This is a genomic window from Halomonas cerina, from assembly GCF_014192215.1.
Taxonomy (GTDB): Bacteria; Pseudomonadota; Gammaproteobacteria; order Pseudomonadales; family Halomonadaceae; genus Halomonas; species Halomonas cerina.
The window spans coordinates 55949-103539 of sequence record NZ_JACHXP010000014.1 but is presented as its reverse complement, the minus strand read 5'-3'; the positions used below and the strand labels follow the sequence as shown (position 1 = coordinate 103539).

Below are 47591 nucleotides of genomic sequence, written 5' to 3'. Positions count from 1 at the left end.
TGCGGGCTGCGGGCTGCGGGCTGCGGGCTGCGGGCTGCGGGCTGCGGGCTGCGGGCTGCGGGCTGCGGGCTGCGGGCTGCGGGCAGTCTCCGTGAAACTCAAGCCTGCTGCCAACCGCTCGAGGCCCGAATCTCGTGGCCCGAATCTCGTGGCTCGTGGCTCGTGGCTCGTGGCTCGTGGCTCGTGGCTCGTGGCTCGTGGCTCAAGCCAACGATAGGCGGAAACCGGCCCCCTCGAGCACCGGCCCCAGCTCCTCGGCCCCCGGGCGCAGCGTCACCTCCAGGGTCGAGAACTCTCGGCGTAGTGGATAGCGGGTCCGACAAGCATCGAAGCCCTTGGCCAGCCCTTGGCGGCGGGTCTCACGCCACAGGCTGTCGTGGTCGCGGCGCACGTCGTAGACGGCGCGCATGCACAGACGCAGGGCTTCCTCGGTGGCCAGGCCGTCGTCCAGGGTAAGGGCCGGCAAGGCAGGGGCGGGCGCCAGGTCCGCCAGGGTCAATCGCGCCGGCAGCCCGACATGCCGGGCCAGGGCCCGATAGATGTGATGGGTGCCACGCAATTTGCCGTCCAGGCTGTAGCCGGCGATATGCGGCGTGGCAATCTCGGCCAGGTCACGCAGGGCGGCGTCGATGGCCGGCTCTTCCTCCCAGACGTCCAACACGGCGGTCAGGTCCCCCCGCCCGGCCAGTCGCTGGCGCAGCGCCGCCCCGTCCACGCAGTCACCGCGCCCGGCATTGAGCAGCACGGTCTCCGGCGCCAGTTCGGCGAGGCGCCTGGCATCCAGCAGGTGATGGGTAGCGTGGGGCCCCTCATGCACCAGCGGCGTGTGCAGGCAGAGCACGTCGCAATCCGCGATCAGGGTATCGAGATCATGGAAGCCATCGCTTCTCTCCGCTGCGGCCCGTGGTGGATCACAGGCCAGGCACTCGATGTCCAACGCTTGTAGGCGGCCCAGCAGGCGACCGCCCACATTGCCCACCCCGACGATGCCGACCCGTCGCTCGGCGAGTCGCCAGCCCTGGCGCTCCGCCAGGGTCGAGAGGCTTCCCAGGACATAGTCCACCACCGCCTCGGCGTTGCAGCCCGGGGCACTGACGAAGGCGATCCCGTGGTGCGCAAGTGCCGCCTGGTCGACATGGTCGGTGCCGATGGTGCAAGTACCGACGAAGCGTAGCCGCGAGCCGGCCTGCAGGGCAGCCTCGATCAGCGAGGCATCGAGGCGGGTGATGGAGCGGATCACCAGGGCATCGGCATCCCGCAGCGTGTGCACGTCGATCTCGCGACCCGGCACCGAGACGACCTCGCCCAGGGACCCGAAGCAGGCCTCGGCGGTGGGGACATTGGCATCGACGATGATTCTCATGTGATGACTCCTGATGCGTAGGGATCAGGGCTATCGCAGTTAGGGGCTGATCCGTCGACAGGTCTGCGAGGGGGCGCTATGAACCCCTCCCTGGGCGCTACCGACGCCATCCATGGCGTAGGACCCCCTCTTCGACCTGTCCCCGGCGCCCCTCGCTAGACCCAACTGCAATTGTCCTGGGTAGGGATAACATGGCTTGTCCGGGCAGCGTGAGCGCTTACAATAGGCGCCAGCACCGAAGCGCCGCCCTACTGGCGGCGCCTGCCGACAGGGAGCCGCCGTGATCGTCCGCTGGGAAACCGACCATGACTATGTGCTGGTGCATGTGCACCAGGACATGTTCGGCGACTGGATCTTCAGCCGCGCCTGGGGGCAGATCGGCACCCAGTTCGGCGGCCTTAAGCACCAGCTCGCCGACACCCATGACCAGGCCAGGATGTGGCTGGACGACGAGGCCACCATCCAGGCCTCCCGGGGCTTCCACAAGGTGCTGGAGGTGGACGACCACAGTCCCGAGGGGCGCGACGCCGTCCGCCAGCTCTCGCTGCTGGACGCGCTGTAGCGCCCAGCGCGCAATAGGATGCCGGTCCGGCGCCTGATCATCATCCCAGGTAGCGCCGCCCGCCGCGCCGCGTCGCGCCCCTTGCCGGCTCTGGCTCGCCCGCTACCACCTCCTCGCCGAGCGGCCGCTGCAACCGATGCCAGGCCGCCTCGTCCCGCCAGCCCCGCGCCGCCAGCCACCCGGCCAGGCGCTCGGGCATAAAGCCCCGCTCCAGCTCATCGCCCCGGGCATCCACCAGCACCGGGATGCGCACCCCGTAGCGCTCGACCAGGCCATCGTCCTCGCTGATCTCGATTCTGTCCAGGCGATACTCGACGGCCATCAGGGTGGCCAGCAGCGCCTCGAGCTGCTCGCAGAGATGACAGCCCAGGGTGGTATAGAGCCTCAGCCGGATCATGCGCCCTCCCGGTGTCGAATCAGAAATACATGATGGAGGCTTGGGCGTCGGCTGAAATCCGGGTCGAAGGTCTTCGCCGAGATCTCCTCGACCCAGAACTCGGCCGTCAGGTCCTCGTCGAGGCAAAAGCGCCGCTGGTTGTTGGAGAACACCAGGGTGCCGCCCGGTGCCAGCCGGGCCATGGCCAGGCGTACCAGGCGGCCGTGGTCGCGCTGCACGTCCAGGGTGCCGTCCATCCGCTTGGAGTTGGAGAAGGTCGGCGGGTCCATGAAGATCAGGTCGAACTGGCCGCCGGCGGTCTCCAGCCAGTGCTGGCAGTCGTCACGGACCACGCGGTGACGGGACGGATCGAGACGATTCAGAACGAAGTTGTCCCGCGCCCAGTCGAGGTAGGTATTGGAGAGATCGACACTGACGCTGTCGGCCGCGCCTCCCAGCGCCGCCTGCACGGTGGCACTGGCGGTATAGCAGAAGAGGTTCAGGAAGCGCTTACCGGGCGCCATCTCCGCCAACCGGCGCCGCACCGGCCGGTGGTCGAGGAAGAGCCCGGTGTCCAGGTAGTCATGCAGGTTCACCCACAGCCGGGCATGGCCTTCCCTTACCGCGAAGCGCTCGCCGCGGCTCGCCTGCTTCTCGTACTGCCCCTTGCCGGTCTGGCGTTCGCGACGCTTGACCACCACCCGCGCGGGGTCGACGTCCAGTACGTCCGGGATCACCGAGAGCGCATCGAAGAGGCGCTTCTGCGCCTGGGCCGCCTCGACGGAACGGGGCGGGGCATATTCCTGCACATGGACATGGTCGCCATAGACATCGATGGCCAAGGCGTACTCCGGCATGTCGGCGTCATAGAGCCGGTAGCAGGATTCGCCGGAGCGCTTGAGCCACTTCTTCAGCCGCTTGCGGTTCTTGTCCAGCCGGTTGGCGAACATCTGGGCCCCCTCGGAGCGCGGTGCCGACGTCGAAGCCTGCGTCGCCTCGCCGCCGGCCCCGGCCTCGTCCTCCGGGACCTCCATCAGCAGCAGCCGTGCGTCCAGAGGCCCGTTCTTCAGCGAATAGTGCTTGGTGGCTCGCAGGCCGAGGCGGTGGCCGAGGTCCGGGTTGGCGGTGAACATGGCCAACCGCCAGCCGGGAAAGGCGGCCTTCACCCGCTTGCCCAGCTCGCCGTAGAGCCCGACCAGTTCGGGCAACTCACCGAGCCGCTCGCCATAGGGCGGATTGGTGATCACCAGTCCCCGGGTCGTCTCCGACAGCTGTGCCGGTCGCTCGAGCTGGCTTACCCCGGCACCGGTCAGGGTGATCAGGGCCGGGATGCCGGCACGCATGGCATTGGCCTTGGCCGCCGCGAGGGCCGGCGGGCTTCGGTCGAAGCCGAAGAGCCGCGAGCGACAGCGCTTGCGGCCGATGCTCGCCCGGGCCTCGGCCTCGCGCTTGAGCTCGCGCCAGCCGGCCTCGTCATGACCGGCCCAGCCATGGAAACCGAAGCACTCGCGCTGCAGGTTGGGGGCCATGTCGGCGGCCATCATCGCCGCCTCGATCAGCAGCGTGCCGGCCCCGCACAACGGGTCGACCAGCGGCGCGCCCTGACGGGCCAGCTCAGGCCAGCCGGCGCGGATCAGCAGGGCGGCAGCCAGGTTCTCCTTGAGCGGGGCATGGCCCACGTCGCGACGATAGCCGCGCCGATGCAGGCTGTCGCCGGACAGGTCCACCCCCAGCAGCAAGCGCCCCCGATGCAGGTGAGCATAGAGTCGCAGATCCGGCGACCGGGTATCCACGTTCGGTCGCGGCGCGCCCTCCGCCTGCAGGCGATCCACCACGCCATCCTTGACCGTCTGGGCGCCGAAGCGGGTATGACGGATCTGCTCGGAGCGGCCATGGAAGTCAACAGCCAGGCTGCGCCCTGGACCGAGATGCGCCCGCCAGTCGATGGCCGCCGTGGCCGAGCGGACCCGGTCGGGATGCTCGACGCCCTCCTCGCGCACCAGACAGAGGATGACCCGGTTGGCCAGCCGCGACCACAGGCAGATGCGATAGGCGCAGGCCAAGCTGGCCCGAAAGTGGACGCCGGCAACCGTGGTCTTGCCCGGCTCGGCCCCCAGCCTGGCCAGCTCATCGGCCAGCAGCAGTTCGATGCCCTTGGGGCAAGTGGCCAGGAAGGCGAGAGGGACGGAAGCGTGTATATCAGTCATGAGAGGTCCATCGGCATGGTGCCGGGGCGAGTGTTGAGGGTGACGCTCGCGTGAACGCCCTGTTACAAATCGTCGGTCGACAATGGCATGCCAGTTGGGCTATCAATGACTCAGTAGCTACTGAAGAACGCATGCGTTTTTGTTGACGGATCCTGTTTGAGTGCACGGAGGCCACTTGCCTGCTGTCACTTTGCCACGGGAGTCCGGGCATAATGAACTCCGATCTCGAGGTCGAGTTCTTGTCGGTACCTTCATCAAGAGGTAGTCCAATGAAACGACAGAAACGTGATCGCTTCCAGCGTGCCTATGTCCATGGGTACAAGGCAGGTCTCTCGGGTCGTTCCCGCGATGAATGTCCGAGTCAGGATATCAATCTACGCGAGTACTGGATGAGCGGTTGGCGTGAAGGTCGTGGGGATCAATGGGCCGGCATGACAGGGGTCTCCGGCATTCACAAGAACCCCATGGTGGTGTGACCCTTTTTCATACTCGGGCCCATCACCCACCGTCAGACGAACTGGCGATTCTATCAAGCCCATGGCATAGCCATGGGCTTTTTGCGTTTGCCCTTCAGGCCTTGTCACCATGGGCCTTCAGGGCTCGGGCGCACTCCCCCACCAGCGCCGGCCCCCGGTAGATGAACCCCGAATAGAGCTGGACCAGGTCGGCACCGGCCTCGACCTTGGCCACGGCCGTCTCGGCGCTGTCGATGCCCCCCACCCCGATGATGGGCAGCGTAGGCAGGTGGCGGCGCAGCTCACGAACCACCGCATTGGACGGCTCGAACAGCGGACGTCCCGATAGCCCGCCCTGCTCGTCGGCATGAGGAAGTCCGGTCACCGCTTCGCGGGAGACGGTGGTATTGGTGGCGATGACCGCATCGATGCCGTTGTCCGCCAGCGCCCGGGCGACCAGGGCTACCTCGTCCAGCGTCATGTCGGGGGCGATCTTCACCGCCAGGGGCACCCGCCGACCGGCGTCACGATCCAACCGACTGCCTGCCTCGCGCAGCGTTCCCAGCAGCGTATCGAGATGGGCACCGAACTGCAGGTTACGAAGTCCCGGGGTATTCGGCGAGGAGATATTCACCGTCACGTAATGGGCATAGGGATGCACCTTGCCCAGACAGATCAGGTAATCGTCCACGGCCCGCTCCACCGGCGTGGTGAGGTTCTTGCCGATGTTGATCCCGATCACGCCATCGAAACGGACCTGCCTGACGCGCTCGACCAGGTGATCCACGCCGGCATTGTTGAAGCCCATGCGATTGATGATGGCCTCCTGTTCCGGTAAACGAAACAGGCGAGGCCGAGGGTTGCCGTCCTGGGGACGGGGTGTCACCGTCCCTACCTCGACGAAGCCGAAGCCCAACGTGCCCAACGCCTCCAAGTGGTCGGCGTTCTTGTCCAGGCCCGCAGCCAGGCCGACCCGGTTGGGGAACCGCAGACCCATCAGCTCCACCGGGTCCTCGACCCGTTGCCCCCCGACGCATCCCGCCACCCCCAGCCGCTGGGCCAGGTCCAGCGCCGAGAGTGCCACCCCGTGAGCCTTCTCGGCCTCGAGACGAAAGAGCAGCGAACGGGCAAGCGAATACATGGCATCTCCTGGCGGTCTGACGGCGGCTGGAGTATACCAGCGCGCCCGGCGCATGACGACGCATCCCGTCAAGGGATGCGGGGTAGGGGCGAGTCGCGGTGTCGGAGCCTGGCGTGGGACGTGATGGCGGTCGCTGCCGCCTGCCATGAAGTGCCCCTTTTATGGTCTACTTGTCGAGGCAAACGCATGCCTAACGCAGGCCAATGACGAGAACCGTTGTCAGCCTCGACGGCACGACGCCAGGGAGATGAGATGACCGACACCACCGAGACGCTGGAGCACCGCCTGTCGCGGATTCACCTGGCCCTGGAGAAGGAGGAGCTGGAACAGGTCGACGATGTGATCGCCGATCTGGAGCCCGCCGAGGTCGCCCTGCTGCTGGAGTCCATGCCACCTAACGAACGCATCCGCCTCTGGGAGCGCGTGCCCCAGGAAGTGGATGGCGAGGTGCTGCTGCATGTGCATGACGAGGTGCGCAGCACCCTGATCGACGACATGGATCACCACGAGATCGTGGCGGCCACGGCCGGCCTGGATACCGCGGATCTGGCCGAGCTCTTCGAGGACCTGCCCCAGCAGGTGGCCGAGGACATGCTGCGCTCCATGGATGCGCTGCAGCGTAGCCGACTCGAGGAGACCCTCTCCTTCGAGGAGGACAGCGCCGGCCGCCTGATGCGCACCGATACCATTGCCGTGCGCGCGGATGTCAGCCTGGAGACGGTGCAGCGCTTCCTGCGCTGGAAGGAGAGCGTACCCGACAATACCCATACCCTGATGGTGGTGGACCGCAACGGGCGCTTCGTCGGCGTGCTGCCGCTTTCTCGCCTGGTGGCCAGCGATCAGGAGCGGGCCGTGGCCGACCTGATGGACACCGAGGTGGACAGCATCAAGGTGACCATGAAGTCCCGTGACGTGGCGACCCTCTTTCAGACCCACGACCTGGTCTCGGCCCCGGTCGTCGACGAAGACGGTCTGCTGCTGGGCCGCATCGTGATCGACGACATCGTCGACGTGATCCGCGATGACTCCGAGCAAGCGCTGATGAACATGGCCGGCCTGAACGAGGAGGAGGACCTCTTCGCCCCGATCCTGCCCAGCGCCAAGCGCCGGGCGATCTGGCTCGGTATCAACCTGCTCACCGCCTTTCTCGCCGCCTGGGTGATCGGCCGCTTCGAGGCGGCCTTGGACCAACTGGTGGCCTTGGCGGTGCTGATGCCCATCGTCGCCAGCATGGGCGGCATCGCCGGCAGCCAGACCCTGACCCTGGCCATCCGCGGCCTGGCCCTGGGCCAGATCAGTCGCACCAACAGCAATTGGCTGTTGCGCAAGGAGGTCGGGATCTCCGCCCTGAACGGCCTGCTCTGGGCCCTGGTGGTCGCCGTCTTGGCGGTGCTCTGGTTCAAGAACCTGGGCATCGGCCTGGTCATCGCCGTCGCCCTGGTGATCAACATGCTAGCCGCCGGCATCGCCGGCATTCTGATCCCGCTGATGCTCAAGCGTGCCGGGATCGACCCGGCCCTTTCTGGGTCGGTGATCCTGACCACGGTCACCGACGTGATCGGCTTCATGGCCTTCCTGGGCCTGGCCACCCTTTTCCTGCTTTAGGCATGATGGCTTGACCTGCCCCGCCCAGCCGGCGGGGCATCCGAGGCCAGCGACGCGCGACGCTCAGCTCTCCTGGTTGCTCTCGGCCAGGTCCACCAGTTCGCGGACCGCCACGGCAAACAGCGGGAAGCCCCCCTGGCTGCCGCCGCCGACCTCATCCAGCAGACGACACCAGCGTTGGTGCATGCCCTGATGGTACGAAAGCCACTGGTCGACACGTGCCACCGACTCCCAGGGACCGTCCTCCATGCCCAGCACACTTACTGTCAGCGCTAGCTGCTGTCGGTCGATGTCATCACGGAAGGTATCCCGGGCCTGGGCCTGCCAGCTGTCACGGACCTTGAGTTGGGTGATCTGCTGGCTCATCCAGGGCAGCTGCAGGCGATCGCCGATCTCGTAGAAGACCTCGGCCACTCGCTGGGGCTTCTGGTCGGTCTGCAGCGCCGCCTGGATGATCCCCAGTCCCGCGTAGAGGCTGCCGGCGGCAGCCACCGTGGCCGCCAGGCCCTCGGGGACGCCGGCGGCCACCAGTTCCTGACGGCGCGCTTCCCAGGCCTCGCGCTCCTCACCGCGCAGCCGCTTGCCGATCCCTTCCTGCAACTGGGCAAGACGCGGGGCGAAATAGTCGATGGCATCCCGCGTACTCAGGCTGAGGCGATTGCGCAGGAACCAGCGGGTCGCGCGACGCACCATGCGCATCAGGTCCAGCATCATGGCGTACTGAGTGGCACTGGGCACCCGGTTGTCGAGCGCCTCGATCTGCTCCCACAGCCGCGATAGCTGGTAGCTCTCCCGGGCGATGACATAGGCTCGGGCGATATCCGCGCGTCCGGCGCCGGTGGCGTCGAGCAGCCGACGCACGAAGACGATGCCCATGTGGTCCACCAGATCGTTGGCCACCTGGGTCGCCACGATTTCGCGCTTCAGGCGATGGCCGTACATCTCGTCCGGGTAGCGCTCGACCAGCACCTTGGGGAAGATCCGCTCCACGTAGCGGGTAATGGTCGGGTCATCCGGCACCTCCGAGGCGATCAGATCGCCCTTGAGCACGCTCTTGGCGTAGGAGATTAGCACCGAGAGTTCCGGCAGGAACATGCCCTGGTCGTTGCTGGCCCGCTCCATCAGGGCCTCGTCGCTGGGCAGAAACTCCAGCTCGCGATCGATCTGGCCGGCGGCCTCCAGCTCGCTGATGAAGCGCCGGAAGGGGCCGATGCCCTGAGCGCTGAGCTGCTCGGCCAGGTCGATCGCCTGGGTCTGGCGGTAATTGTCGAGCAGCACCAGGTCGGCGACCTCATCGGTCATGTCGGCCAGCAGCTGGTTGCGCTGCTTCTCGGTCATGTCGCCACGCGTGACCACCTCGTCGATGAGGATCTTGATGTTGACCTCATGGTCGGAACAGTTGACCCCGCCGGCGTTGTCGATGAAATCGGTATTCACTCGCACGCCTCTGGCTGCCGCCTCCATGCGCCCGCGCTGGGTCAGGCCCAGGTTGCCGCCTTCGCCGACCACCCGGCACTGGAGTTCTCGACCGTCGATGCGCAGGACGTCGTTGGCCTTGTCCCCCACCTCGGCATCGGTTTCCTCGCTGCTCTTGACGTAGGTGCCGATCCCTCCGTTCCAGATCAGGTCCACCCGCGACTTGAGCATGGCGCGGATCAGGTCGTTGGGCGGCAGGCGGTCCTCCCGGATGCCGAACACCGTCTTCATCTGGCGGGAGATCGGAATCGACTTGGCGCTGCGCTTGAAGATTCCGCCCCCCTCGGAGATGAGCTCGCTGTTGTAGTCCTCCCAGCTCGAACGCGGCATCTCGAACAAGCGCTTGCGCTCGGCGAAGCTGGCTGACGTATCCGGGTCGGGGTCGACGAAGATGTGCAGGTGGTTGAAGGCCCCCACCAGACGGATCTGGTCGGACAGCAGCATGCCATTGCCGAAGACGTCACCGGCCATGTCACCGATGCCCAGCACGCTGAACTCGTCCTGCTGGGTGTTCACGCCCAGGCCCCGGAAATGGCGCTTGACCGACTCCCAGGCGCCCTTGGCGGTGATCCCCATCTTCTTGTGGTCGTAGCCGTTGGCGCCACCGGAGGCGAAGGCATCACCGAGCCAGTGGTTGTATTCGGCGGAGATCTCGTTGGCGATGTCGGAGAAGGTCGCGGTGCCCTTGTCGGCGGCCACGACCAGGTAGATGTCGTCATCGTCATGCCGCACCACGTCGCGGGGCGGCACGATTTCACCCCCGACCAGGTTATCGGTGACATCGAGCAGGGCACGGATAAAGGTGCGGTAGCAGGCGATGCCCTCCTGCTGCAGGTCATCACGATTGCCGGTCTCGGGCAGGCGCTTGCAGACGAAGCCGCCCTTGGCGCCCACCGGCACGATCACCGCGTTCTTGACCTGCTGGGCCTTGACCAGGCCCAGCACCTCGGTACGGAAGTCCTCGTGACGGTCGGACCAGCGCAGCCCGCCCCGGGCGACCTTGCCGCCCCGCAGGTGCACGCCCTCGAGCCGCGGCGAGCAGACGAAGATCTCGTAGACCGGACGCGGCTTGGGCATGCCGGTCACCTTCGAGGGCTGCATCTTGATGGCGATATAGTCCTTGTGACGCCCCTGCTCGTCGCACTGGTAATAGTTGGTGCGCAACGTGGCCAGGATCAATTCCACATAGCGGCGCAGCAGCTGGTCGTCGTTGAGGCTCGCCACTTCGTCGAGCAGTGACTGGATGCGCGACTGGCAGGCCTCGACCGCATCGGGGTCGGAGCTCTCGGCAGGGTCGAAGCGCAGCTCGAAGAGGGTCACCAGCTCGCGGGTGATCTCGCGATGGTTGACCAGGGTGGTGGCGATATAGTCCTGGGACATGCCGAAGCGGATCTGCTTCAGGTAGCGGGCGTAGGCCCGCAGCATGGCCACTTCGCGCCAGTCGAGGGTAGCGCCGATGATCAGCCGGTTGAAGGGGTCGTTGTCGGCCTCGCCCACCCAGATACGCCGGAAGGCCTCGATGAAGGGGTCACGCATCTCCTGGAGGTTGACCTCGGTACTGGTATGGTGCTCCAGATCGAAGTCGTGGATCCAGTAGGTCGCGTCGCGGGCCTGCACCTCGTAGGGACGTTCGCCGATCACCCGCAGGCCGAGATTCTCCATCATCGGCAGGACATCGGAGAGCGGGATCGGTGCATCACGATGGAAGAGCTTGATATTGACGCCGCTGCCCTCCTCCTCGACCAGGCGATAGAGCGTCAGGGCGATAGGCGCCCCTTTGTCCAGCTCGCCGATGTGCTCCAGGTCGAAGACCGCCGAACGGGCACTGAAGTCATCCCGATAGCTCGCCGAGAAGGCATCGCGGAAGCGTGACATCAGCAGGTTGGCTTGCTCCTCCCCGAAGGCCTCGATGGCGGCACCGTGCATGTCGTCGCGCCAGTTGCGGGCCAGCCGGGCCAGCTTGCCCTCCAGGCGCTTGAGGTCATATGACACGGGCCTGTCGCCCTTGAAGCGCAGGATGAACTGGATACGCGCCAATACCGACTCCGAGAGATAGGTATTGAAGTCCCCGAAGGTCGCGTCGAGTTCCTCGCAAAGCAGGTCCTGGATGCGCAGCCGCAACTCGGTGGAGAAGACATCGCGCGGCACGAAGGCCAGGCAGGAATAGAACCGGCCGGAGCGATCCTCGCGGATGAACAGCCGCACCCGGCGACGCTCACGGACATCCAGGATGCCCAGTGCCGTCTGGGTCAGCTCGTCGATATCGATCTGGAAGAGGTCATCACGCGGGTAGACCTCGAGGATATGCATCAGCTGCTTGCCGTTGTGCCCCTTGGGATTGAAGCCGGCCTTGTCGATCACCCTCTGCAGCTTACGGCGCAGGATCGGCACGTTGCGCGGCGACTCATTGTAGACACTGGAGGTAAACAGCCCCAGGAAGCGACGTTCACCGATCACCTTGCCCTGATCGTCGTAGCGGTCGATGGAGATGTAGTCGGGGTAGGTCGGGCGGTGCACCCGGGCATGGTGGGCGCTCTTGGCGAACGACAGCAGTTGGGGCACCAGCACATAATGGTCGCCCTCGACCCCGATATCGGTGCGGATACGCTCCTGGTAGCGCGGCTGATCGAGGCGAAAGACCCCCAGCTCGCTGCCGGGCACCTTGTCGAGGGACTGCCGGTCACCCTCCTGCCTGACCTCGTACTCGTCATAGCCCAGAAAGGTGAAGTTGTCATGAAACAGCCACTCGATGAAGGCGATGGCTTCACGGTGATCCTCGTTGTCGATCGACGGCGGGCAGCAGCCCTGTATCTCCTCAAGGGCCTCCCGGGCCTTGTCGCGCATCGACTCGAAATCGGCCACCGCCGTGCGCACGTCACGCAGCACCTCCTGCAGACTGTCTTCGATCTCCGCCAACTCGTCGGGGTCGGAGTGGCGATCCACCTCGATGGCAATCAGTGACTCCCGGGCCTCGGGCGCACCGGATTCACCGGGCGAAGCGACCCGCTCCAGGCGATGCTGGTCGTCACGGGCCACCGCCAGCACCGAATTGTGGATGGCATGCACGGTCATGCCGCGACGGTTGAGCTCGATACGCACCGAGTCGACCAGGAAGGGCATGTCAGGATGCAGCACGGCGACGAAGGTGTGGGTCGACTGCCAGCCATGTTCCTCGAAACTGGGGTTGAAGACTCGCACCTTGGGCGCCTCGGGATCGAGTTGCTGAAGGAAGTGCCACACCGACAGGGTGGCCCCGTAGAGGTCGTCGAGCCGGCGATCGGTGAGATCCTCCAGCGGAACGGCCGCATAGAAGTAGCGGGCGAAGGCATTCACCTGCTCGGCCTTGTCCTGCTCCAGCCGGCTTTCCAGCCGCTGCCGGAGCTGCTTGAAGAGGTCCTGACGAGCTTCTTCCTGTGCGACGTGTTGCATCCATCACCTCGGCTGCCAGCGGCCGCGATTCTCGGCGGCCGGAAAACGTATCGTGAGGCCTCCTGGCCTCGTAGGCCTGAACTTACGCCTATTTCTCCCGCCCCTACAGCGACTTGCCCTTTCGCTCATGGTGCATGTCATTTGCGCATCATCTCTTGACGGCCGGTCCTGGGCCTCGGCGATGCCGCTCAGGTCCGCCTCTCGAGCAGCACCCCGCACTCGCAATGGGGGGTCCAGGGAAACTGGTCGAACAGGGCGAAACGGGTCACCGTATGGGTCTGCGTCAACGTCTCGAGATTATGCACCAGCGTCTCGGGGCTGCATGAAATATAGACGATACGCTCATATTCGCAGAGCTGGCGACAACTCTGCTCGTCCAGGCCGGCCCGGGGAGGGTCCACCAGCACGGTGGAGAAATCGTAGTCATCGAGGGCCATCTCGGCCACGCGCCGCCCCTGCTTCTGCCCCTTGAGCGCCAGGGCAAACTCCTCGGCGGACATGCGTCCCACCTCGGCATTGTCGATGTGATTGGCGGCCAAGTTCTTCCGGGCACTGGCCACGGAGGTCCGGGAGATCTCGGTGGCCAGCACGCGACGAAAATTCTCGGCCAGGGCGATGGTGAAGTTGCCGTTGCCGCAGTAGAGCTCCACCAGATCCCGGTCCTGGCTGCCACGGGTCACGTTACGGGCCCAGCCCAGCATGTCGCGGCAGATCTCGGCATTGGGCTGAGTGAAGCTGTTTTCCACCTGCTGGTAGACGAAGTCGCGACCATCGACGGCCAGGCACTCCCAGACGTGGTCACGGGTCAGCACCCGGCGCTGCTTGCGGGCTCGGCCGATGATCATGATATCCAGTGCCGCTTCCAGGGCGCGCGCCTCGACCTCCCAGGCGTCGTCCAGCGGGCGATGGTAGATCAGGGTAACCAGTGCCTCCCCGGAGAGCGTGGTGAGAAACTCCACCTGGAAGAGGCGATGGCGCAGCACGGGATTGTCACGCAAACGTTCGCGCAGCCGCGGCATCAGCGCGTTAATCCGGCGGCTGGCTACCGGATACGCCTCCAGGCGCACCACCGTCTTCTGCCGGGGATCCTCTGGGTCGACCTCGAACATGGCGTAGAAGAGATCATCGCCCTCGTGCCAGACCCGGAACTCGCAGCGCTGGCGATAGTGGCTCGGCGGCGACGGAAAGATTTCCAGAGGTGGGGGAGAGAACCGGGCGAAATCATGCTCGAGGCGAGCACGCTTGGCCTTGAGCTGTTCATCATAGCGGACGGGGTCGACGACGGGGATGGCCACGGCGGCTCCTGTAAGGGACATGGGAAAGCAGCGAGCAGTGAAAGCCTCAGCGGCGACGAGACGCGCCAACGAGGGGAAACGGCGTCAGCCCACCGGCAACGGTTTGGGCGAGGCGAAGCCGAAGGCGGCCAGCCCCCGCGCCAGGCGCGTATCGGGGGCGGTGGCGAAGCTCGCCCCCGGCCCGCCACGCAGGGCGGGATCGGCCACCACCTGGGCGGTCCGACGGGCGATGGCCTCGCCGGAATCGACCCACTGCCAGGCCGGAGGGGAGACCTCGGCCAGCGCCTCTCGCAGCAGCGGGAAGTGGGTACAGCCGAGCACCACGGTATCCAGCTGCGGGTCATCCCGCAGCGGGGCCAGGGCACGTCGCAGGACCCTTCTGTCGGGAGGCTCGCCGGCCACGAGGCGCTCGGCCTCGTTCACCAGGACGTCGGCGGCGACCCGCAGCACTCGGCAGTCCGCGGCGAACTCGCGGATCAGCCCCAGGGTGTAGGGGCGCGCCACGGTCGCCCTGGTGGCCAGCAGGCCGATATGCCGACTACGGCTAAGGCGTGCCGCCGGCTTGATGGCCGGTACGGTGCCGACCACGGGGATCCTTAGCCGTGCCCTGAGGGCCGCCAAGGCCAAGGTGCTGGCCGTATTGCAGGCCACCACCAGGGCGGACGCCCCGCTGGCCAACACGGCCGCTTCGCAGACGGCCAGGATGCGGGCCACCAGCCAGTCATCCTCGCGGATGCCGTAGGGCAGCATGGCGTTGTCGCAGGCATAGGCCAGGGCCACTCCCGGCAGGTGGTGGCACAAGGCTCCGACCATCGACAGGCCACCCACGCCGGAATCGAAGACCAGCACCGGGCCCCGAGGCATCACCCACCCCTCTCGAGATCGACCCTCGCCCAGGGGGCGAGGGTCGAAGGGTCGGCAACAGGCGGCTTCGCGGACATCGGATCGACTCTTGGCAAACACACGCGAGGTATTCTACCTCACGTCGCCAGCGACCCGAAGCCGTCAGCCCCCTTCAGGCCACGCGCTCAGGTGACGGGTTCCGGGGCGTCACGCAGCTCGGCATAGAGCTCGGGGTAGGCCTCCTGCAGACGCTCGAGCTTCTCGGTGGTCCCGTCCGGCAAGGCCTCTGCGAGGCGTTGAAGGTCCTGATCATCGAAGTGTTCGCGGATCAGCGGAAAGAGCAGCTCACGCTCGTCTCTCAGGTAGGCGCGGTGACTATCGACATAGGCCTTGAGGTCGTCGGCGAAGCGGTCCATCGGCACCACCGAGTCCATGAGGATCATGTCGAGGTCGCCGGAGAGTCGCTTGAGCTTGGCCTTAAGGGCACGATAGTCCTTGGCCAGGCGTTCGGTGACTTCCACGCTCGAAGGATCCAACTCCTTGAGGCGCTCGGTGCAGACCTTCTCCAGAGGCCGGGTGAAGCCATCCTGATAGTCGAGGATATAGTCCACGACCTCCCTGACCAACTGGAAGTTGGGACGCTCGCCGCTTGCCAGGGTCTTCTGCTTGAGTTGCAGGACGTGCAGCATTCGCGCCATGTTGGCGTGATCCTGACGCAGCTGATGCAGCATGGGCATGGCAGTGGCCTCCTCTGCTAGGTCGTGCTGAATGGAAGGCATCCTATTTGGACTGGCCTCCGGGGGCAAGGTTCAGTGACGGATAGCGGTGCGTATCGCTGGTGGCTGGTCTCAAGCTAGCCGTTGTCGGCGAATCCCGCCTGTCGTCCAAGGTCGTATGGCCTGTGAGACAATGCCACACTCTGCCCCCATCAGCGAAGGAGTCAGCCATGGACCTGTTGCAGCAGGCCACACTCGATGACACCGCTCCCCTGGCCTGGCGCATGCGCCCGCGCTGCCTCGAAGAGTATGTCGGCCAGCAGGCCCTGATGGCGCCCGGCAAGCCACTCCAGCGCATGGCCGAGAGCGGCGTAGTGCGTTCGATGATCCTCTGGGGCCCACCGGGCAGCGGCAAGACCACCCTGGCCGAGTTGCTGGCCGAGGCGTCCGGCGCCCACCTGGAACACCTTTCGGCGGTGATGGCCGGCGTCAAGGAGATCCGTGCCGTGGTGGAGCGGGCGCGGACTCTCAAGCCACAGGGCCAGGCGACCCTGCTGTTCCTCGACGAGATTCATCGGCTCAACAAGAGCCAGCAGGATGCCCTGCTGCCTCATGTGGAATCGGGCCTGATCACGCTGATCGGCGCCACCACCGAAAATCCCTCCTTCGAGGTCAATTCGGCGCTGCTCTCCCGGGCCCGGGTGCATGTGCTCAAGACGCTCGGCGAGGCGGAGTTGGTCGAGGTGCTACGACGGGCACTGGCGGATCCGGCGCGCGGCCTGGGCCACCGCCGGATCCAGGTGACCGATGAGGTGCTGGGCCTGCTGGCACGGGCGGCAGCCGGCGATGCTCGCCGGGCCCTGGGGCTGCTGGAGACCGCCTGTGACTTCACCGTGCCTGGCGAGAACGGTGGCGAAATCCTGCCCCGTCAGGCCCTGGAGAACGTGCTGGGTCACCAGGCCAGCGCCTTCGACAAGCAGGGCGACCACTACTACGACCTGCTCTCGGCGATCCACAAGTCGGTGCGTTCCTCACGCCCGGATGCCGCCCTGCTCTACATCGCCCGCTTCGTACAGGGTGGCGGCGATCCGCTGGACGTGATCCGACGCCTGGCCGCCATCGCCTCCGAGGACGTGGGCAACGCCGACCCACGTGCCCTGCCGCTGGTAATGGCGGCCTGGGACGCCTACCGGCGCCTGGGGGACTACGAAGGCCAGCGGGCCATCGCCCATGCCGCCATTCACCTGGCGGTGGCGCCCAAGAGCAACGCCATCGACCAGGCCTGGAAGCGCGCCAAAGCTTTCGCCGCCGCCCAGCCACGCCTCGAGGTGCCCATCTACCTGCGTAATGCCCCGACGCGGCTGATGGAATCCCTGGGCCATGGTCAGGGTTACCGCTATGCGCATCACGAACCCCACGGCTACCCGGCGGGCCGTGCTCATGACTGCTGGCCGGAAGAGCTTCCCCACGAGGCCCTCTACCGGCCCACGGAATATGGCCAGGAGAAGCGCTACGGGCAGTTGATGGCGTGGCGGGAGCAGCTCGATAGCGAGGCGGATAGCGGCGCGTAGGGCCAAGGGCCAAGGGCCAAGGGCCAAGGGCCAAGGGCCAAGCAGAGGCTGGCTTGAAGCGAACGAGTAGCAAGTAAAAATAAACCCCACCAGGAGGTTAACCCGGTGGGGTTTCATGTTCTCTACCTCGCTACCCGTCGCCCGTCGCCCGTCGCCCGTCACCGGGCAGCTTGGCGCTTTCAGCTCGGCGCTTCATTGCATCTCGCGGATCACGTCGGTGCCTTGGGGCGGCTCGAAGCGAAAACGCGCCTCCGGCACGGCCACGTTCTGCTGCACGTCGTCGAACTCGATACCGGTGCGTTGGCCGGTGCTGTCGGTCATCTGCAGGAAGTGCAGCCGCTCGCCCCGGAAGGACATCTTCAACTCCTCGAACAGGGTGTCCGGGTCCTTGGGTGTCAGCGTGAAGGTCTCGGTAGCCCCCTGCTGGGCCCGAGTCACGTCATAGCTGGCGGTCAACTCGTCGGCGCTGCCGGAGAGCAGCAGGGCCGGGGTATGGGTCACCCGCTGGTCCAGGGCCTGTACCGTGGCCTGCTCGAGGTCAGGATCGTAGAGGATGACCTCTTCGCCATCGGACACCACCAGCTGCTGATAGGGGGCATCCACTTCCCAGCGGAAGCGCCCGGGCCGGGATAGCCACATGCGTCCGCTCGCCTCCTGGAGGCGCTGGCCACTGCCGTCGAGGATCTGCTGCTCGAAATCCGCCACATAGGTCTGTACGGGCTTGAGCATGCGGGTCAGACGCTCGGCACCCTCACTGGCCAGGGCCGTGACCGGCATGGTCACCAGCAGCGCCAGGGCGGCGAGGGGCTTCTTCACTGTCATCATCGGTATCTCCCTGAACGGTCCATCCTGGTTTCCTCCTGCTCGGACCCGGATCTTGCCGGCGGGTTGCCGCCCCACCGGTGCTTTCATCATTGCTGCATGGTTGAGGTCAGTCGCCGACCGGCGGCGGGGCCAACACCTCGCGGGCGCCGTTGGTGCCCATGGTGGAGACCACACCGGCCACCTCCATGGCCTCGACCAGGCGGGCGGCCCGGTTGTAGCCGATCTTGAAGCGACGCTGCACCGCCGAGATCGAGGCCCGTCGCGATTCCGTCACGAACTGTACCGCCTCGTCGTAGAGGGCGTCCTGCTCGGCATCGTCACCGTCACCGCTGCCCTCGGCCTCCAGACCGGTCAGGGCCTCGGCGGAGACGCCGCCGGAGAGGATCTCGTCGATGTATTCCGGCTCCCCGCGACGCTTCCAGTCCTCGACCACCCGGTGCACCTCGTCGTCGTCGACGAAGGCCCCATGAACCCGGGTCGGTAGGCCGGAACCCGCCGGCAGATAGAGCATGTCGCCGTGCCCCAGCAGGTTCTCGGCGCCACCCTGATCGAGGATGGTGCGCGAATCGACCCGCGAGGAGACCTGGAAGGCCATGCGGGTGGGAATGTTGGCCTTGATCAGGCCGGTCACCACGTCCACCGAAGGCCGCTGGGTGGCGAGTATCAGGTGAATGCCGGCGGCCCGGGCCTTCTGGGCCAGTCGTGCGATCAGCTCCTCGACCTTCTTGCCGACGATCATGAACATGTCGGCGAACTCGTCGATCACCACCACGATATAGGGCAGCTTCTCGAGCACCGGCGGCGACTGGTGCATCTCCCAGGGCTGGGGCTCCCATAGCGGGTCGGCCACCTGGGCACCGGCCCGTTCGGCCTCGTCGAGCTTGCCGTTGAAGCCGGCGATGTTGCGCACGCCCATGGCGGCCATCAGCTTGTAGCGCCGCTCCATCTCGGCCACGCACCAGCGCAGGGCGTTGGCGGCCTCCTTCATGTCGGTGACGACCGGTGCCAGCAGATGCGGAATGCCGTCGTAGACCGACAGCTCCAACATCTTGGGATCGACCATGATCATGCGTAGCTCGTCCGGGGTGGCCTTGAGCAGCATCGAGATCAGCATCGCATTGACGCCCACCGACTTGCCCGAGCCGGTGGTCCCGGCCACCAACAGGTGGGGCATCTTGCCCAGGTTGGCTACCACCGGGCCACCGCCGATGTCCTGCCCCAGCGCCAGGGTCAGCGCCGAGGCCTCCTGCTGGTAGCGGTCGGAGTCGATCACCTCGCGCAGTCGGATCATCTCCCGCTTGGGGTTGGGGATCTCGATGCCTACCGTGGGCCGGCCGGGAATCACTTCCACTACCCGCACGCTCTTGACCATCAGCGAGCGCGCCAGGTCCTTGGCCAGGTTGCTGATCTTGGAGACCTTCACCCCGGCGGCCGGCTTGATCTCGAAACGCGTGATCACCGGGCCCGGCCAGGTGTCCACCACCTCGGCCTTGACCCCGTATTCGCGCAGCCGGACCTCCAGCAGCTCGGCCATCTCGGCCAGCTGGGCTTCCGTGTAGTAGGGTTGATGGGGCTCGGGCGGTGTCAGCAGGCGCAGGCTCGGCAGCTCGCCATCGGGCTCGGGCAGGTCATCGAGCATCGGCCGCTGGCTCTGCAGGTGCTCGACGGTCCACAGCGTCGGGACCTCGTCGCTGTCGGCGGCCTCACGGCCCTGCTCGGCGGTCGCCACCCGGGGGGCAGGATCGCCGGAACCGGTCCGTGGCGGCTCGGGGGGCGCGGGTCGCGGTGCCTCGACCGACGCCCGGACCTCGTTGTCCGAGGCCCGGTGCCTTTCCGCCTCGCGCTCGACATCCGCCCCGGCTGGCGTCTCGTGGCCGGCCCTCTGACTCGGCGACTCCCAGGCGGCACCGGGCATCTCGTCGTCATCGGGCAGCACCGGTTCCGGTATGACCTCCGGGACCCGCGGCGGCGAGGCCGAGCGTGGCGGACGCTTCTCGTCGGCCTCACGCTGCGTATCGACAGACTCCGACGCCGAGTCTGGGGTTACGTCGGCCTCCCGGCGAGCCGCTGTCTGGTAGCGACTTGCCGGCTCGTGGTGGGTCGTCTCGGTCTCGGACACCGTCTCCCGGTGCGAGATGGCCGGCGCCGATGGAGCGACAGACGGCTCACGGGAACGCGCCTCATGCGGTGCCGAATGACCGCTGCCCCGTTCGGCATGGGCGGCCTCGGTCGCCAACGCCGGTTCCCGACGCGAAATCCTCTCTGCCGGCCGAGCGACAGGCGGCGGCTCGCGGGTCGCCGACAGGGAGACGCTAGGCTCGCGGACCGTGGCGGTGTAGGCCGCCTCGGGACGCTTGGCAGAGGGCGTGCGCGCCGGCACCTCCCAAGGAATCTCGGTATCCCCCTGCTCACCGAAGCCCGGCTCACGACGCGCAGCGCCCTCGCGAGATGCCGCCGTGGTTTCGGCACCCGGCACCCAGCGCTGCCACCAGCGCGGCTCAGCCACCGGGTCATCCTCCGGCGCCGGGTGGCCGTCTTCCTGGCGGGGCTCATCGGAGTCTTCAGGCGACGCCGCCGGGCGCCGGGCCGGTACCTCATCATCGCGAGCACCACGCTCGGCCCGATACTCCCGTACCAGGCCGAAGCGGTCGACCACCCAGCGCCAGGCGTTCACGGCCAGGCGCCCCAGCTCATCCATCACCATGAGCCAGGAGAGCCCCGTGAACAGCGGCAGGCCACAGAGGATGGCCACCGTCGCCAGCAACCCGGCCCCCGCATTGCCGACCATCGGCACCAGAGCGCCGACCAGTCCCTCACCGAGAATACCGCCCGCCGAATAGGGCAGGACACTATCGGGACGATAGAAATGCAGCGCCCCCAGGGTGGTAGAGCCGAGCAGGAGCAGCACCAGGCCCCCGCAGCGGACGGCCAGGGCCGTGGCATCCCACTCGAAGCGCACCTGGCGAGAGCGGATCAGCCACCAGGCGGCAAAGCCGAGCATCCCCGGCCACCACAAGGCACTGACGCCGAACAGCGAATAAAGCACGTCGGCCAGCCAGGCGCCGACCGGCCCCATCCAGTTGGCCACGGACGTTTCCGGGCCACTGCTCGACCACCCCGGGTCTGCCGGGGCGAAACTGTAGAGGGCCAGCAACAGGAACACACAGGCTGCCAGCAACAGGATCACGACCCCTTCTCGGGTCGACCCCTGCAGCCGCAGGCCGAAGCGCCTGGCCGTTTCCCTGGCATGCACCGCGCGCTCGCGCGGTGTGGACTTCTTCTTGGCACTCAAGCGGCCACCCCCCTTGCGCCAACCGGCGTCTTCCAGATTGCACAACCACCCATCATACCGAGCCAACGCCAGCCGTCACAGGGCCACCGCGGCCTTGAGGCGCCCCCCGGCGCCGGTCACACTAGGTGGCCGACGACAAGGGAGATGCCTTCATGCTGTCCTGGCTGCCCGACCATCCCATCGCCTTCCCGCCGCCGGCAGCGGCCCTGGACGACCCCGCCGGCCTGCTGGCCGCCGGCGGCGCCCTGACGCCCGCCTGGCTGGTCGCCGCTTATCGACGCGGTATCTTCCCCTGGTTCAGCGATGGCCAGCCCATCCTCTGGTGGAGCCCTGACCCCCGCCTGGTGTTGTTTCCGGAGGAGATCCGCATACGCCGCAGCCTACGCAAGCGGCTGCGTCACGCCGGCTTCCGGATCACCGCCGACCGGGCCTTCGCCGAGGTGATGGTCAGCTGTGCGGCTCCTCGCGACGGGCAGCCCGGCACCTGGATCACCGCGGACATGCAGGCGGCCTACGGCCGACTGCACCGCCTGGGCATCGCCCACTCCGTGGAGGTGTGGCGACACGAAAGGCTGGTCGGTGGTCTCTACGGGGTGGCGCTGGGCCCGGTGTTCTTCGGTGAGTCGATGTTCTCGTGGGTGCCGGACGCCTCCAAGGTCGCCTTAGTTCACCTGGCAGCTGCCATGCAAGCCGGTGGCGGACGGCTGATCGACTGCCAGGTGCACACGCCCCACCTGGCCAGCCTGGGGGCCCGTGACATCGCCCGTCCGGCCTTCATCGGCTATCTTGAAGAGTGGCTGGGCAATCCTCCCGGGGGCGTCCAGTCAGGCCACGACGTGGCCATCGCACCGGCCTGGTCGTTCGAGACGATCGGCGCCGATTGACCCGACCGACGATGCCGGGCAGGCCAACGATTCAGAGGAGGGGCAGCCTTGAGCAGCAACACTCCACGGCAGCCGACACGGGACCTGCGCTTCTTCCTGACCGTACCGCATGCCTGCAGTTACCTGCCGGGCCGCGAGGCCACCACGCTTTTCCTGGACCCGCAGGAGGCACCGGGGAAAGGGGTCTACGACACCCTGGCACTGCTCGGCTTTCGCCGCAGCGGCCGGCACCTCTATCGCCCCCATTGCGAAGGCTGCAACGCCTGCATTTCGGTCCGCATCCCGATCGCCGATTTCACCCCCGATCGCACCCAGCGCAAGCTCCAACGCCGCAATGCCGACCTCGAACAGCGTGTCCGGCCCGCGGTGTTCGACGCCGAGCACTATGCGCTCTACTCGCGCTACATCCGCACCCGTCATGCCGACGGCGACATGTATCCGCCGAGCCTCGACCAGTACCGGACCTTCCTGACCCTCGATCAGCCGTACGCCCGCCTGCTGGAGTTTCGCCTCGACGGGCGCCTGCTGGCCGTGGCGGCCTTCGATCAGCTGGAGCACGGCCTGTCGGCGATCTACACCTTCTTCGAGCCGACCGCCGACTACGAACGCCGCTCGCTGGGCACCTTCGCCGTGCTTGCCCTGGTGGAGCGCGCCCGACATCTGGGCCTGCCCCATGTCTACCTGGGTTACTGGATCCGTGAATGCCGCAAGATGGCCTACAAGCAGACCTTCCACCCCCTGGAGCAGCTCGACGGTCGACACTGGCGGCGGATGATCAGCACCGAGCGGTGACCCCGAGAGGGTCCACTTTGCCTTGGCGAGCGGCATGCGGCACAATACCGCGCTATCCTGTCGGCACGGGTGGCGCTTGTCGTGATTTCGTGCCCTTGTTTTGTCACCATCAGCGAGGAACCGCCTATATGGCACGTGAAGACCATATCGAGATGGAAGGCGTCGTCGTCGATACCCTTCCCAACACCATGTTCCGGGTCGAGCTGGAGAATGGCCATGTGGTCACCGCTCACATCTCGGGCAAGATGCGCAAGAACTACATCCGCATCCTCACCGGCGACAAGGTCAAGGTCGAGCTGACCCCCTACGACCTTTCCAAGGGCCGCATCGTCTATCGCTCACGCTGACCCGCGCCCGCCGGACACGGGGGGTCATGACCACCCCTCCTCTGCCTCTTTACCCCTTGCCCTGACGAACAACGCCCCGTCCGAAGACAGGGCGCTGTGTCGTGGTCTGGTCTCTCGTCAGGGAGCATCGGCCAGCTCGGTCTCCGTGGCCAGGTGCAGCTCGCCGTTCTCCACGTTGACGTGGACCACGCCGCCATGCTCGGCCAGCTCGCCGAACAGGATCAGCTCGGCCAGCGGCTTCTTGAGCTTTTCCTGGATCAGGCGGGCCATGGGGCGCGCGCCCATGTCCGGGTCGTAGCCCTTCTCGGCCAGCCAGTCCCGGGCGGCATCGTCCACGTCCAGCTGGACCCGCTTCTCGTCCAGTTGCGCCTGCAACTCGACCAGGAACTTGTCCACCACGTTGCGCACCACGTCGGTGGGCAGGGCGTGGAACTGGATGATGCCGTCCAGGCGGTTGCGGAACTCCGGCGAGAAGGTCTTGCGGATGACCTCCATGGCATCGGTGGAATGATCCTGGGTCTGGAAGCCGATGGAGCGACGCGTGGCCTGTTCGACCCCGGCGTTGGAGGTCATGATCAAAATTACATGGCGGAAGTCGGCCTCGCGGCCATTGTTGTCGGTGAGACGGCCATGATCCATCACCTGCAACAGCAGGTTGAAGACCTCGGGGTGTGCCTTCTCGATCTCGTCGAGCAACAGCACGCAGTGCGGTTGCTTGGTGATCGCCTCGGTCAGCAGCCCCCCCTGGTCATAGCCGACATAGCCCGGAGGCGCCCCGATCAGGCGCGACACCGTATGGCGCTCCATGTACTCGGACATGTCGAAGCGGACCAGCTCGATGCCCATGATATGGGCCAGCTGACGGGCCACCTCGGTCTTGCCGACCCCCGTGGGTCCGGCGAACAGGAAGCTGCCCACCGGCTTGTCCGGCGACTTGAGCCCGGCCCGGGAGAGCTTGATGGCCGCCCCCAGGCTGTCGATGGCCTCGTCCTGGCCGAATACCAGCATCTTGAGGTCACGGTCGATGTTGGCCAGCAGCTTGCGATCGGAGCTGGAGACGCTCTTCGGCGGGATACGGGCGATGGAGGCCACCACGGCCTCGACCTGGTCGGTATCGATGGTGTCGACCCGCACCTCCATGGGAAGCAGCCGCTGGTGGGCACCGGCCTCATCGATGACATCGATGGCCTTGTCCGGCAGGTGGCGATCGTTGATGTAGCGATCCGCCAGCCGCGCGGCACTCTCCAGGGCGGCATCGGTGTACTTGAGCTGATGATGCTCCTCGAAGCGTGAACGCAACCCCTTGAGGATGCTCACGGTATCCTCCACGGACGGGGCCAGCACATCGACCTTCTGGAACCGTCGCGCCAGGGCGCGATCCTTCTCGAAGATGCCGCGGAACTCGTGGAAGGTGGTGGACCCGATACAGCGCAACTCGCCGGAGGAGAGCAGCGGCTTGAGCAGGTTGGAGGCGTCCATCACGCCCCCCGAGGCCGCCCCGGCGCCGATCACGGTATGGATCTCGTCGATGAAGAGAATGGCGTTGGGCTGCTTACGCAACTCCGCCAGCAGACTCTTCAGGCGCTTCTCGAAGTCGCCACGGTACTTGGTGCCGGCCAGCAGTGCGCCCATGTCGAGCGAGTAGACCACGGCATCCCCGATCACGTCCGGGACGTCCTCCTCGACGATGCGCTTGGCCAGCCCCTCGGCGATGGCGGTCTTGCCGACACCGGCCTCGCCTACCAGCAAGGGGTTGTTCTTGCGTCGACGGGCCAGAATCTGTACCACCCGCTCGAGCTCATGGTCGCGGCCGATCAGCGGATCGATCTTGCCGATGCGGGCTTGCTCGTTGAGGTTGGTGGCATAGCCGGTCAGAGGGTTGCCGGCGTTTTCGGTGCCCCCTTCCTCGGCGTCCTCGGCCTCCTGGGAGGGCGAGGCCTGACTCTGGCCATGCCCGGCGACCTTGGAGATGCCGTGGGCGATGTAGTTGACGGCGTCGACCCGGGCCACGTTCTGCTGCTTGAGGAAGTAGACCGCCTGACTCTCCTGCTCGGAGAAGATCGCCACCAGCACATTGGCCCCGGTGACCTCGCTCTTGCCGGAGGACTGGACATGGAAGACGGCGCGCTGCAGTACACGCTGGAAGCCCAGGGTCGGCTGGGTCTCGCGATCCCCCTGATCCTCGGGAATCAGCGGCGTCGTGGAATTGATGAAGTCCTGCAGGTCGGACCGCAGCTTGTCGAGATTGGCCCCGCAGGCCCGCAGCACGTCGGCCGCGGACGCGTTGTCGAGCAGCGCCAGCAGCAAGTGCTCCACGGTCATGAACTCGTGGCGCTTGGAACGCGCCACCGTGAAGGCCGTGTTCAGGGTCAGTTCAAGTTCTTTGCTCAGCATGGCAGTCCCCTTCTCGCCGCCTAGGGCTTGCGTCGGATCGTTCAAGGTCCGGCATCATCAACATCGGGTACAAACGACAGCGTTGCAAGTCGCCCTGCCAACGCTCGCCGCCGTGCCCTCTACGACCATGCCGCTACTCAGTCCGCAGCCTCAATGTCGCACAGCAATGGATGCTGGCTCTCTCGTGCATATTGATTGACTTGATGGCTTTTGGTTTCCGCGATGTCTCGAGTAAAGACCCCACAGGTGGCCTTGCCCCGGGTGTGTACCGTCAACATGATCTGCACCGCCGACTCGCTGTCCATGTGGAAGAAGGTCTGTAGTACCTCCACCACGAACTCCATGGGGGTGAAATCATCGTTGTGCAAGACCACTTTGTAGAGGGGCGGCCGAGCCAACTCCGGGTCCGACGACTGTACCGCCAGATCCCCCTCGTCGTCCTCTGCCGGGTCGGGAGGCCGCGTCATCCCGCCATGGACGGAGGCAACCGGGACGATGCCTGCTTCCTCGTCTGTCTTGAACATAAGCACCATCGTTGATCTCGACAAGCCGGACACCATCGGACCTATAACTAGCTTTGACGACGGATGTCCGGCAGGGTTCATCGGGGGACTCGTGGAGTCCCCCGTGGCGCGCACAAAAGGGCCCCCGTCCGCCGGGCGGACGGGGGCCCCTACCGTCACCGAGCTTACATGTTGTCGGCGACGGCCTGACCGAACTCGGAGCACTTGAGCAGTTTGGCATCGTCCATCAGGCGGTGGAAGTCATAGGTGACCTCGCCCTTGGAAATGGCCTTCTCCATGCCCTTGAGCACCAGATCGGCGGCCTCGACCCACCCCATGTGGCGCAGCATCATCTCGGCGGAGAGGATCAGCGACCCCGGGTTGACCTTGTCCTGCCCGGCATACTTCGGCGCGGTACCGTGGGTGGCTTCGAACATCGCCACGGCATCGGAGAGGTTGGCGCCCGGCGCGATGCCGATGCCGCCCACCTCGGCCGCCAGGGCGTCGGAGATATAGTCCCCGTTGAGGTTCAGGGTGGCGATGACGTCGTATTCGGCCGGACGCAGCAGGATCTGCTGCAGCATGGCGTCGGCGATGACGTCCTTGACCACGACCTCCTTGCCGGTCCTGGGGTTCTTGAAGGTCATCCAGGGACCGCCGTCGAGCAGCTCGGCCCCGAACTCCTCCTTGGCCAGCTGGTAGCCCCAGTCCTTGAAGGCCCCTTCGGTGAACTTCATGATATTGCCCTTGTGCACCAAGGTCACCGACTCGCGGTCGTTGTCCACCGCGTACTGGATAGCCTGGCGCACCAGGCGCTTAGTGCCCTCCTCGGAGACCGGCTTGACGCCGATACCACAGTTCTCGGGGAAGCGGATGTTGGTGACACCCATCTCCTCGCGCAGGAACTTGATCACCTTGTCGGCGTCCGGGGTGCCGGCTTTCCACTCGACGCCGGCGTAGATGTCCTCGGAGTTCTCGCGGAAGATGACCATGTCGACATCGGCCGGCTTCTTGACCGGGCTCGGCACACCCTCGAACCAACGGACCGGGCGCTGGCAGACGTAGAGGTCGAGCTTCTGGCGCAGGGCCACGTTCAGGGAGCGGATGCCACCGCCCACCGGGGTGGTCAGCGGGCCCTTGATGGACACGACGTAGTCCTTGACGGCCTCGAGGGTCTCTTCCGGGAGCCAGGTATCGGCATCGTACACCTGGGTGGCCTTTTCGCCGGCATAGACTTCCATCCAGTGAATCTTGCGCTCGCCGTTGTAGGCCTTCTGCACGGCCGAATCGATGGCGATCTTCATGGCCGGCGTCACGTCGATGCCGATGCCGTCACCCTCGATGAACGGAATGACCGGCTCGTTAGGCACGTTCAGGGTGTTGTCGGCATTGACGGTGATCTTATGGCCGCCTTCGGGTACGACGATTTTCTGGAACCCCATTGAGAACTCCCCTGTCTGGTCTGGTCAGTGGAGCGCGGAGTATAGCATCCGGCCCCGGCCCCGGAGTAGGCTTTGCCGCATGTTCCACGCCAACCTCGCGCCCGACCATAGTCCAATGCCCACGCCATGAGCCATCTCTACCTGCTGCACAAACCCTACCGCATGCTCTCGCAGTTCACCGACCCCCAGGGGGAGGGAGGGACACGTCGTGCCACCCTGGCCGACGTGATCGACGTGCCGGGTATCTACCCGGCCGGGCGACTCGACCATGACTCGGAAGGCCTGCTGCTGCTTACCGACGATGGCGAGCTGATCCACCGCATCGCCCACCCGGGCCACAAGCAGCCCAAGACCTATCGCGTACAGGTGGAGGGCATCCCCGAGGAGGCGGCCCTGCAGGCGCTGCGTGACGGCGTACCCCTTAAGGATGGCCGCACTCGTCCAGCGAAGGTGCGGCGTCTCGAGACAGGTGGCCTGCCCGAGCGCAACCCACCGCTGGACCCGAAGCGCCACCCGGTGACGACCTGGCTGGAGATGACCCTCACCGAGGGCCGTAACCGCCAGGTACGACGCATGACCGCGCACCTGGGCCACCCCACCCTGCGCCTGGTACGCGTGGCCATCGGTCCCTGGCGGCTCGATGAGCTGGCGCCCGGGGAATGGCGCCGCGAGGTTCTGCATGCCCCGCGCCGGCCCGCCGGTCGTGGCCGAGGAACCCGCGGTAGAAGCGCAAGCGGCAACGCTAAAAAAGGAGGTCGCCGATGAGACGCTGGCACCCGCTGGTCACCGTGGCCACGGTGGTGGAACGCGCCGGCTGCTTTTTGATGGTCGAAGAGGACCGCGGCGGCCCCTACACCCTCTTTAACCAGCCGGCCGGCCACCTAGAGCCGGGAGAGCGCATCCGGGATGGGGCCCTTCGCGAGTTGCGCGAGGAGACCGCTTGGCAGGTGGGCATCACCGACTATCTCGGCCTGTACGTTCTCGAGACCCCCAACGGCCAGACCTTCCACAGCCATGGCTTCTTCGGCATGGCGCTGGCGCACCTGGGCAATGACCTGGATCCGGCCATCCACGCCGTGCACTGGCTAACCCTCGACGAGTTGGAAGGCCTCGAGCGCGAGGGGCGCCTGCGCAGCCCCTTGGTGATGCGTCGCCTCCGCGACGCCCAGGCCGGCCGCTTCTTCCCCATGAACGTGATTCACGAGCGATAAGGAGCAAGGAGCAAGGAGCAAGGAGCAAGGAGCAAGGAGCAAGGAGCGCAGTATGACCTTGGCCCTCGGCCCTCGGCCCTCGGCGCTCGGCGCTCGGCGCTCGGCGCTCGGCGCTCGGCGCTCACATCATGTATAATCTCGCCCCATTTGAGCCACACCCGATTCGAGAGCGCCCATGACAGCCACCACCGGCAAGGTCATCGTCGGCATGTCCGGCGGCGTCGACTCCTCCGTCTCCGCCCTGCTCCTGCGCGAGCAGGGCTACGAGGTGGAGGGCCTGTTCATGAAGAACTGGGATGAGGACGACGGCACCGAGTATTGCACCGCCAAGGCCGACCTGGCCGACGCCGAGGCCGTGTGCGACAAGCTCGGCATCCGGCTGCACACCGCCAACTTCGCCGCCGAGTACTGGGACAACGTCTTCGAACACTTCCTGGCCGAGTACCGGGCCGGCCGTACGCCCAACCCGGACATCCTCTGCAACCGCGAGATCAAGTTCAAGGTGTTCCTGGAGTACGCCGAGATGCTCGGGGCCGAGAAGATCGCCACCGGCCATTATGTTCGTCAAGGGCAGGTGCGCGGACACGCCGATGATGACCTCCGGCCAAGACTGCTCAAGGGCCTGGACCCCAACAAGGACCAGAGCTACTTCCTGCACGCCGTCCCCGAGGCGGCCATCGCCCGCACCCTCTTCCCAGTGGGCGAACTGGAGAAACCCGAGGTGCGGGCTATCGCCGAGCGCCACGGGTTGGTCACCGCGCGCAAGAAGGACTCCACGGGTATCTGCTTCATCGGTGAACGGCGCTTTCGCGACTTCCTCCAGCAGTACCTGCCGGCCCAGCCCGGTACCATCGAGACCCCGGACGGAGAGGTCATCGGTGAGCACCTGGGGCTGATGTACTACACCCTGGGCCAGCGCCAGGGGCTAGGTATCGGCGGGCTGACCGACTACCCGGACGCGCCCTGGTACGTGGCGGCCAAGGACCTCGAGCGCAACGTGCTGGTGGCCGTGCAAGGCAAGCATCATCCCCTGCTCTACACCGACAGCCTGGCCACCGAAGCCATGGACTGGGTGGCGGGCGAGCCGCCGGTGGCGAGCGGGCGCTTCACCGCCAAGACCCGCTACCGCCAGGCAGACGTGCCCTGCACCATGCGCGTCCGGGACGACGGTGGCGTCACGGTGCGCTTCGACGCTCCCCAGCGGGCGGTGACGCCGGGCCAGTCGCTGGTGCTCTACGACGGTAACATCTGCCTGGGCGGCGGCGTGATCCGTGACACCTGGAGCGCTAGGGAGCGGGACGCATGAGCACTTCCACGCCGATCCATCGGGCCCCGGACTCGCCCACCGTCCGCCAGGTCCTGGCACTGGCCGGGGTCTTCCAGGCCGCCAGCCTGGTCGATGACCTGGCGCGCAACGGCCAGGTCGACCCGCGCGCCTGGGACACCCTAATCCATGCCACCCTGGATACCAGCCCGGAGAGCTTCGAGGCGATCTACGGCGGCCACCCCAACAACCTGCGTCGCGGTCTCGATGTGCTCGACGCCGTGCTCGGCCGACGCCAGGCCAACCCGGTGGTGATGCGCTACGGCTTCACGCTGCTGATGCTGATGAACAAGCTACGCAACGACACGGCCATGATGGATGCCTTGGGCCGCGATCTGGCGCGCATCCAGGGACAGGCCGAACACTTCGGCGAGACCCACGAGAATGTCATCGCCAGCCTCGGCGAGGCCTATCAGAAGACGATCTCCACCTTCAAGGCCCGCATCGTCGTTCAGGGCGACCCCTCGCTGCTGCAGAGCCGCATGATGCCCGAGCGGGTGCGCGCCATCCTGCTGGCCGGCATCCGCTTCGCCCTGCTCTGGCACCAGCAGGGCGGCCGGCGCTGGAAGCTGGTCTTCCAGCGCGGCGCGCTCAAGAAGGCCCTGGACACCCTGAACTGAACCGACTCTTCCACGCCCACCGGAACCCGATCCATGCAAGCCACCGCCCTTCCCTTGTCCGCCCTTACCGCCCTCTCTCCCGTCGATGGCCGCTACGGCGCCAAGGCCGAAAGTCTGCGCGAGCACTTCAGCGAGTTCGGCCTGATCCGCGCCCGTGTCACCGTCGAGGTGCGCTGGCTGCAGCGGTTGGCGACGCACCCCGGGATCACCGAGGTGCCACCGCTCTCCGCCGAGGCAACGGCCTGCCTGGAGGCCCTGCTGCGTGACTTCTCGGTCGCCGATGCCGAGCGCATCAAGGCGATCGAAGCCACCACGAATCACGACGTCAAGGCGGTGGAGTACTTCCTCAAGGAGACGATCGCCGAGTCGCCGGAGCTGCACGCCGTCAGCGAGTTTGTGCACTTCGCCTGCACCAGCGAGGATATCAACAACCTCTCCCACGCCGTGATGCTGACCGACGGTCTGCGGGCCCTGCTCCCGGTGATGCACCAAGTGGCCGAGGAGGTGGCCCACCTGGCCCACGAGCACGCCGGGCAACCGATGCTCTCGCGCACCCATGGCCAGACGGCGAGCCCCACCACGCTCGGCAAGGAGATGGCCAATGTCGCCTATCGCCTGCGCCGCCAGCTCCGACAGATCGAGGGTGTCGAGATCCTGGGCAAGATCAACGGCGCGGTGGGCAACTACAATGCGCATCTCGCCACCTACCCGGAGGTGGACTGGGAAGCCAATGCCCGCACCTTCGTCGAGGGGCTGGGACTGACCTTCAACCCCTACACTACCCAGATCGAACCCCACGACTACATCGCCGAGCTGTTCGATGCAGTGTGCCGTTTCAATACCATCCTGATCGACTTCGACCGCGACGTCTGGGGCTACATCTCGCTGGGCTATTTCAAGCAGAGGACCGTGGAGGGCGAGATCGGCTCCTCTACCATGCCCCACAAGGTCAACCCCATCGACTTCGAGAACTCCGAGGGCAACCTGGGCCTGGCCAATGCCCTCCTCGGCCACCTGGCCCAGAAGCTGCCGATCTCCCGCTGGCAGCGTGACCTCACCGACTCCACGGTACTGCGCAACCTGGGCGTCGGCCTGGCCTACGGCCTGATCGCCTACCAGGCATCCCTCAAGGGCATCGGCAAACTCGAGGCCAACCCGGCGCGGCTGGCCGAGGACCTCGATGCCAGCTGGGAGGTGCTGGCCGAGCCGATCCAGACGGTGATGCGCCGCTACGGCATCGAGAAGCCCTACGAGAAGCTCAAGGAGCTGACCCGCGGCAAGCGCATCGACCAGGCCGGCTTCGCGGCCTTTATCGACACCCTGGCACTACCTGAGACTGTCAAGGCAGAATTGAAGGCGCTGACCCCGGCCACCTATATCGGCAACGCCGAGGCCCAGGCGCGACGGCTGTAAGCGCCCAGCGCCCAGCGCCCAGCGCCCAGCGCCCAGCGCCCAGCGCCCAGCGCCCAGCGCCCAGCGCCCAGCGCCCAAGCAGTATGGTAAGCGGCGCCGGGGACAGGCCGTAAAGGGGGTCTTTTGCCATGGATGGCAAAAGTAGCGTACAGGGAGGTATTTACAGCGCCCCCTTGCAGGCCTGTCCCCGGCTCAGCCGCGACTCGAAGCCACCGACGGCTTCAGCATTGCAAGAGGTGGTGCCCATGACTTCCGATACTCCGCTCCCTCTGCTCGGCGGCCTTTCCGCCGCCGAGTTCCTGAACGACTACTGGCAGCGCCGGCCGCTGCTGATCCGCGGCGCCTTCCCCGACTTCGAGAGCCCGCTTTCGCCCGACGAGTTGGCGGGGCTGGCCTGCGAGGACAACATCGAGGCCCGCCTGGTCGAAGAGCGCGGCCCCGAGGGCCCCTGGCAGGTCAGCCACGGCCCCTTCACTGAGGCCACCTTCGCCCGCCTGCCGGAGCGCGACTGGACCCTGCTGGTGCAGGCGGTGGACCACTATGTCCCCGAGGTGGCCGAGTTGCTCGAGGCCTTCACCTTCCTGCCCCGCTGGCGACTCGACGACGTCATGGTCAGCTATGCGCCCCCCGGCGGCAGCGTCGGCCCCCACGTCGACCAGTACGACGTCTTCCTGCTCCAGGGAAGCGGCCAGCGGCACTGGCAGCTCGGTGGCAAGGTCGCCGACGATGCCCCCATCCTCGACGGCATCGACCTGCGCATCCTCGAGCGCTTCGCGGTCGAGGCCGGCCAGGACTGGGTCCTGGAGCCCGGCGACATGCTCTATCTGCCCCCCGGCTGGGCCCACCATGGCGTCAGCCAGTCCACGGACTGCCTGACCTTCTCGGTGGGCTTCCGGGCGCCCTCCGCGGACGAGGCGATCACCTCCTTCGCCGACTACCTGGGCGAGCAGTTGCCAGCCTCGAAGCGCTACGCCGATGCCGGCATGGCGCCACCCGCCGATCCGGGAGAGCTGGACGACGCGGCGCTTTCGCGTATGCGCGCGCTGATCCTCGACACTCTCGACGACCCGGCCCAGCTGGCCCAGTGGTTCGGCCGGGTGATGACCCAACCCAAGTACGTCGACCAGCTGGTCCCCACCGAGACCCCGACCGCGGCCGAGGACCTTGTCGCCGAACTACAAGAGGGCAGCGAACTGCTGCGCAACCCCGGATCGCGCTTCGCCTGGCGAGCCCTGGACGACGATCGCGCGACCCTGTTCGCCGATGGTGATGGCGTCGAATGCGCCCTGCCGCTGGCTCGCACCCTGGCCTCCGACGCGGCGCTGGATGCGGCGCTGCTGGCCTTCGAGGAGGCCCCGTCCCTGCTGGCCGCCCTGCATGACGCCGGCAGCCTGACCTGGGCCGATGAGTTCGAGGAGTAGGCAAGGAAATCAGGATCTTGCTAGGAGATTGAAAGTGCAAGAGACAACGCTGGAGATTCGCGAGGGCAGTTGGGACGAGCTCGGGCAGGAGGCCACGGAGATCCGCCGGATCGTCTTCATCGAGGAGCAGCGGGTTCCCGTCGAAGAGGAGTGGGACGGCCTCGACGACGCCTGCCGGCACTTCCTGGCATGGCTCGATGGCGACCCCGTGGGTACCGCCCGCCTGCTGCCCGACGCCCATATCGGCCGCGTCGCGGTGCTCGAGCCCTACCGCGGCCAAGGCATCGGCGTGGCCCTGATGCGGGCAGCCATCGAGGCCGCCCGCCGGGAAGGCCACAGCACGGTGGAACTCGCCGCCCAGACCCATGCCCTGGCCTTCTACGAACGTCTGGGCTTCGAGGCCTTCGGCGTCACCTTCATGGAGGCCGGCATCTTGCATCGCAACATGGTCCATCGACTGACCGACTGACGCCACCTCCTCCGTCACGAGGAACTCGACTACAAAAAAGGGCCATTTTCCAGGCTTTCTGTAGTCGAGTTACAACGCTGCCTGCCCCCAAGGATCAATTGTTTATGCCCACCATGCCAGGCCATAGTGGCTGCCAAGACGAGTGAGGGAGCCGCCGGAGCAGACACGTGACGTGTCGTTAAGGGCCTCTTCCCTCACTCACCTGGTTCGACCAAGGGCTTAGTGACAGGTCTTGGGAACACGAGGAACCTGACAGAACTTCGCAGATGCAGCATAAGGCATGGCCGAATGGTGCAGATGGCGAGTCCCGCGGTGGCGACGTCGCCCCCAAGGCGGCAGCGTCGACGAGAGTCTCAGAGAGAGGATGGCCCCATGGCAGCATATAACGACGAACTCAAGACCCTGGCCCAGCTGCGCGAGGCCCAACGCGGCAAGTGGGATAACATCAACCCGGAACACGCCGCCCGTATGCGCGTGCAGAACCGCTTCCAGACCGGCCTGGACATCGCCCGCTACACCGCCAAGATCATGCGCGAGGACATGGCGGCCTACGACGCCGACAGCGCCCAATACACCCAGTCGCTAGGCTGCTGGCACGGTTTCATCGGCCAACAGAAGCTGATCTCCATCAAGAAGCACTTCGGCCACACCAAGGGGCGCTACCTCTACCTTTCCGGCTGGATGGTCGCCGCGCTGCGCTCGGAATTCGGCCCTCTGCCTGATCAGTCCATGCACGAGAAGACCAGCGTGCCCAGTCTGATCGAAGAGCTCTACACCTTCCTGCGCCAGGCCGATACCTGGGAGCTCAACCACCTGTTCCGTGATCTGGAGGAGGCCAAGCAGGCCGGCGACCAGCCCAAAGCCGACGAGATCGTGGCCAGGATCGACAACCACGAGACCCATGTGGTGCCGATCATCGCCGATATCGACGCCGGGTTCGGCAATGCCGAGGCGACCTACCTGCTGGCCAAGAAGATGATCGAGGCGGGCGCCTGCTGCATCCAGATCGAGAATCAGGTCTCCGACGAGAAGCAGTGCGGTCATCAGGCCGGCAAGGTCACGGTGCCCCACGAGGATTTCATCGCCAAGCTCAACGCCGTGCGCTACGCCTTCCTGGAACTCGGTGTCGAGGATGGCGTGATCGTCGCCCGGACCGATTCCCTGGGGGCCGGCCTGACCCAGAAGATCGCCGTGACCCACGAGCCGGGCGACCTGGGTGATCAGTACAACAGCTACCTGGACGGTGAGGAGATCACCAGTGCCTCCGACATCGATAACGGTGACGTGGTGATCAAGCAGAACGGCAAGCTGGTCAAGGTCAAGCGCCTGGCCTCGGGCCTGTACGAGTTCAAGCCGGGCACCGGAGAGGACCGGGTGGTGCTGGACTGCATCACCAGCCTGCAGAACGGCGCCGACCTGCTGTGGATCGAGACCGAGAAGCCCCACGTCGGCCAGATCGCCGGCATGGTCAACCGCATCCGCGAGGCCTGCCCGGATGCCAAGCTGGTCTACAATAACTCGCCCTCCTTCAACTGGACCCTGAACTTCCGCCAGCAGGTGTTCGATGCCTGGGAGCAGGAAGGCAAGGATGTCTCGGCCTATGACCGTGACGACCTGATGAACGAGAAGTACGACGAGACCGAGCTCGCCGCCCAGGCCGACGAGTGGACCCGCAACTTCCAGCGCGATGCCTCCCGCGAGGCCGGCATCTTCCACCACCTGATCACCTTGCCGACCTACCACACCGCGGCCCTGTCCACCGACAACCTGGCCAAGGGCTACTTCGGTGATGAGGGCATGCTGGCGTATGTGGCGGGCGTGCAGCGCCGCGAGATTCGCGAGGGCATCGCCACCGTCAAGCACCAGGACATGGCCGGCTCCAACATCGGCGACGACCACAAGGAGTTCTTCCACGGCGAGGCAGCCCTCAAGGCCGGCGGCAAGGACAACACCATGAACCAGTTCGGTTGAACCGGCCGCCGGACAAAGGCGGGAACTTTCGGGAGGCCAAAGGCCTCCCTTCTTGCATATTGCCAAGGAGTTCGGGGGACTAGGCACTCTTTGTCCGGTGCTCTGGTCAACGCGGGCGACGCAGGATAGACTGGTTATCAAACAGCGTTCTGCAACACGTTGCTTCCCGTCTGTATTTCCCGGCAATGCATGCATCCGTCAAGCGAAGGAGAGTTCCCGTGAAACGCCTTGTTCCTATCCTGGCCCTCGGCCTACTGACCCTGGCCGGCTGTGCCAACACCGCCCCCTATGGAGGCAACGTCTATACCGGCAACCAGGCCAAGAGCGCCCAAAGGGTGACCTACGGCACCATCACGGCGCTGCGCCAGGTGCAGATCCAGGCCGACAGCCGTGCCGGCGGCCTACTCGGCAGCGGCGGCGGCGCGGTCATCGGTGGCCTGCTCGGCAATCAGGTCGGCGGCGGCTCTGGGCGCCAACTGGCCACCGTGGCCGGTGCCCTCGGCGGTGCCGTGGCCGGCAGCAAGATCGAGGAATCCACCAACCGGGTCACCGCCTGGGAGATCGAGGTCCGCCAGGACAACGGTCAGAACGTGGTGATCGTGCAGAAGGCCGATCAGCCCTTCCAGGTGGGGCAGCGCGTGCGCATCGTCGGTAGTGGCAGCACCGCCAGCGTCGTTCCCTACTGATGATTTTTTGCCAGTAAGCGAAAGGCCCGCGGAGCGATCCGCGGGCCTTATCGCATTGGGCGGAAGCCTATCCGCTATCGCCCTGTCTGGATCATCAGTGCAGATCGACCTTGTTCATGGCCCAGCCGGCCAGTTTGCAGCCGATCAACGCTACCAGGCCGATGATGATCACGCTCATCAGCATGTCCACCGGGCGTACCAGGTAGGTCGCCACCAGCACGGCGATGGCGGGGCACCAGACCCAGCGGTCATCCTCGCTGCGCAGCACGGCGGGAAGCAGCTTGTCGAGCGCCTTGCTGACGGTGGCCTCCCAGCGATGGAGGCAAAGGAACAGGATCACGGCGAAGCCGATCAGCCAGATCAGGATCGAGGTCATGGGATCTCCACAGGGTCATGTCGGAAAGCTACGGGAATGTGACGACCTGCAAAGGGTATCCCCGCCTGGGGGGTCACGCAACCGCCCTGCCAGGGCGTGAACACGACTCAGGATCAGGCGCCGTAACCTGAAAAATGTCCCTCGCCCCTGACAGCCGCGGGGGCCGCGCGTTACCATATCCAGTCACATGCACACATCAAAGGTTCAACCCTCAATGCAGATTGCGCAGAACGCCGTTGTCGCCTTCCATTACACCCTGACCAACGATGCCGGGGAAGTGCTGGACAGCTCGGAAGGCCGCGAGCCGCTGACCTACCTCCACGGTGCCGGCAACATCATTCCGGGCCTCGAGAAGGAGCTTGAGGGTCACACCGTCGGCGACAAGCTCCAGGCCAAGGTCTCGCCCGAGGAAGGCTATGGCGAAGTGCAGCCACAGCTGGTCCAGGAGGTCCCGCGCGATGCCTTCCAGGGTGTCGAGAGCGTCGAGCCCGGCATGCAGTTCCAGGCCCAGACGCAGGGCGGTCCGCTGATGGTCACCGTCACCAAGGTAGAGGGTGACACCGTCACCGTGGACGGCAACCACCCGCTGGCCGGCCAGCAGCTGAACTTCGATGTCGAAGTCGCCGAGGTCCGCGAAGCCAGCCAGGAAGAGGTCGAGCATGGCCATGTCCATGGCGAAGGTGGTCACGAGCACTGATCGGTCGTCACGGCATCCCCCTGCGGTCTCGGCCGCAGGTCGTAGGAAAGGGGGCAGCCACTGGCTGCCCCCTTTTACATGCCTGAGCGGCATGCCCACGCCCGCCTCACCGCTCAGCTACCCTTCCCCGGCAATGCCTTGAGGGTGCCGTAGCCGCCCCACAGGCGCATCGCGGTCGTGATCAGGCAGGCCGTGGCGAACAGGCTGGCCAGCATCGGGAAGTGCGACGGCCACAGGCAGAACACCACGAAGGCCAGCACGGTTTCCGTCCCCTCGGTCAGCCCATGCAGATAGTAGAAGGCCTTCTCCTGGAAGCGCGGCCGGTCCAGCCCGTGCCGAACGGCCATGATCGCGAAGGCCAGGAAGGAGGTCCCGGTACCGATGAAGGCGAACAGCAGGAAGGCGGCGGCCAGGGCGTTGGCCGCCGGGTCGGCCAGGGCGAAGCCCAGCACCACCGCGGCATAGAAGACGAAGTCTAACCCGATGTCGAGGAACCCCCCGGCATCGCTGGTGTTATGGGTCAGCCGCGCCAGGGCGCCGTCTAGGCCATCGCCCAGGCGATTGAGCAGGATCATCGCGAGCGCCCAGCCATAGGCCTCCATGGCCAACAGCGGCAACGCCAGTCCCCCCACTGCAAAGGCCATGAGGGTCACCTGGTCGGGACGCAGTCCGATCTTGGCCAGTCGATGGGCCAGGCGCAGCAAGGGCCGCTGGGTCAGCGGCATGGTCCAGCGATCCAGCATCTCAACTCCCGGTGGTCTTGCTGACTTCAGCAGACTCGCGTGAGGGGGTCGCCCGGCCCCGTCGCCAGGCAAAGTAGCGCTCGAGCCAGCGCAGCACGCGCTCGGGCTTGTGGGCATTCTTCCACACCCCTGCCGTCGCCTTCACCGCCTCACTGCGAGTCGGATAGGGATGGATGGTACCAAGCAGCTTGTTCAGGCCGATGCCCCGGGTCATGGCCAGGGTAAACTCGGCCAGCATCTCCCCGGCCCCCTGGCCGACGATCGTCGCGCCCAGCAAGCGGTCCTTGCCCGGCACCGTCAACACCTTGACGTAGCCTTCCCGATGACCGTCGGCGATGGCGCGATCCAGGTCGGCGAGCGAGTAACGCGTGACCTCGCAGGCGATGCCCTGCTCGAGGGCCTCGCGCTCGTTGAGCCCGACCCGCGCCACCTCCGGGTCGCTGAAGGTGACCGCCGGCAGGGCCCGATAACTGACCCGGAAGCGTTTGAGTTCACCGAACAGGGCGTTGACGGTGGCATGCCAGGCCTGGTGGGCGCTGGCATGGGTCAGCTGGTAGGGGCCCGACACGTCGCCACAGGCCCAGACGTTGGGAAGCACCGACTGGAGGGTGTCGTCCACGGCCAGGGTGCCGTCGGGCCGCGTCTCCACACCCAGCGCCTCCAGGCCCAGCCCCTCGACGTTGGCCTGACGCCCCACGGCCACCAGCAGGCGGTCGAAGGACAGGGAGCTTTCGGTCTCGCCACTAGCCACCACCAGGCGATGGCCAGCACCGTCCGGCTCAGGGACCACCCGCAACGCCCGGGTCGCCAGGCGGACATCGACCCCCTCCTCGTCCAGGCGCGCCTCGATCTCGGCGGCCACGTCGCGGTCTTCCCGGGGCAGCAGCTGATCGCCCATTTCCACCAGGGTGACGTGGCTGCCCAGGCGGGCGAAGCTCTGGCCGAGCTCGCAGCCGATCGGCCCGCCGCCGAGGACCAGCAGCCGCCCGGGCAGAACCTCGAGCTGCCAGAGGTTGTCGGAAGTCAGCACCTCGATCGCCTCCAGACCCGGCAGCGGTGGCACTCGAGGCCGGGCGCCACTGGCGATGATCACGTGGCGAGTGGTCAGCAGCCGTTCTCCCGTCGCGTCGCGGATCCCCACCCGCCAGGGATCCGCCAGTCGGGCCTCCCCCGCCATGACCTTGACCCCCAGCCCCTCGTAGCGCTCCCGGCTGTCGTGGGGCTCGACCTCGCGAATGGCGCCATGGATGTGCGCCATGACCGCCGGGAAGTCCACGCTCGGCGCGCCCACCTGGATCCCGTAGCGCGGCGCCTCGCGAATCTCGTGGGCCACCCGAGCCGCGCGGATCAGCGCCTTGGAGGGCACACAGCCGGTGTTCAGGCAGTCGCCGCCCAGGCGATCGCGCTCCACCAGCGCCACCCGCGCCTTGACCGCGGCGGCGATATAGCTGGCCACCAGGCCCGCCGAGCCACCGCCGATCACCACGATGTCGTGATCGAAGCGCCTCGGCCGCGCGAAGCGCCGGGCCAGCCGGCGGCGCCTGGCGATGCTCACCAGGGCCCGGGCCAGCCAGGGGAAGAGCCCGATCAGGACGAAGGAGCCGATCAATCCCGGCGAGAGGATCCCGGCGAGCGACTCGAGGTGGCCCAGTTCACGGCCGGCATTCACGTAGACCGCGGTACCCGGCAACATGCCCAGTTGGCTGACCCAGTAGAAGGTGGTCAGGCGCATCCGGGTCAGCCCCATTACCAGGTTGATGACGAAGAAAGGAAACAACGGGATCAACCGCAAGGTGAACAGGTAGAAGGCCCCTTCCCGCCGGATACCGGCATTGATGCGCTCGAGTTGGATGGCGAAGCGTTGCTCTAAGGGTTCCCGGGCCAGGGTGCGGGCAATCAGCGCCGCCAGGGTGGCGCCCAGGGTGCTGGCGAAGGAGATGATCACCAGCCCCCAGCCGAAGCCGAACAGAGCGCCCCCGAGCAGGGTCAGCAGGGTCGCGCCGGGCAACGACAGCGCCGCCATCACCACATAGATCACGAAGAAGCCGCCGGCCACGGTGAAAGGTTCCTCGGCCAGCCAGGCCTGGAACCGGGCCTGCTCGGCCTTCAGATTGTCCAGGGTCAGCAGCTGGTCGGCGCCGCTAAGGAAGAACGCCACGAAAGCGAGGGCGATGAGGCTAAGCAGTATCAGGCGTCGCTTGGTCAAGTCGGTCACTCCCTGTGAATCTCCCATGTCCAGATTGGACACCGCCCTCGGTCGCGTCGGCACGAGAATCCTTACAGCCTTGTCTAGACTAGGAGTGTAAGGATTCCCACTTTCATTGGACTATCGCTACATCCTTCCGACAAGGAGCAACGCCATGACCCGCAAGACTCCTGGCCACCTGTTGGGTCCCATCATGCTCGTCGCCATGCTGGCCGCCCCCGCGCTGGCCGCCGACACCGAGAGCGCCGTCTTCGCCGGCGGCTGCTTCTGGTGCATGGAAGAGGCCTACGACAAGGTCGAGGGCGTGGTCGAGACCACCTCCGGCTTCAGCGGTGGCCACGTGGACAACCCGACCTATGAGCAGGTCGCCGCCGGTGGCACCGGCCATATCGAGGTGGTCAAGGTCGAGTACGACCCCGACGCGGTCGACTACGATACCCTGCTTCACGTCTTCTGGCGCAACATCGACCCCTTCGCCGTGGACCGCCAGTTCTGCGACGAGGGCCACACCTACCAGAGCGCCATCTTCCCCATGAACGACGCTCAGCGCGAGCAGGCCGAGGCCAGCCGCCAGGCGGTGGCCGAACGCTTCGACCAGGACATCGCCACCCGGATCATCGATTTCGAGGCCTTCTACCCGGCCGGCGACTACCATCAGAACTTCTATAAAAAGAACACGCTGCGCTACAACTACTACAAGTCAGCCTGTGGCCGTTCCGAGCGGCTGCACGAGATCTGGGGCGACGAGGCCGAGGCGACGGGCACTTCCTGATGCCCAGCGGATGGTCTGCTGGCGAATCGTGGCGCGCTGTAGGCGCCGGCTCAACCCTCGACACGCTCGACGAGGCGCTGGGCGAGCAACGCAGGCGCCAGGGCACGGCGTGCCTGCCAGAAGTGACGTTGCCAGTAGCGATCGTCGAGGTCCGAGATCATCACGCCCCGCGAGGTGGAGGCGTGCAGGAAGTGCCCATCGCCGATGTAGATGCCGACATGGCGATAGCGACCCGGCGGGCGGAAGAACACCAGGTCACCCGGGCGCAGCTCAAGACGATCGACCGACACTCCGGTATGGGCCTGCCCGCCGGTAGTGCGCGGCAGCGCGAGACGGAAGGTGTCGCTGAACACGCTCTGCACCAGGGCCGAGCAGTCGATGCCCCGCTCGCTCTCGCCACCCAGCCGGTAGGGGGTCCCCACCCAGTGTTGGTGCTGGGCCAGCAGGGCACGGCGAATCACCGCCGGCGGCGGGTTCTGCAGGTGCCGAGCCTCGAGGATCGGATTGTCCACCGGCGACATCATCGGGTCCCAGCCGCGGGGCAGGCCGGGCAGGTCCCGGACAAAGTACGCTTCTACCGGGCCCGGTTCGGCCTCCGGTCCCGCGGCACAGCCGGTCAGCCAGACCAGCACCACCAGTATCGCAGCGGCAGGGCGCAACATATTGACGATCAACGGTTTTTCCTCGTCTCACCGGGTCGCTGGACATCGTCGCCGGGGTGGTGGAGCCATCGAGGCCCACCGCCGATGCGACCTGACGGCGGCTCACCAGGTAGCGGCCAACGTCCGACAGGCGGAAGCCGGTCATGGCAAAGCCTCGCATCATAGCCAACGCCGTCGGGCTTGGCGATAGTCAAGCTCAATGCAGCAGATGGCTGTCTCCCGGCAGGGTATCGACATGCAGCGGTGCCCAGTGGCTCGCTCGTGCCCCGGGGAAATCCAGACTGGCCCAGCTGCCGGCCAGGGGCGGTGCCCCGCAGAGCCAGGCCACCAAGGCCTGGCGCAGGCCGGCCAGGAAGGCCTCCCGCTCCGGCGTCTCGCCCATGAAGAACGAGAAGCCCGCATACAGGCCCCGGGCATACTCCTCCCAGCCACCGTAGTGACGCGCCGCCAGGGCATGAGCCCGCTCCAGCAGGTGCCGGAACGCCGCCTCGTCGAGCCAATCCAGCTGACGGCCGGCGATCGCCAGGTCCACCGCCTGGGCCAGATCCCAGGCGGCCAGATCCAGGTCGTTGCAACCGTCCTCGTCGTCCCTTACCCGCTGCAGGCGCAGCAGGTGGTTGCGCTCCTCCTCGTTGCACTCCCCGCTCTCCAGAGTGGCAATCTCGGAGGCCAGTCGCGCTCGGTTGAGGGTGTAGGGGGCATAGTTGATCTGGTACTCCTGGCGATCGCCGACCTCCAGCAGGTAGTCGATGAAGTCGGCGAGTTCCGTCGCGGTATGCAGACCATAGTGGTCATCTACCCACTCCCGGATGGCGGCGCACTCGCGCTCGCTCTCGGGGTGCGGTAGGCTCCAGGCGGCACTGTTGAGAGGGCCGACCAGGGACATGGCGGTGAAATGGGTCAGGCTCGGTCGCGGTCCTGGTTCCTGCCAGGCCCCGCCTCGCCAGTCGAGCCAGTGGAACAGGCTGCCCGGGTCCTCGAGGTGCCAGCGAATCTCGAGCACCAGCGACGGTTGTTCCGGCTCCGGCAGCAGCGCCTCCCACTGCGCCCAGGCCTCGAGCAGGCGCCGGGCTCCGGAATAGAAGCGGCACAGCGAGCCTTGCAGCGCCTCGGCGAGACCGGCCAGGCGTCCCTCGTCGAACAGGCCGCTGTCCATGGCCATCTGCAGGTGGAAGGCGTACTTCTCCGCCATGTGGATGGTCGCCGCGTGGCGGCTGCCACGTCCCAGGTCGTCACGGCTCGCCAGCGCCTCGTCGGGAGGGTGGCCGAAGGGAGTCTCCGCCGGCGGCAAGGCACCATGGGCCGCGTCGGCCGCCAGCTGGTTCAGGTGATGCGCCTGGGCCGGCAGCCAGTGCCGGGCCAGGGCCTCGACGCCCTCCTCGCCGTGCAGGTCCAGGGTCTCGGCCAGGTAGCTGCGGGCATCCTGCCGACGGGGCTCGGGCAGCGCAGACGGCTTTCCCTGCCGTGTCGCCAGCTCCGGCTCACGCACCGCGGCCAATGCCAGCACCCAGTGACGTGCCGGCTGGCGCCAGGCGCGTATCGCCGCCCGGGACGCTTCAAACTGCTCGGCCTCGATCAGTCCCTGCAGCGCGACCTTCCAGGGGCTCACCGGCGACTGCAGCAGCAGGCACCAGTCGGCCTCGAGGCTGGCCAGCAGGTCGGTGCCCTCGAATAGGCTGCGGCCACGCTGGTAGGCCCGGGCCAGAGCCGCCCAGTCGCTGTAGCGGCGCTGGATCAGGTCGGCCCCGTGCAGGGCGAAGTGGCGGGCCTCCGTCGCCTCGAGCCAGCCCAGGCAGGCCCCGGCCCATGCCAGGTCGATCAGGCGCAACCAGTCCCAGGCGGCCCACTCCAGGGGCTCGCCCTCCGTCACGTAGCCCAGCAGCACGCGAGCGGCGGCACGCTCATGCGGGGCACGTGCCTCGAGCCAGCGTCGCCGCTCATCGCTCCCGGCCTCGAGCAGGCGCAGGGCGTCAAGGTCCCAACCCTGGCGGTCCCCCTGGGCCGCCAGCCACAGCAGAGCACGCACCAGATCATCACGGCCGGTGATCTCCCAGCCCTCCTTGAGCCAGGCCTCGACATCCTGCCAGTCCCGTGCCTCGGCCGTGGCCTCCACCACCGGCGAGAAGGCGGCGCGCAGCCGCCAGACCCGGGCCTCGGCTTCCTCGGGCCAGAGCGGCAGCAGTCGCCGCTGGATGGCCAGCCACTCGACCAGCAGCTCCCAGGTGACCCCCTCCCCTTCATGTTCGAGGACCGCCAGCGCTTCCGAGGCTTCGCCGAAGCCGTCGTCGCCGAGCATCCAGCCCAGGGCGCTGCGCGACTGGCGCAGCGCCGCCAGCCAATCATCCAGACTGGCGTGATGGGCGATGATCTCCTCGGCCAGCCGCTGGGCCCAGTCCCGGGCCCGGGTCTCGCCGAGCCAGCCGGCCGCTCCGGCCAGGGCCGCCAGCTCCAGCCCCCCCAGCAGCTGCGAGGAGTCGGGCTGCCCCGTGTCGAAAGCCTCCAGCAGTCGCCAGCCGAGCTCGCCCCGGTCGACGACACCCAGCTCGGTCAGGCGGGCTTCGGCCGTTTCCGGCGCCAGGGTCAGGGGGTCGGGGGTGAAGGCCCAGTCACACAGCACCAGCTGCTGGGCCCACCAGGCATTCAGGGGATCGACCAAGGCTCACCTCGCCATGCAACAAACAGAATTAAAGGGCGGCGTCGGGCGCCGCCGGAAGTCGGCGAGATAGTGTAACGGAAAGCCATGTCCCCCGCCGACGTCCACGCCCCAGGGAGGTACAAAAACCCTAGGGGAAAGGCGGGAAAGGCTTGGCGCGTTGTTTTAAATAATGCACACTCGTCAAACAAGATAGTCACCCTCATTGGGAGATCCCATGACCACGGAATCCGAGCTGCTCATCGACAAGGCGTACGTGGCCGGCCAGTGGCGCGACGGCGTGCGCCGTTTCGTCGTGACCAACCCTGCCACCGGCGAGGTCCTGGCCGAGGTGGCGGACCTCACGGCCGAGGAGGTCCGCGAGGCGGTGGCCGCCGCCGAGGCCGCCTGGCCGGCCTGGCGCCGCACCACGGCCAAGGTGCGCGCCGCGCTGCTGCGGCGCTGGTACGAGGCGATCATGGCGCACCAGGAGGCCCTGGCGCGGCTGATGACACTCGAGCAGGGCAAGCCGCTGGCTGAGTCCCGTGGCGAGGTGGCCTATGGCGCCGCCTTCGTGGAGTACTATGCCGAGGAGGCCAAGCGCGTGGCCGGCGAGACCCTGCCGAGCCATGGCGTGGACAAGCGCATCCTGGTGTTTCGCGAACCGATCGGCGTGGTCGCGGCCATCACCCCCTGGAACTTCCCACTGGCGATGATCACCCGCAAGTGTGCCCCGGCCCTGGCCGCCGGCTGCCCGGTGGTGATCAAGCCGGCCGAAGCCACGCCACTGACCGCCCTGGCCCTGGCCAGGCTCGCCGAGGATGCCGGCTTCCCCGCCGGGGTGATCAACGTGGTCACCGCCGCCCACCCGGCGGAGATCGGCGAGGTGCTGACCACCGACCCGCGGGTGCGCAAGATTTCCTTCACCGGCTCCACCCCGGTGGGCAAGACGCTGCTCGCCCAGTGTGCCGGCACCGTCAAGAAGGCCTCCATGGAGCTGGGCGGCAACGCGCCCTTCATCGTCTTCGACGACGCCGACCTGGATGCCGCCGTCGAGGGCGCCGTGGCCTCCAAGTACCGCAACTCGGGACAGACCTGCGTGTGCACCAACCGCCTGCTGGTCCAGGCCGGCGTCTATGACACCTTCGTCGAGAAGTTGGCCGCCCGGGTGGGGGAACTCAAGGTCGGCAACGGCCTCGAGGACGGCGTCGCCCAGGGCCCGCTGATCAACGCCGCCGCCGTCGACAAGGTGCAGTCTCACATCGCCGATGCCCTCGAGAAGGGGGGGCGCCTGGTCTGCGGCGGCGAGCCCCACGCTCTGGGGGGCACCTTCTTCGAGCCCACGATCATCGCCGACGTCACCGAGGAGATGCGCGTGGCCCGGGACGAGACCTTCGGCCCGCTGGCCCCGGTGTTCCGCTTCGAGACCGAGGAGCAGGCCATCGCCATGGCGAATGCCACCGAGTTCGGCCTCGCTGCCTATTTCTATGCCCGCGACTATCGCCGCATCTGGCGTGTCATGGAAGGGCTCGAATATGGCATGGTGGCGGTGAACGAAGGCATCCTCTCCACCGAGTTGGCGCCCTTCGGGGGAGTAAAGGAATCGGGCCTGGGACGCGAAGGGTCGCGCCACGGCCTGGACGAGTACACTGAACTAAAATACGTCTGTGTCGGCGGCCTCTGATCGCCCGCCACGTCTTACCAAGGAGGCAGGATTCATGAACAACGCTCAGCTCAACGACCTCAAGCAGCGCTATGTGGCCAATGGAGCCGCGAGCCCGGCCACTCAGTTCGCCGATCGTGCCGAGAACGCCCTGGTGTGGGACGCCGATGGCAACCGCATCATCGATTTCGCCGGCGGCATCGGGGTGCTCAATATCGGCCATCGCCATCCCAAGGTGGTCCAGGCGGTCAAGGACCAGCTCGACCGCGTGATGCACACCTGCCAGACCGTGATGCCCTACGAGGGCTACGTGAAGCTGGCCGAGAAGCTCAGCCAGATCACCCCGGTGCGTGGCCATGCCAAGGTGATGCTGGCCAACTCCGGCGCCGAAGCGCTGGAGAACGCGGTGAAGGTCGCCCGCGCCGCCACCGGCAAGAATAACGTCATCTGCTTCGATGGCGGCTACCACGGCCGGACTTTCATGACCATGGCCATGAACGGCAAGGTCGCCCCCTACGCCACCGACTTCGGGACCATGCCGGGCAACGTGTTCCGCGCCCCCTACCCGGTGCCCTACCACGGCGTCAGCGAGGACGAGGCCCTGCGTGGCCTGAAGATGGCCCTGAAGACCGATGCCAACCCCAAGGACACCGCGGCGATCGTGCTCGAGCCGGTGCTCGGCGAGGGCGGCTTCTACCAGGCCCCGGCCAGCTTCCTCAAGGCGATCCGCGAGATCTGTGATGAGCACGGCATGCTGATGATCGTCGACGAGGTCCAGAGCGGTTTCGGGCGCACCGGCAAGATGTTCGCCATCGAGCACAGCGGCGTGGAGCCGGACATCATCACCATGGCCAAGAGCATGGCCGACGGCATGCCGATCTCCGCGGTGGTCGGCACCGACAAGCATATGGACGCCTCCGGCGGCAACTCGCTGGGCGGCACCTACACCGGCAGCCCGGTCTCCTGTGCCGCCGCCCTGGCGGTGCTCGAGGTGTTCGAGGAAGAGCACATCCTCGACAAGAGCCAGGCGCTGGGCGACAAGCTGGCCAAGCGCTTCGCCCAGTGGCAGCAGGACTTCGACTGCGTCGACAATGCCCGCAACCTGGGCGCCATGGCCGCCGTCGACCTGGTGTCCGACAAGGCCAATCATACCCCGGATGCCGACCTGGCCGGCGCGGTGTGCAAGAAGGCCCGCGAGAAGGGGCTG

At 66.6% G+C, this 47591-nt stretch carries 38 protein-coding genes (1 of these 38 cut by a window edge); 20 read left to right on the top strand and 18 right to left on the bottom strand.

The genetic code is table 11. From position 1 onward, the window contains the following. Positions 1 to 202: 202 nt before the first annotated feature. On the bottom strand, positions 203 to 1363 hold the full coding sequence (gene pdxB / locus FHR94_RS13950) for a 4-phosphoerythronate dehydrogenase PdxB (protein WP_183326334.1): 1161 nt from the start codon (positions 1361 to 1363) through the stop codon (positions 203 to 205). 280 nt (positions 1364 to 1643) lie between these two features. Between pdxB and FHR94_RS13945 the strand changes: the two genes are divergently transcribed. After that, the gene (locus tag FHR94_RS13945) at positions 1644 to 1925 is read left to right on the top strand and encodes a hypothetical protein (RefSeq protein WP_183326333.1); all 282 of its coding nucleotides are present in this window, start codon (positions 1644 to 1646) and stop codon (positions 1923 to 1925) included. Between the two features lie 40 nt (positions 1926 to 1965). On the opposite strand, the gene FHR94_RS13940 is transcribed toward FHR94_RS13945, so the two are convergent. Next, positions 1966 to 2322 (bottom strand): glutaredoxin family protein, encoded by a 357-nt coding sequence (locus FHR94_RS13940; protein ID WP_183326332.1) that lies wholly within the window; start codon positions 2320 to 2322, stop codon positions 1966 to 1968. Then, entirely contained in the window at positions 2319 to 4508 is a 2190-nt protein-coding gene (rlmKL, locus tag FHR94_RS13935) for a bifunctional 23S rRNA (guanine(2069)-N(7))-methyltransferase RlmK/23S rRNA (guanine(2445)-N(2))-methyltransferase RlmL (protein ID WP_183326331.1), read from the bottom strand. Before rlmKL ends, FHR94_RS13940 begins: the two co-directional genes overlap by 4 nt. Positions 4509 to 4777: 269 nt before the next feature. On the opposite strand from rlmKL, the gene rmf reads away from it, so the two are divergent. Continuing rightward, entirely contained in the window at positions 4778 to 4984 is a 207-nt protein-coding gene (gene rmf, locus FHR94_RS13930) for a ribosome modulation factor (RefSeq protein ID WP_183326330.1), read from the top strand. A gap of 94 nt (positions 4985 to 5078) precedes the next feature. Here the strand turns inward: rmf and FHR94_RS13925 are convergent, their stop codons facing one another. Continuing rightward, complete coding sequence (locus FHR94_RS13925; RefSeq protein ID WP_183326329.1) at positions 5079 to 6104, bottom strand: quinone-dependent dihydroorotate dehydrogenase; 1026 nt, start codon at positions 6102 to 6104, stop codon at positions 5079 to 5081. 252 nt (positions 6105 to 6356) lie between these two features. Between FHR94_RS13925 and mgtE the strand changes: the two genes are divergently transcribed. Then, the gene (mgtE, locus tag FHR94_RS13920; protein ID WP_183326328.1) at positions 6357 to 7709 is read left to right on the top strand and encodes a magnesium transporter; all 1353 of its coding nucleotides are present in this window, start codon (positions 6357 to 6359) and stop codon (positions 7707 to 7709) included. 63 nt (positions 7710 to 7772) lie between these two features. Here mgtE and FHR94_RS13915 read toward each other — a convergent pair whose 3' ends face one another. The 4 genes from FHR94_RS13915 to FHR94_RS13900 all read right to left on the bottom strand — a co-directional run bounded on the left by FHR94_RS13915 (position 7773) and on the right by FHR94_RS13900 (position 15483). Then, positions 7773 to 12614 carry an NAD-glutamate dehydrogenase gene (locus FHR94_RS13915; protein WP_183326327.1) on the bottom strand — a complete coding sequence of 1614 codons (4842 nt, stop codon included), beginning with the start codon at positions 12612 to 12614 and terminating at the stop codon, positions 7773 to 7775. A gap of 188 nt (positions 12615 to 12802) precedes the next feature. Then, on the bottom strand, positions 12803 to 13909 hold the full coding sequence (gene trmA, locus FHR94_RS13910; protein WP_183326326.1) for a tRNA (uridine(54)-C5)-methyltransferase TrmA: 1107 nt from the start codon (positions 13907 to 13909) through the stop codon (positions 12803 to 12805). 84 nt (positions 13910 to 13993) lie between these two features. Next, the gene (murI, locus tag FHR94_RS13905) at positions 13994 to 14773 is read right to left on the bottom strand and encodes a glutamate racemase (RefSeq protein WP_183326325.1); all 780 of its coding nucleotides are present in this window, start codon (positions 14771 to 14773) and stop codon (positions 13994 to 13996) included. A 164-nt stretch (positions 14774 to 14937) separates the two neighbouring features. Further along, positions 14938 to 15483 (bottom strand): hemerythrin domain-containing protein, encoded by a 546-nt coding sequence (locus tag FHR94_RS13900; RefSeq protein WP_183326339.1) that lies wholly within the window; start codon positions 15481 to 15483, stop codon positions 14938 to 14940. 215 nt (positions 15484 to 15698) lie between these two features. Between FHR94_RS13900 and FHR94_RS13895 the strand changes: the two genes are divergently transcribed. Continuing rightward, positions 15699 to 17039, top strand: coding sequence for a replication-associated recombination protein A (locus FHR94_RS13895; RefSeq protein ID WP_183326324.1), 1341 nt, complete (start codon positions 15699 to 15701; stop codon positions 17037 to 17039). A gap of 192 nt (positions 17040 to 17231) precedes the next feature. Here the strand turns inward: FHR94_RS13895 and lolA are convergent, their stop codons facing one another. Further along, positions 17232 to 17861: an outer membrane lipoprotein periplasmic chaperone LolA gene (lolA, locus tag FHR94_RS13890; RefSeq protein WP_183326338.1), complete on the bottom strand. Its 630-nt coding sequence runs from the start codon at positions 17859 to 17861 to the stop codon at positions 17232 to 17234. A gap of 109 nt (positions 17862 to 17970) precedes the next feature. Continuing rightward, positions 17971 to 21156: a DNA translocase FtsK gene (locus FHR94_RS13885; RefSeq protein WP_183326323.1), complete on the bottom strand. Its 3186-nt coding sequence runs from the start codon at positions 21154 to 21156 to the stop codon at positions 17971 to 17973. 152 nt (positions 21157 to 21308) lie between these two features. On the opposite strand from FHR94_RS13885, the gene aat reads away from it, so the two are divergent. From aat to infA, 3 genes are all read left to right on the top strand, one after another. Further along, a complete protein-coding gene (gene aat / locus FHR94_RS13880; RefSeq protein WP_183326322.1) occupies positions 21309 to 22040 on the top strand; it encodes a leucyl/phenylalanyl-tRNA--protein transferase in 732 nt (243 codons plus the stop codon). Between the two features lie 48 nt (positions 22041 to 22088). Beyond that, a complete protein-coding gene (locus tag FHR94_RS13875; RefSeq protein WP_183326321.1) occupies positions 22089 to 22832 on the top strand; it encodes an arginyltransferase in 744 nt (247 codons plus the stop codon). 128 nt (positions 22833 to 22960) lie between these two features. Then, on the top strand, positions 22961 to 23179 hold the full coding sequence (infA, locus tag FHR94_RS13870) for a translation initiation factor IF-1 (RefSeq protein WP_013332816.1): 219 nt from the start codon (positions 22961 to 22963) through the stop codon (positions 23177 to 23179). Between the two features lie 117 nt (positions 23180 to 23296). Here the strand turns inward: infA and clpA are convergent, their stop codons facing one another. The 3 genes from clpA to icd form a co-directional block, all read right to left on the bottom strand. Continuing rightward, entirely contained in the window at positions 23297 to 25573 is a 2277-nt protein-coding gene (clpA, locus tag FHR94_RS13865; protein WP_183326320.1) for an ATP-dependent Clp protease ATP-binding subunit ClpA, read from the bottom strand. A gap of 137 nt (positions 25574 to 25710) precedes the next feature. After that, positions 25711 to 26097 carry an ATP-dependent Clp protease adapter ClpS gene (clpS, locus tag FHR94_RS13860; RefSeq protein ID WP_183326319.1) on the bottom strand — a complete coding sequence of 129 codons (387 nt, stop codon included), beginning with the start codon at positions 26095 to 26097 and terminating at the stop codon, positions 25711 to 25713. A 164-nt stretch (positions 26098 to 26261) separates the two neighbouring features. Beyond that, positions 26262 to 27518, bottom strand: coding sequence for an NADP-dependent isocitrate dehydrogenase (icd, locus tag FHR94_RS13855; RefSeq protein WP_183326318.1), 1257 nt, complete (start codon positions 27516 to 27518; stop codon positions 26262 to 26264). Between the two features lie 126 nt (positions 27519 to 27644). Between icd and FHR94_RS13850 the strand changes: the two genes are divergently transcribed. The 9 genes from FHR94_RS13850 (at position 27645) to FHR94_RS13810 (ending at position 36633) form a co-directional block, all read left to right on the top strand. Further along, positions 27645 to 28283 (top strand): pseudouridine synthase, encoded by a 639-nt coding sequence (locus FHR94_RS13850; RefSeq protein WP_183326317.1) that lies wholly within the window; start codon positions 27645 to 27647, stop codon positions 28281 to 28283. Continuing rightward, the gene (locus FHR94_RS13845) at positions 28280 to 28729 is read left to right on the top strand and encodes an NUDIX domain-containing protein (RefSeq protein WP_183326316.1); all 450 of its coding nucleotides are present in this window, start codon (positions 28280 to 28282) and stop codon (positions 28727 to 28729) included. Before FHR94_RS13850 ends, FHR94_RS13845 begins: the two co-directional genes overlap by 4 nt. Positions 28730 to 28904: 175 nt before the next feature. After that, the gene (gene mnmA, locus FHR94_RS13840; RefSeq protein ID WP_183326315.1) at positions 28905 to 30035 is read left to right on the top strand and encodes a tRNA 2-thiouridine(34) synthase MnmA; all 1131 of its coding nucleotides are present in this window, start codon (positions 28905 to 28907) and stop codon (positions 30033 to 30035) included. After that, entirely contained in the window at positions 30032 to 30673 is a 642-nt protein-coding gene (gene hflD / locus FHR94_RS13835; protein WP_183326314.1) for a high frequency lysogenization protein HflD, read from the top strand. Before mnmA ends, hflD begins: the two co-directional genes overlap by 4 nt. A 33-nt stretch (positions 30674 to 30706) precedes the next feature. Continuing rightward, the gene (gene purB, locus FHR94_RS13830; protein WP_183326313.1) at positions 30707 to 32086 is read left to right on the top strand and encodes an adenylosuccinate lyase; all 1380 of its coding nucleotides are present in this window, start codon (positions 30707 to 30709) and stop codon (positions 32084 to 32086) included. 245 nt (positions 32087 to 32331) lie between these two features. Further along, positions 32332 to 33507, top strand: a complete 1176-nt coding sequence (locus tag FHR94_RS13825; RefSeq protein WP_183326312.1) for a cupin domain-containing protein — start codon at positions 32332 to 32334, stop codon at positions 33505 to 33507. Between the two features lie 34 nt (positions 33508 to 33541). After that, a complete protein-coding gene (locus FHR94_RS13820; RefSeq protein ID WP_343064672.1) occupies positions 33542 to 33976 on the top strand; it encodes a GNAT family N-acetyltransferase in 435 nt (144 codons plus the stop codon). Positions 33977 to 34348: 372 nt separating this feature from the next. Next, on the top strand, positions 34349 to 35947 hold the full coding sequence (locus tag FHR94_RS13815; protein WP_183326310.1) for an isocitrate lyase: 1599 nt from the start codon (positions 34349 to 34351) through the stop codon (positions 35945 to 35947). A gap of 218 nt (positions 35948 to 36165) precedes the next feature. After that, positions 36166 to 36633 (top strand): glycine zipper 2TM domain-containing protein, encoded by a 468-nt coding sequence (locus FHR94_RS13810; RefSeq protein WP_183326309.1) that lies wholly within the window; start codon positions 36166 to 36168, stop codon positions 36631 to 36633. Positions 36634 to 36727: 94 nt separating this feature from the next. Here FHR94_RS13810 and FHR94_RS13805 read toward each other — a convergent pair whose 3' ends face one another. Then, complete coding sequence (locus FHR94_RS13805; RefSeq protein WP_183326308.1) at positions 36728 to 37009, bottom strand: hypothetical protein; 282 nt, start codon at positions 37007 to 37009, stop codon at positions 36728 to 36730. A 214-nt stretch (positions 37010 to 37223) separates the two neighbouring features. On the opposite strand from FHR94_RS13805, the gene FHR94_RS13800 reads away from it, so the two are divergent. Then, complete coding sequence (locus tag FHR94_RS13800; RefSeq protein WP_183326307.1) at positions 37224 to 37706, top strand: FKBP-type peptidyl-prolyl cis-trans isomerase; 483 nt, start codon at positions 37224 to 37226, stop codon at positions 37704 to 37706. Positions 37707 to 37819: 113 nt separating this feature from the next. On the opposite strand, the gene FHR94_RS13795 is transcribed toward FHR94_RS13800, so the two are convergent. Next, positions 37820 to 38449 carry a CDP-alcohol phosphatidyltransferase family protein gene (locus tag FHR94_RS13795; protein WP_183326306.1) on the bottom strand — a complete coding sequence of 210 codons (630 nt, stop codon included), beginning with the start codon at positions 38447 to 38449 and terminating at the stop codon, positions 37820 to 37822. 1 nt (position 38450) lies between these two features. Beyond that, on the bottom strand, positions 38451 to 40655 hold the full coding sequence (locus FHR94_RS13790) for an FAD-dependent oxidoreductase (protein WP_183326337.1): 2205 nt from the start codon (positions 40653 to 40655) through the stop codon (positions 38451 to 38453). A 154-nt stretch (positions 40656 to 40809) separates the two neighbouring features. Between FHR94_RS13790 and msrA the strand changes: the two genes are divergently transcribed. Next, entirely contained in the window at positions 40810 to 41427 is a 618-nt protein-coding gene (gene msrA / locus FHR94_RS13785) for a peptide-methionine (S)-S-oxide reductase MsrA (protein WP_183326305.1), read from the top strand. A 50-nt stretch (positions 41428 to 41477) separates the two neighbouring features. Here msrA and FHR94_RS13780 read toward each other — a convergent pair whose 3' ends face one another. Further along, on the bottom strand, positions 41478 to 42101 hold the full coding sequence (locus FHR94_RS13780; protein WP_425485385.1) for an NlpC/P60 family protein: 624 nt from the start codon (positions 42099 to 42101) through the stop codon (positions 41478 to 41480). Between the two features lie 184 nt (positions 42102 to 42285). Further along, positions 42286 to 44745: a DUF1266 domain-containing protein gene (locus FHR94_RS13775; RefSeq protein ID WP_183326304.1), complete on the bottom strand. Its 2460-nt coding sequence runs from the start codon at positions 44743 to 44745 to the stop codon at positions 42286 to 42288. A 214-nt stretch (positions 44746 to 44959) separates the two neighbouring features. On the opposite strand from FHR94_RS13775, the gene FHR94_RS13770 reads away from it, so the two are divergent. Next, a complete protein-coding gene (locus FHR94_RS13770; protein ID WP_183326303.1) occupies positions 44960 to 46405 on the top strand; it encodes an NAD-dependent succinate-semialdehyde dehydrogenase in 1446 nt (481 codons plus the stop codon). Positions 46406 to 46439: 34 nt separating this feature from the next. Continuing rightward, positions 46440 to 47591: the 5' portion of a 4-aminobutyrate--2-oxoglutarate transaminase gene (gabT, locus tag FHR94_RS13765; RefSeq protein ID WP_183326302.1), read on the top strand. Its footprint extends 147 nt past the window's final position; only the first 1152 of its 1299 coding nucleotides appear in the window; its start codon is at positions 46440 to 46442; its stop codon lies off the right edge, out of view.

Bases quoted from the DNA above. Each gene is read 5' to 3' on its own strand.
- pdxB (WP_183326334.1), bottom strand. From the start codon at position 1,363: ATGAGAATCATCGTCGATGCCAATGTCCCCACCGCCGAGGCCTGCTTC.
- FHR94_RS13940 (WP_183326332.1), bottom strand. From the start codon at position 2,322: ATGATCCGGCTGAGGCTCTATACCACCCTGGGCTGTCATCTCTGCGAG.
- rlmKL (WP_183326331.1), bottom strand. From the start codon at position 4,508: ATGACTGATATACACGCTTCCGTCCCTCTCGCCTTCCTGGCCACTTGC.
- rmf (WP_183326330.1), top strand. From the start codon at position 4,778: ATGAAACGACAGAAACGTGATCGCTTCCAGCGTGCCTATGTCCATGGG.
- FHR94_RS13925 (WP_183326329.1), bottom strand. From the start codon at position 6,104: ATGTATTCGCTTGCCCGTTCGCTGCTCTTTCGTCTCGAGGCCGAGAAG.
- mgtE (WP_183326328.1), top strand. From the start codon at position 6,357: ATGACCGACACCACCGAGACGCTGGAGCACCGCCTGTCGCGGATTCAC.
- FHR94_RS13915 (WP_183326327.1), bottom strand. From the start codon at position 12,614: ATGCAACACGTCGCACAGGAAGAAGCTCGTCAGGACCTCTTCAAGCAG.
- murI (WP_183326325.1), bottom strand. From the start codon at position 14,773: ATGCCTCGGGGCCCGGTGCTGGTCTTCGATTCCGGCGTGGGTGGCCTG.
- FHR94_RS13900 (WP_183326339.1), bottom strand. From the start codon at position 15,483: ATGCTGCATCAGCTGCGTCAGGATCACGCCAACATGGCGCGAATGCTG.
- FHR94_RS13895 (WP_183326324.1), top strand. From the start codon at position 15,699: ATGGACCTGTTGCAGCAGGCCACACTCGATGACACCGCTCCCCTGGCC.
- lolA (WP_183326338.1), bottom strand. From the start codon at position 17,861: ATGACAGTGAAGAAGCCCCTCGCCGCCCTGGCGCTGCTGGTGACCATG.
- aat (WP_183326322.1), top strand. From the start codon at position 21,309: ATGCTGTCCTGGCTGCCCGACCATCCCATCGCCTTCCCGCCGCCGGCA.
- infA (WP_013332816.1), top strand. From the start codon at position 22,961: ATGGCACGTGAAGACCATATCGAGATGGAAGGCGTCGTCGTCGATACC.
- clpA (WP_183326320.1), bottom strand. From the start codon at position 25,573: ATGCTGAGCAAAGAACTTGAACTGACCCTGAACACGGCCTTCACGGTG.
- clpS (WP_183326319.1), bottom strand. From the start codon at position 26,097: ATGTTCAAGACAGACGAGGAAGCAGGCATCGTCCCGGTTGCCTCCGTC.
- icd (WP_183326318.1), bottom strand. From the start codon at position 27,518: ATGGGGTTCCAGAAAATCGTCGTACCCGAAGGCGGCCATAAGATCACC.
- FHR94_RS13850 (WP_183326317.1), top strand. From the start codon at position 27,645: ATGAGCCATCTCTACCTGCTGCACAAACCCTACCGCATGCTCTCGCAG.
- FHR94_RS13845 (WP_183326316.1), top strand. From the start codon at position 28,280: ATGAGACGCTGGCACCCGCTGGTCACCGTGGCCACGGTGGTGGAACGC.
- mnmA (WP_183326315.1), top strand. From the start codon at position 28,905: ATGACAGCCACCACCGGCAAGGTCATCGTCGGCATGTCCGGCGGCGTC.
- hflD (WP_183326314.1), top strand. From the start codon at position 30,032: ATGAGCACTTCCACGCCGATCCATCGGGCCCCGGACTCGCCCACCGTC.
- purB (WP_183326313.1), top strand. From the start codon at position 30,707: ATGCAAGCCACCGCCCTTCCCTTGTCCGCCCTTACCGCCCTCTCTCCC.
- FHR94_RS13825 (WP_183326312.1), top strand. From the start codon at position 32,332: ATGACTTCCGATACTCCGCTCCCTCTGCTCGGCGGCCTTTCCGCCGCC.
- FHR94_RS13815 (WP_183326310.1), top strand. From the start codon at position 34,349: ATGGCAGCATATAACGACGAACTCAAGACCCTGGCCCAGCTGCGCGAG.
- FHR94_RS13805 (WP_183326308.1), bottom strand. From the start codon at position 37,009: ATGACCTCGATCCTGATCTGGCTGATCGGCTTCGCCGTGATCCTGTTC.
- FHR94_RS13800 (WP_183326307.1), top strand. From the start codon at position 37,224: ATGCAGATTGCGCAGAACGCCGTTGTCGCCTTCCATTACACCCTGACC.
- FHR94_RS13795 (WP_183326306.1), bottom strand. From the start codon at position 38,449: ATGCTGGATCGCTGGACCATGCCGCTGACCCAGCGGCCCTTGCTGCGC.
- msrA (WP_183326305.1), top strand. From the start codon at position 40,810: ATGACCCGCAAGACTCCTGGCCACCTGTTGGGTCCCATCATGCTCGTC.
- FHR94_RS13770 (WP_183326303.1), top strand. From the start codon at position 44,960: ATGACCACGGAATCCGAGCTGCTCATCGACAAGGCGTACGTGGCCGGC.